General features: G+C 43.1%; 54 protein-coding genes (1 of these 54 only partly in view). 26 read left to right on the top strand and 28 right to left on the bottom strand.

All coding sequences use genetic code 11. The features are described 5' to 3' along the window. Nucleotides 1–191 precede the first annotated feature (191 nt). On the top strand, nt 192–395 hold the full coding sequence (locus tag DLM75_RS07595; protein WP_118967801.1) for a tautomerase family protein: 204 nt from the start codon (nt 192–194) through the stop codon (nt 393–395). A gap of 484 nt (nt 396–879) precedes the next feature. On the opposite strand, the gene DLM75_RS07585 is transcribed toward DLM75_RS07595, so the two are convergent. After that, on the bottom strand, nt 880–1,515 hold the full coding sequence (locus DLM75_RS07585; protein ID WP_429945422.1) for an MORN repeat-containing protein: 636 nt from the start codon (nt 1,513–1,515) through the stop codon (nt 880–882). 297 nt (nt 1,516–1,812) lie between these two features. Continuing rightward, nucleotides 1,813–3,021, bottom strand: coding sequence for a metallophosphoesterase (locus tag DLM75_RS07575; protein ID WP_118967797.1), 1,209 nt, complete (start codon nt 3,019–3,021; stop codon nt 1,813–1,815). 231 nt (nt 3,022–3,252) lie between these two features. Here DLM75_RS07575 and DLM75_RS07565 point away from each other — a divergent pair, with 231 nt between their 5' ends. From DLM75_RS07565 to DLM75_RS07545, 3 genes are all read left to right on the top strand, one after another. Beyond that, nucleotides 3,253–5,016 (top strand): GAF domain-containing SpoIIE family protein phosphatase, encoded by a 1,764-nt coding sequence (locus DLM75_RS07565; protein ID WP_118967795.1) that lies wholly within the window; start codon nt 3,253–3,255, stop codon nt 5,014–5,016. A gap of 583 nt (nt 5,017–5,599) precedes the next feature. Beyond that, a complete protein-coding gene (locus DLM75_RS07555) occupies nt 5,600–5,884 on the top strand; it encodes an LIC10816 family protein (RefSeq protein WP_100787700.1) in 285 nt (94 codons plus the stop codon). 443 nt (nt 5,885–6,327) lie between these two features. Next, nucleotides 6,328–6,978 carry a DsbA family protein gene (locus DLM75_RS07545; RefSeq protein ID WP_118968031.1) on the top strand — a complete coding sequence of 217 codons (651 nt, stop codon included), beginning with the start codon at nt 6,328–6,330 and terminating at the stop codon, nt 6,976–6,978. Here DLM75_RS07545 and DLM75_RS07540 read toward each other — a convergent pair. From DLM75_RS07540 to DLM75_RS07525, 4 genes are all read right to left on the bottom strand, one after another. Beyond that, nucleotides 6,975–7,361, bottom strand: coding sequence for a phage holin family protein (locus DLM75_RS07540; protein ID WP_118967792.1), 387 nt, complete (start codon nt 7,359–7,361; stop codon nt 6,975–6,977). The two genes, DLM75_RS07545 and DLM75_RS07540, sit on opposite strands and share 4 nt — an antisense overlap. 12 nt (nt 7,362–7,373) lie before the next feature. Beyond that, nucleotides 7,374–7,562: a hypothetical protein gene (locus tag DLM75_RS07535; RefSeq protein ID WP_118967791.1), complete on the bottom strand. Its 189-nt coding sequence runs from the start codon at nt 7,560–7,562 to the stop codon at nt 7,374–7,376. Nucleotides 7,563–7,698: 136 nt separating this feature from the next. Continuing rightward, nucleotides 7,699–8,391 carry a class I SAM-dependent methyltransferase gene (locus DLM75_RS07530; protein WP_118967790.1) on the bottom strand — a complete coding sequence of 231 codons (693 nt, stop codon included), beginning with the start codon at nt 8,389–8,391 and terminating at the stop codon, nt 7,699–7,701. 11 nt (nt 8,392–8,402) lie between these two features. Further along, the gene (locus DLM75_RS07525) at nt 8,403–9,380 is read right to left on the bottom strand and encodes a hypothetical protein (protein ID WP_118967789.1); all 978 of its coding nucleotides are present in this window, start codon (nt 9,378–9,380) and stop codon (nt 8,403–8,405) included. 209 nt (nt 9,381–9,589) lie between these two features. Here DLM75_RS07525 and DLM75_RS07520 point away from each other — a divergent pair, with 209 nt between their 5' ends. Further along, nucleotides 9,590–10,216 carry a tetratricopeptide repeat protein gene (locus tag DLM75_RS07520; protein WP_118968030.1) on the top strand — a complete coding sequence of 209 codons (627 nt, stop codon included), beginning with the start codon at nt 9,590–9,592 and terminating at the stop codon, nt 10,214–10,216. Nucleotides 10,217–10,486: 270 nt separating this feature from the next. After that, entirely contained in the window at nt 10,487–11,794 is a 1,308-nt protein-coding gene (gene leuA2 / locus DLM75_RS07515; protein ID WP_118967788.1) for a 2-isopropylmalate synthase LeuA2, read from the top strand. A gap of 5 nt (nt 11,795–11,799) precedes the next feature. Here the strand turns inward: leuA2 and DLM75_RS07510 are convergent, their stop codons facing one another. The 5 genes from DLM75_RS07510 to DLM75_RS07490 all read right to left on the bottom strand — a co-directional run bounded on the left by DLM75_RS07510 (nt 11,800) and on the right by DLM75_RS07490 (nt 17,772). Beyond that, nucleotides 11,800–12,414 carry a TetR/AcrR family transcriptional regulator gene (locus DLM75_RS07510; RefSeq protein WP_118967787.1) on the bottom strand — a complete coding sequence of 205 codons (615 nt, stop codon included), beginning with the start codon at nt 12,412–12,414 and terminating at the stop codon, nt 11,800–11,802. A 122-nt stretch (nt 12,415–12,536) separates the two neighbouring features. Beyond that, entirely contained in the window at nt 12,537–15,806 is a 3,270-nt protein-coding gene (locus DLM75_RS07505) for an efflux RND transporter permease subunit (RefSeq protein WP_118967786.1), read from the bottom strand. Between the two features lie 46 nt (nt 15,807–15,852). Next, nucleotides 15,853–16,242 carry a hypothetical protein gene (locus tag DLM75_RS07500; RefSeq protein ID WP_118967785.1) on the bottom strand — a complete coding sequence of 130 codons (390 nt, stop codon included), beginning with the start codon at nt 16,240–16,242 and terminating at the stop codon, nt 15,853–15,855. A 103-nt stretch (nt 16,243–16,345) separates the two neighbouring features. Then, nucleotides 16,346–17,032 carry an Lcl C-terminal domain-containing protein gene (locus DLM75_RS07495; protein ID WP_118967784.1) on the bottom strand — a complete coding sequence of 229 codons (687 nt, stop codon included), beginning with the start codon at nt 17,030–17,032 and terminating at the stop codon, nt 16,346–16,348. 14 nt (nt 17,033–17,046) lie between these two features. Further along, the gene (locus DLM75_RS07490; protein WP_118967783.1) at nt 17,047–17,772 is read right to left on the bottom strand and encodes an LIC_13076 family protein; all 726 of its coding nucleotides are present in this window, start codon (nt 17,770–17,772) and stop codon (nt 17,047–17,049) included. 202 nt (nt 17,773–17,974) lie between these two features. On the opposite strand from DLM75_RS07490, the gene DLM75_RS07485 reads away from it, so the two are divergent. From DLM75_RS07485 to DLM75_RS07465, 4 genes are all read left to right on the top strand, one after another. Continuing rightward, a complete protein-coding gene (locus tag DLM75_RS07485) occupies nt 17,975–18,955 on the top strand; it encodes a YheT family hydrolase (protein ID WP_118967782.1) in 981 nt (326 codons plus the stop codon). A gap of 143 nt (nt 18,956–19,098) precedes the next feature. Beyond that, nucleotides 19,099–19,593 carry a DUF1564 family protein gene (locus DLM75_RS24990; protein ID WP_429945432.1) on the top strand — a complete coding sequence of 165 codons (495 nt, stop codon included), beginning with the start codon at nt 19,099–19,101 and terminating at the stop codon, nt 19,591–19,593. Between the two features lie 524 nt (nt 19,594–20,117). Next, nucleotides 20,118–21,329, top strand: coding sequence for an acetyl-CoA C-acetyltransferase (locus DLM75_RS07470; RefSeq protein WP_118967780.1), 1,212 nt, complete (start codon nt 20,118–20,120; stop codon nt 21,327–21,329). Nucleotides 21,330–21,548: 219 nt separating this feature from the next. Continuing rightward, a complete protein-coding gene (locus DLM75_RS07465) occupies nt 21,549–22,469 on the top strand; it encodes a hypothetical protein (RefSeq protein WP_147456615.1) in 921 nt (306 codons plus the stop codon). 145 nt (nt 22,470–22,614) lie between these two features. Here the strand turns inward: DLM75_RS07465 and DLM75_RS07460 are convergent, their stop codons facing one another. The 3 genes from DLM75_RS07460 to DLM75_RS07450 form a co-directional block, all read right to left on the bottom strand. Beyond that, nucleotides 22,615–23,805, bottom strand: coding sequence for an acyltransferase family protein (locus DLM75_RS07460; protein WP_118968029.1), 1,191 nt, complete (start codon nt 23,803–23,805; stop codon nt 22,615–22,617). Nucleotides 23,806–23,893: 88 nt separating this feature from the next. Then, complete coding sequence (locus DLM75_RS24235; protein ID WP_158586456.1) at nt 23,894–24,052, bottom strand: hypothetical protein; 159 nt, start codon at nt 24,050–24,052, stop codon at nt 23,894–23,896. 99 nt (nt 24,053–24,151) lie between these two features. Continuing rightward, nucleotides 24,152–25,171 carry a DUF2804 domain-containing protein gene (locus tag DLM75_RS07450; RefSeq protein ID WP_118968028.1) on the bottom strand — a complete coding sequence of 340 codons (1,020 nt, stop codon included), beginning with the start codon at nt 25,169–25,171 and terminating at the stop codon, nt 24,152–24,154. Between the two features lie 126 nt (nt 25,172–25,297). Here DLM75_RS07450 and DLM75_RS07445 point away from each other — a divergent pair, with 126 nt between their 5' ends. Then, nucleotides 25,298–26,182, top strand: coding sequence for an LIC_13029 family protein (locus DLM75_RS07445; protein WP_118967777.1), 885 nt, complete (start codon nt 25,298–25,300; stop codon nt 26,180–26,182). A gap of 50 nt (nt 26,183–26,232) precedes the next feature. Here the strand turns inward: DLM75_RS07445 and DLM75_RS07440 are convergent, their stop codons facing one another. Beyond that, nucleotides 26,233–26,823, bottom strand: a complete 591-nt coding sequence (locus DLM75_RS07440; RefSeq protein ID WP_118967776.1) for a hypothetical protein — start codon at nt 26,821–26,823, stop codon at nt 26,233–26,235. Nucleotides 26,824–26,956: 133 nt separating this feature from the next. Between DLM75_RS07440 and DLM75_RS07435 the strand changes: the two genes are divergently transcribed. After that, the gene (locus tag DLM75_RS07435) at nt 26,957–27,787 is read left to right on the top strand and encodes an aldo/keto reductase (RefSeq protein ID WP_118967775.1); all 831 of its coding nucleotides are present in this window, start codon (nt 26,957–26,959) and stop codon (nt 27,785–27,787) included. Between the two features lie 302 nt (nt 27,788–28,089). Here DLM75_RS07435 and truD read toward each other — a convergent pair whose 3' ends face one another. Further along, nucleotides 28,090–29,322 carry a tRNA pseudouridine(13) synthase TruD gene (gene truD, locus DLM75_RS07425; RefSeq protein WP_118967773.1) on the bottom strand — a complete coding sequence of 411 codons (1,233 nt, stop codon included), beginning with the start codon at nt 29,320–29,322 and terminating at the stop codon, nt 28,090–28,092. Nucleotides 29,323–29,416: 94 nt separating this feature from the next. On the opposite strand from truD, the gene DLM75_RS07420 reads away from it, so the two are divergent. Together DLM75_RS07420 and DLM75_RS07415 are read left to right on the top strand one after the other, a co-directional pair. Next, nucleotides 29,417–29,866 carry a MarR family winged helix-turn-helix transcriptional regulator gene (locus DLM75_RS07420; RefSeq protein WP_118968027.1) on the top strand — a complete coding sequence of 150 codons (450 nt, stop codon included), beginning with the start codon at nt 29,417–29,419 and terminating at the stop codon, nt 29,864–29,866. A 204-nt stretch (nt 29,867–30,070) separates the two neighbouring features. Next, the gene (locus DLM75_RS07415) at nt 30,071–30,514 is read left to right on the top strand and encodes a DoxX family protein (protein WP_118967772.1); all 444 of its coding nucleotides are present in this window, start codon (nt 30,071–30,073) and stop codon (nt 30,512–30,514) included. A 76-nt stretch (nt 30,515–30,590) separates the two neighbouring features. Here DLM75_RS07415 and DLM75_RS07410 read toward each other — a convergent pair whose 3' ends face one another. Beyond that, on the bottom strand, nt 30,591–32,312 hold the full coding sequence (locus DLM75_RS07410) for a GMC family oxidoreductase (RefSeq protein ID WP_118967771.1): 1,722 nt from the start codon (nt 32,310–32,312) through the stop codon (nt 30,591–30,593). 112 nt (nt 32,313–32,424) lie between these two features. Here DLM75_RS07410 and DLM75_RS07405 point away from each other — a divergent pair, with 112 nt between their 5' ends. Beyond that, complete coding sequence (locus tag DLM75_RS07405; RefSeq protein WP_118967770.1) at nt 32,425–32,703, top strand: GNAT family N-acetyltransferase; 279 nt, start codon at nt 32,425–32,427, stop codon at nt 32,701–32,703. After that, nucleotides 32,700–33,035, top strand: coding sequence for a VOC family protein (locus tag DLM75_RS07400; RefSeq protein WP_118967769.1), 336 nt, complete (start codon nt 32,700–32,702; stop codon nt 33,033–33,035). The genes DLM75_RS07405 and DLM75_RS07400 overlap by 4 nt, the downstream gene beginning before the upstream one ends. On the opposite strand, the gene DLM75_RS07395 is transcribed toward DLM75_RS07400, so the two are convergent. From DLM75_RS07395 to DLM75_RS07380, 4 genes are all read right to left on the bottom strand, one after another. Continuing rightward, nucleotides 33,032–34,270 (bottom strand): BaiN/RdsA family NAD(P)/FAD-dependent oxidoreductase, encoded by a 1,239-nt coding sequence (locus tag DLM75_RS07395; RefSeq protein WP_118968026.1) that lies wholly within the window; start codon nt 34,268–34,270, stop codon nt 33,032–33,034. The two genes, DLM75_RS07400 and DLM75_RS07395, sit on opposite strands and share 4 nt — an antisense overlap. Before the next feature lie 197 nt (nt 34,271–34,467). Beyond that, a complete protein-coding gene (locus DLM75_RS07390) occupies nt 34,468–34,896 on the bottom strand; it encodes a DoxX family protein (protein WP_118967768.1) in 429 nt (142 codons plus the stop codon). 95 nt (nt 34,897–34,991) lie between these two features. After that, a complete protein-coding gene (locus tag DLM75_RS07385) occupies nt 34,992–35,489 on the bottom strand; it encodes an OmpA family protein (RefSeq protein ID WP_118967767.1) in 498 nt (165 codons plus the stop codon). Nucleotides 35,490–35,564: 75 nt separating this feature from the next. After that, nucleotides 35,565–36,449: a pirin family protein gene (locus DLM75_RS07380; RefSeq protein WP_118967766.1), complete on the bottom strand. Its 885-nt coding sequence runs from the start codon at nt 36,447–36,449 to the stop codon at nt 35,565–35,567. Between the two features lie 72 nt (nt 36,450–36,521). On the opposite strand from DLM75_RS07380, the gene DLM75_RS07375 reads away from it, so the two are divergent. After that, nucleotides 36,522–36,995 carry an LIC13081 family protein gene (locus DLM75_RS07375; protein WP_118967765.1) on the top strand — a complete coding sequence of 158 codons (474 nt, stop codon included), beginning with the start codon at nt 36,522–36,524 and terminating at the stop codon, nt 36,993–36,995. 47 nt (nt 36,996–37,042) lie between these two features. Further along, a complete protein-coding gene (locus DLM75_RS07370; protein ID WP_118967764.1) occupies nt 37,043–38,737 on the top strand; it encodes a GAF domain-containing hybrid sensor histidine kinase/response regulator in 1,695 nt (564 codons plus the stop codon). Between the two features lie 40 nt (nt 38,738–38,777). Here the strand turns inward: DLM75_RS07370 and DLM75_RS07365 are convergent, their stop codons facing one another. The 4 genes from DLM75_RS07365 to ilvB are packed head-to-tail and all read right to left on the bottom strand — an operon-like array spanning nt 38,778 to nt 42,710. Then, on the bottom strand, nt 38,778–39,377 hold the full coding sequence (locus tag DLM75_RS07365) for an anthranilate synthase component II (protein WP_118967763.1): 600 nt from the start codon (nt 39,375–39,377) through the stop codon (nt 38,778–38,780). Continuing rightward, nucleotides 39,374–40,615 carry an anthranilate synthase component I family protein gene (locus DLM75_RS07360; protein WP_158586455.1) on the bottom strand — a complete coding sequence of 414 codons (1,242 nt, stop codon included), beginning with the start codon at nt 40,613–40,615 and terminating at the stop codon, nt 39,374–39,376. Before DLM75_RS07360 ends, DLM75_RS07365 begins: the two co-directional genes overlap by 4 nt. A 58-nt stretch (nt 40,616–40,673) precedes the next feature. Then, nucleotides 40,674–41,000 carry a hypothetical protein gene (locus DLM75_RS07355; RefSeq protein ID WP_118968025.1) on the bottom strand — a complete coding sequence of 109 codons (327 nt, stop codon included), beginning with the start codon at nt 40,998–41,000 and terminating at the stop codon, nt 40,674–40,676. 27 nt (nt 41,001–41,027) lie between these two features. Beyond that, on the bottom strand, nt 41,028–42,710 hold the full coding sequence (gene ilvB, locus DLM75_RS07350) for a biosynthetic-type acetolactate synthase large subunit (protein WP_118967761.1): 1,683 nt from the start codon (nt 42,708–42,710) through the stop codon (nt 41,028–41,030). A 493-nt stretch (nt 42,711–43,203) separates the two neighbouring features. Here ilvB and tpx point away from each other — a divergent pair, with 493 nt between their 5' ends. After that, nucleotides 43,204–43,719: a thiol peroxidase gene (gene tpx / locus DLM75_RS07345; protein ID WP_118967760.1), complete on the top strand. Its 516-nt coding sequence runs from the start codon at nt 43,204–43,206 to the stop codon at nt 43,717–43,719. Nucleotides 43,720–43,769: 50 nt separating this feature from the next. On the opposite strand, the gene DLM75_RS07340 is transcribed toward tpx, so the two are convergent. From DLM75_RS07340 to DLM75_RS07325, 3 genes are all read right to left on the bottom strand, one after another. Further along, nucleotides 43,770–44,669 (bottom strand): alpha/beta hydrolase, encoded by a 900-nt coding sequence (locus DLM75_RS07340; RefSeq protein ID WP_118967759.1) that lies wholly within the window; start codon nt 44,667–44,669, stop codon nt 43,770–43,772. A 150-nt stretch (nt 44,670–44,819) separates the two neighbouring features. Continuing rightward, nucleotides 44,820–45,830, bottom strand: a complete 1,011-nt coding sequence (locus DLM75_RS07335; RefSeq protein ID WP_147456614.1) for a zinc-dependent alcohol dehydrogenase — start codon at nt 45,828–45,830, stop codon at nt 44,820–44,822. Nucleotides 45,831–46,560: 730 nt separating this feature from the next. Next, nucleotides 46,561–48,042 carry an aldehyde dehydrogenase family protein gene (locus DLM75_RS07325; RefSeq protein ID WP_118967756.1) on the bottom strand — a complete coding sequence of 494 codons (1,482 nt, stop codon included), beginning with the start codon at nt 48,040–48,042 and terminating at the stop codon, nt 46,561–46,563. A gap of 612 nt (nt 48,043–48,654) precedes the next feature. Between DLM75_RS07325 and DLM75_RS07320 the strand changes: the two genes are divergently transcribed. The 7 genes from DLM75_RS07320 to xrtN all read left to right on the top strand — a co-directional run. Then, a complete protein-coding gene (locus tag DLM75_RS07320; RefSeq protein ID WP_118967755.1) occupies nt 48,655–50,181 on the top strand; it encodes an HDOD domain-containing protein in 1,527 nt (508 codons plus the stop codon). Between the two features lie 224 nt (nt 50,182–50,405). Further along, nucleotides 50,406–51,692, top strand: coding sequence for an LruC domain-containing protein (locus tag DLM75_RS07315; protein ID WP_118968024.1), 1,287 nt, complete (start codon nt 50,406–50,408; stop codon nt 51,690–51,692). An 82-nt stretch (nt 51,693–51,774) separates the two neighbouring features. Next, on the top strand, nt 51,775–52,833 hold the full coding sequence (locus DLM75_RS07310) for a sensor histidine kinase (RefSeq protein ID WP_118967754.1): 1,059 nt from the start codon (nt 51,775–51,777) through the stop codon (nt 52,831–52,833). 59 nt (nt 52,834–52,892) lie between these two features. Then, nucleotides 52,893–53,498: a response regulator gene (locus DLM75_RS07305; protein ID WP_167731738.1), complete on the top strand. Its 606-nt coding sequence runs from the start codon at nt 52,893–52,895 to the stop codon at nt 53,496–53,498. Between the two features lie 185 nt (nt 53,499–53,683). Continuing rightward, nucleotides 53,684–54,007: a hypothetical protein gene (locus tag DLM75_RS07300; protein ID WP_118967752.1), complete on the top strand. Its 324-nt coding sequence runs from the start codon at nt 53,684–53,686 to the stop codon at nt 54,005–54,007. Nucleotides 54,008–54,280: 273 nt separating this feature from the next. Continuing rightward, nucleotides 54,281–56,911, top strand: a complete 2,631-nt coding sequence (locus DLM75_RS07295; protein ID WP_118967751.1) for an XrtN system VIT domain-containing protein — start codon at nt 54,281–54,283, stop codon at nt 56,909–56,911. 27 nt (nt 56,912–56,938) lie between these two features. Further along, a protein-coding gene (gene xrtN / locus DLM75_RS07290; RefSeq protein ID WP_118967750.1) for an exosortase N crosses the window boundary here: on the top strand, nt 56,939–57,671 show its 5' portion. 590 nt of this gene lie beyond the right edge of the window; only the first 733 of its 1,323 coding nucleotides appear in the window; the start codon lies at nt 56,939–56,941; the stop codon falls past the right edge of the window.

Genomic DNA, 57,671 nt, shown 5'->3' with positions numbered 1-57,671 from the left:
ATTTTGCTTTTAGTTCGCTTGGCTCGCGGGTGTGTTTATCGAGCTTTTCGTTTTGTTTTCAACGCTCATTTTGATACTTGTTCTTCGGTATTTTGTCGAAGCGGGCGGCATCCATTTACCTCTTCCTTGAAAAGGATGGACCAGTCTAAGTTTCAAAACTCTTTTTTAGAATCAAATTTGGAGAAAGTCTTATGCCGTATGTCAATATTCGGATTACGAAGGAAGGAGCCACTCAAGAACAGAAAGCGCGACTGATCGCCGGGGCAACGCAACTTCTGAAGGACGTCCTCGGAAAAAATCCGCAGACGACCTTCGTCATTATCGACGAAGTGGAAACGGACAATTGGGGAATCGGGTTTGATCAGGTGACGGAACTTAGGAAAAAGGAACGTTGATTTTTTCCTTCGGAGAGTTCGGAAATTCTTTTACGTTCGGGATGGCGCGCCGTTAAAAGGAATTACCTTTCCCGGAAAGGAGATTCCTTTTTTTGATTCCGAGAAAAAACTCATTTTCCGATTCTTTAGAAAAGTTACGCTCTTGAATCCGATCGAATTTATTTTTTAGGACTCGCAATACAAAGCAAACGACTTTAGAGAATATAAAAGTGAAAGATTGCTTTCGGTTCTTTCGAGTAAAACCGATTCTTTTCTTTTTTTTAAAAGGAACGTTATGTGAAATTCAATGCGATCGTTCCTTTTTTTCGGTACATTCGGACGATCCTGTGGCTTGTCTCGCGTTATGGGATCGACACGGAGTCAAAAAATTGCTCTTCGGGTCTTCGCTTCTCTTAGGGTTTTGTCTTTTTAATTTTTTGACTGGAGTGGAGAGCCCGGTCCGAGCGCGTTCTTTACGATGTTGTAGCGCGAGGAAACGCCCGAATTATTTTTTGCAATTCATCTGATTTCGAATGATGGAACATTCTTTTTTCTTCTTTCCTACGGTTAAGAATCCTTCCGCGCTTTCTCCGTCCTCGTAGAATCGTCCGCTGAATATCGCCCCGCTTGCGAATCGATAGGTTCCGATTCCCGATTTTTTATCATTCTGAAAATTTCCGGAAAATCGATCCCCGTCCTTATAGAGAATGTTTCCATTCCCATGTCGCTTATCATTTTTAAACGATCCGGAATATACTTCGCCGGATCCATAGACATAGATTCCGTTTCCGTTTTTACAATCTCCGCTCTTACATCCCTGTGAAGATCCGAGAAAAGACGAAGGCGATTTGTTTTGTTTTTTTTGAGGTTCGTATCGTTCGGATTCTTCCGCTTGTTCTTCCGGTTCCGAATATTTTTTCGGTTGGCCAAGCGCGTCTTCTTGGAAGAACTTTCTTTCCTTCAATTCCGGTTCCAACTCTAGTTCGTTTTTTTTTGATACGCTCGTTTTGGAATTTTCCTTCTTTGGTGTTCCCTTGTTTTTTTTTCCGCAGTCGTTTACGGTAAAAAAAATGAAGAATATCATTCCTATCGTGATCGCGATTCGATTGGTTCCGGAAAGGACCATCGTTTTGCCCTCCATCCTAAGTCCTTTCTTAGAATATCGGATTTCAAAACGGCCCGGAAAAGGTGCAGAAGAGAGAATCCTTCTCCGTCTTTCCTTTTTTTAGGAGTTCCTACACTGCAATTCTTTCGAAGAAGAATCCTTTTTTGCGGGAACTCCCCGCTTTCACAGAGAGAATCATTTGTTCCGACAAACATTGCACGCAAAAAATGCCTTGAAACCAAAGCGAACTTTCGTTTCTGGCTTCTCTTCGAAGGAGTTCCTACTTTTTTCCTCTCGAACGAGGAGAGTCTTCGATTGAATTCAGAATTTTTCTTAGGATTCTTTTCTCAATTGAATAACGCTGATCTCCGAAGGCGCTCCAAGACGCAAAGGTGGCCCCCAATATCCGGTTCCTCTACTCACGTAGATCCAGGTCGATTCGTGTCTGTGAAGTCCCGCTACGAATTTCTGTGCGAGATAGATCAATATATTTCCTGGAAAATACTGACCTCCGTGTGTATGTCCGGAAAGCTGAAGATCAAAGCCGGCTTTCGTACTTTCAAAAACGCTGTTGGGTTGATGTGCGAGAAGAATTTTATAATCCCCGCTCTCCCCCCCTTTCATCGCTTTGTGCGGATCGGTCGTGTGTTCCGCGATGATCGTTCCCGCTTTGAGATCAGTCACTCCTGCGAGGGTTAGACTAGCGCTTCCGTGTTTTAGAATTTTGTTTTCGTTTAACAAAACCTGAATTCCGTGACCTTTCAGTTCTCGAATCCAGGAAAGCGCGCCGGAGTAATATTCGTGATTTCCGGTGACGAAAAAAGTTCCATGTTTGGATTTGAGATCGGCTAACGGAGTGATATGATGTCCGAGTTTGCTCACCGGCCCGTCCACGAGATCTCCCGTGATTGCGATAAGATCGGGTTCGAGTTCGTTTACGGCTTTTACGACCGCTTCCAAGAATTCTTTTTTTATCGTGGGTCCGATATGTATATCGGAAATCTGCACGATCTTAAATCCCTCCAAAGAGGAATGAAGATTCTTCTCCAATACGTCTATCGAAATGACTTTCAACTTTTTATGAGCCTGATAGAATCCAATCCCGGTCAATCCGCCCGCCAACCCCAGGACGGAAAAACTAAGAATCTGATTTAAGAATTCCTTTCTCTGAATCAACTCGCTTCCACCGTCGTTCTCTCCTCCGCTCGCGTTCGGAAAGAAACTCGTAAAACCGTGAAAGGACGCGGTCGTTATGTCTTTCAAAATCACAAGACTGAAAAGGATCGTAAAAAAACCGAGTCCCGTAAACGCGAGGTATGAAAATGCGGTCTGAATCCTTTCCTCATGAGATGTGAGGCTTATATAATAGCTTACGGGAATACTCAAGGTAAAGAGGAAGATCATTCCCCACGCAAGCCAAGAAACCCAACCTTGTGCGCCTAACCCCGGAATCAAACGAAAGCCAGTATATGTATAACCCAGTGCGATGAGCAGGGTAAAGACGGAAAGAAATATGAGGAAACGTGAAATCTGATTTTCCATTACTCTAATGAGACCGTTTCAATTCGTTGAAGTTTCTTCCTTTCAAAAAATACTTTTCTCGGAATTTTGGCGCTTTGTTGTTTCTGAAACGAAATCCCTTTTTTTAAACCGAAATAAAACGTCAACCACCGAAGCCGTTTATCGTTAAGCGAATTATAGTTTTTCAGTCTACCGGATATTTCCAAACCCTTGACGAACCTTCTATTTCCTGTAGCATTGACAGAAATCTCTATGACTCACGCTGATTTAGAATTTCAAAAGTTGAAGAGTATTCTCAATACGAGTACGATCTTAAATGCGAATTTGGATCTTTATCAGCTCTTACCTTTGATCATGCTCTATTCCAAGGATCTCTTGGAAGCCGAAGCGAGTTCCCTCTTTCTTCTCGACGAAACCGGAGAATTCTTATATTGCGAAGTCGCTCTTGGTGAAAAAGGGGAAATCATTCAAAAATACGGTCGCCTCGATATGGGGCAAGGAATCGCAGGCTGGGTCGCAAAAGAGAAAAAGGCGATCATCCTGGAAGACGCGTATTCCGATCCGAGATTCAATCAAGATTGGGATAAGAAGACCGGTTATCGAACCCGTTCCCTTGTTTGCGTTCCCCTCTTTGTGGAAGACAAGATCATCGGTACTCTGGAAATTCTCAACAAGACAAAGGAGAGGGCTTTTGATTCTTCCGATCTGAATTATCTTTCCTCCTTGTCCGAAGTCGCCGCGATCGCGATCCAAAACGCGAAGATCCACGATAATCTCAAAAAAAGAATCTTAGAACTTTCCCTTCTTTATGAATTCGAAAAGCTCATCGTTTCCGAAAAGAGCATTCACGAACTCGGCAACTGGGTCTTGGATAAAATCTTGGAATTTTTGGAAGCAAGAACTGGGACGATCTATCTCGCGGATCACAAAAGTAAAACCTTAAGAATCCTAGCCGCAAAAGGAATTCCGAAAGAAGCAGTCCATTCGATCGTGGTTCCGTTCGGTGAAGGAATCGCGGGCTGGGTCGCTCAAGAAAGGAAAAATCTTCTGATCCAAAATCTGGAAGAAGACAAACGTTATAATCAAGATGCAAAGTATAAGTTCGAAGCAAACTCTTTGATCTCTTCTCCTCTGATCTACAGGGACGAACTCCTCGGAGTCATCAGCGTCAATAGTAAGAATTCCGGTTTCGCATTTCACAACAACGATCTCGATATGTTGGGAGCGATCGCAAATCGACTTTCGGTTACGATCAAGAACGCGGACCTCTTTCATAGGGTTGTGGATTCCGATCGAGAATTGCAAAGAGCAAGAGAAGTGATGTCAAAGGTGATTCCGACCGCGATCCCTTATATCAAGGGTTTAGACGTTGGCTCACAACATATTCCTTACTCGAACGTCGGCGGAGATTTTTATAGCGTCTTCAAGTTGGATACGGAAAGAACGGGTTTTCTCATCGCGGACGTTTCCGGTCACGGGCTTTCAGCTTCCGTGATCGCCGCCGTCATGAATACGATCATCTCGACTTACGATAAGGAAACCCTCTCCAGTCCTTCGCGTTTTTTTACGGGACTGAATCACGCTTTGAACAATAAGATGGCCGGAAACTTCGTAACAGCATTCTATTGTGTGATCGATACGGAGAAGAATACGATTCTTTTTTCCAACGCCGGCCACAACCATCCGCTACTTTTACAAAACGCGACGGACACGATGATCCCGTTGGAGACAAAAGGAAAACTCATCGGAGTGATCCCGGATCTATTTTTCGAGGAGAATTCGACGATGTTTCGCGCGGGAGATCGACTCGTTCTTTATACGGACGGTCTTTCGGAACATTCTTCCGAGGATCGATCCAAAAGATATAGCGAAGAATTGGTTTCTCTTTCCATCCGAAAATCGATTTCAAAAAACGTAAAAGAGTCTTCCGCTCAGATCGTCGAAGATGCAATCGAATATTGTAACCGTCCCAAATTCGAAGACGACGTTACACTCCTTGTAATCGATCGAAAATAGAATCTCAATTTCCACGTTTCGTTTTTCTTTTCCAAAAAGATTCTTCATAAAAATTTAAAAAAGGAGAATCTGGATTCTCTTTTCCTCTAAATTCTTTTTATAAAAATAACAATTCGAAGAAGGTTCATTTTACTTTGAATCAAGATTTTCGCGATTAAATCGAAACGTATTTTTTGATTTCGTAACTTTATCTCGGAGTTTCTTTTTTGTTTCCGAAAATGGAGAATGCATATTTCGCTTTTCCATCTTCCAAAAAAAAATCCACAAGAATGAATTCTATTTTTCTAATATTCTACTGAGTCCATCGTAGATTATTTTTAAAACGAACCTTGTTTACTGAAAAAACAAACGTATTGTAAAAAGAAAAATACAATAGCTTCGGAAACTTTTTATTTCCATTTCGAATCGGATCAGAATTCAAAACGTCATACGCCATTGTGAGATCATTTTTTAATCCGAAGTCGTTATACGTTAAGTTGAACAAGCATTATATAATATATCGAATAAAATAAATTTTGTGAACCTTTCTGTAAATCTTGAAAACCTCTTCGAGTCTAACTAGATGAAATAAGGAGGGTTCACCATGAATGCAATCACGATCTTTGCGCTTGCGTTGTTGGCAGTTCCTGTTTTTGCCCGTTTTGCTCGGGTGACAAAAGAAGCGATGGGAAGATATCACCTGATCGGCTTGGGAGGTTTGTTTTTGATCTTGGGAGAGGCAACCCGAATGACAGCGGATAAAATCTCGCCGATTGCGACACTTCTTCCGGTCATCGACATTGTCACTGCGGTCTTGGCTTACGCGGGGGTTCTCTTCGGGACACTGTGGTTATCAGTGTATTACATAAAACACCCGAATGAAATTTGAAAATTCTGAAACAAGAATGACTTTAAAAAAGGCGGGTTATCCCGCCTTTTTTAATGCGCCAAAGGAGGAGAAGAATTCGAGGAGTTCATTTTTCGTGGATTCAAAAATAGGAAATGGTCCACTCCACATTTTGGTGCGGTTGGTTCCGGGACATTCGGTGTTGTTTCAAGTTTTTTTTGTAATCGGATTCTTTGTCGGAAGAATTGATTCTTCCAAAACGTTTTGAATTTCGATTCTTCGGAAGTGTACGAGTAAAAAAAGTAGGAACTCCTCCAAGAGAAACGAATCCTTGGTCCTGGATCTTTCCGATGTGTCGATTTTGCGGGAACTCCTTGAAAAAGGAATCCTTCGGACTTCCAAGGAACGCGAGAACTCCCAAAAAAGGATGGTCTTCCGCGGAATCCAAATCATCTTTTGGAAATCAAAGCATTGAGGGAACTCCCTTGCAACAGAACGATTCTCTCCAACATTCCATTCTCTACGCGGTGGACCCCCTCTGTCCTTGGTCCTACGGCTTTGCACCGGTCTTCGAAAGAATCCAAGAAGAATACAAAGATAAAATTCGTTTCTCTCTCGTCTTGGGAGGACTTCGGTTCGGCGAAAGCGCGGAACTACTCACTCCCGAACTTGCGAGAATTCTAAAACACGAATGGAAAGACGCAGAGGCGCTCACAAAACAATCGTTTCAACTTGGGATTCTTGAACAAAAGGACTTTCGCTACGATTCGTTTCCTGCCTGCCGAGCCGTGATCAGCGCGCAAAAAATCAATCCGGAAATCACATTCCAATATTTGCATACACTTTCCAAAACTTTTTTTTATGGGAATCAAGATCCAACTTCGGCGGAAACGTTTTTCAAGATCGCGGAAACCGTCGGAATCCCTAAGAAAGAATTTCAGTCGGTCTTTGAAGACAAGGATACGGAGATGGAAACCCAAAATGATTTCTATTTCGGTTTTTCTTTGGGGGTGAGCGCGTTTCCGAGTTTAGTGTTTTCGGACGGAGCGGAAAGCGGCATCCTCGCGAGAGGATACCATTCTTACGAACAACTGGATTCTATCTTAAAGGATTATTTCAGAGCGGTTCGATTCTAACCTTTTTGTTTTTCCTTTTTTCTTTCTTTGGATTCGGTCTTTCCGACGTAGTTCGCAAGAACAAGAAGAATTCCTCCTAAAAACGCGGACCAAAAACCGGGAACCGAAAGAGTTCCCGGAAACCAATCGCCGATGATTAAAATCACCCAGGCATTGATGATCAATCCGATCAAACCAAGACTCAGATAATAAAAGACGATTCCGATTCCCAGGGTCATGATGATTAAGATCAATCTCATAAACGCGTTGATCAGAACAAAGGCGACGACTACGATGATCGAATTGATCCAACCGCCTACCACGTGAAAATCAGGATTGATGAGTGGAAACACAAACTCGACAACGAGGGACATCAGAATGAGAGAGAATAAAAGATGGGTCATATCACTTCCGCTTTAAGCATAAACGTCGACATTCTTTCCAACCGATGGAGGAGGAGAACCCGGAGGAACCACTTCGGAATCGGGGCTTTTGCTCTGATTGTCCTGTGTCGCCACGATCTCTCTGGAAGAAGAACCGGTGGAAACCGGAGCAATCGAATCGGAAAACAAAATCTGCCTGGAACCAACCGCCATATAAGACATACTCTCTCCTCCTTCTCCTAAGTTAGAATGAATTCTTACGGTTATTGTATGAAAAAGGCTCTTCTCTTAAAAGGAAAAATGAGGAATCTTCGTAAAAAACTTTCAAAAGAAGAATTTCATAAAAGAGAAATCTCCTCTATTTTCTTCCGTAAAACCCGGTTACGATCCCTCGATACCAACTGAAGAGGTCCACTTGGGAAAAGACGGAACGAACATTCTTTTCGTCCTTAACGACGCTCTCGAAAGAATCGATCGAATCGGAAAGATATTTTTTTCCAACAAAGGGAAGATAAAAAATTCTCCCAAATAAGGGAAGAAACTGTCCGAAATAAAAATTCCAGAGCAAAAAGAAAAATCCGTATTTCGGTCTCGATAATTCGGTAAATACGAACGTCCCCGAAGGTTTTAAGATTCGATACACTTCCGAAAAGAGTATCCTTCTTTCCTCCGCCGATAAAGTCTTTAATCCGAATGTACAGCTCACTGCGTCGCAAGAACCCGAAGCGATCGAAGAAGAAAGCGCGTTCTCCGCAAAATACGTCACGTTGTTTTCTCCAAAACGTTTTCGAGCGCGTTGAATCATACATTTGGAAATATCAACTCCAAGAATCGGATTCTTTCCAAATTTCTTTTTTATAATTCCAATATTACTTCCGTCCCCGCACATCAGATCACAAACTGTTTCTCCCTCTGCAATCTTCAAAGTCTTGAGTGATCTTTTTCTTGTTAGGTTCGCCAAGCCGAAAGAAAGAAAATTGAGAAAATAATAACTCGATGAAAAACGATCGAAGAATTTTTTCTGAAAACGAAGTCGGTTACAAAATCTCATATCGCTCCACCTTACTCGTTTTTATTTTCGATCTTTTCCAGATCGAATTTTATCTTTTCTAAAACGTGCAGATGCATCTCGTCTATCAGATAATCCGACCATAACTTCCAATAGAATTTCGGACCTAAACCGTTGACGTATTTCGTCGTCGCGATGATTTCAACGTTTCCCTCCCCGCTCGGGACCAAACGAAACGCGCCGAAGGAAGCCCATATTTTTCCTCGAATATGTTTCGGTTCGACGGCTCCGTAAAAAGACGTTTCCTTCATCGTAACCTGCGGTGTCGGGAATCGGAATTTCATCTCCTTATTTTCAACTAACTCTTGTATGGTGGCGGATGTGGTACCGTTCGTATAAACACAGTTCAAAAAATGAACTCCGTTCTTCGTAACGACTTGCATCGAAACGGGATAAGAAACTCCGTTGCGAAAGAAAAAATTCTTCGCCTCTCCGAAAGTAAAAGGAGAAGTGATTCGTTTCCAAACTTCCCTTGGAGAGGAATCGACTACAATCGACGTCGTTATCTCGTTTGTTTCGGCAGATAGATCGATTCGATCAAAAACGTGAGCCGAGATATTACAAAACAAAACGATCAACACGACGAGATATTTGGACCAGATCCGATTTTGAATCTTATATCCGATCCAAGCACCGATTAAAAAAGGAAATATCGCAATCGGAAGCGCCATCAAAATACAGATAAAACCTTCTTTCCCGATAAACAATAAACCCAAAAGAAGAATTACGATGGGAAACACCGCCACCGAAAGAATGTCGCCGAACGTCGCTTTGCCTGAAAAGGATCGAGCAAACGCGATGAGGATTCCGATCGAAAAAGGAATTGCGATAAACAGAGCGACTCCGTATGCCCCGCTCAGAGCAAAAAAAGGAGCCGCGATCAAAAATGCCAAAAGGAGAACGAGGACAATTCCCAAGGTCCAAAAACCTAAGGCGCGACGAGCGAGAAGCTTGTTCTTCGAAGTTTCCATACATTCTCCAGCGGAAAAAATTTAAACCGAAACTAATTTCAAAAAATATTTCTGTCAAGATTTATTTTTGAACATGTTCAAATTTTACATTTGTCCGATTCTCCCCGATCCATTCGTTCTCTAAAAGTTTCGTTTCCCCGATCCTCAAAAGGATTTACCTTAAAATTCTTCGAGTAAGAATGGATCGTGCTACGAAATTTTTTCCAATTATGAAACTGCAACAAGCCTTAGAATTCGTAAAACAGGGAAATCTTCCCGGAGCCAAAGAAGCTCTCGTTCAATATCTTCATCAAAATCCCGAAGATCCGATCGGAAATTATCATCTCGCGATGTGCCATTCTCATCTGAACGAACTGGAACCCGCCGAAGAACGTTTTATCAAAGCGATCTCACTCGATGAATCTTTCGTGTCCGCAAGAGTCGGACTCGGCGTTTTGTATGCGAAGAAAAAAGATAAACCGAAGGCGGAAATTCAATTCACAAAAGTTCTCGAGATCGACGAGAACAACGTAAACGCAAAGAAGAATCTGGCTTCTCTTTATACGGGAACCGGAAACTACGCAAAGGCTCTCGATTTATATCTTTCCACTCCGGAATCGGAAAGAAAGGACATCGTCTCCTTATACGCGATTTCATTTTGTTATCTGAAGTCGGATCAACTTCCGCAGGCCAGAACGTTTTTTCAAGAATTGGAAAAACTTCCGGTCCCTGAACCGATGAAAAAAGATATTTCCGAACTCAAAAATCTGATCGAAGAAAAAAATATCGAGTCGGAAGGAATCTGGACTCTTCTCAAAAAACCCGATTCTTCCGGCGAATCGACGCATAACGGTTGATCTTGATTCCGATCCGAAATCGAAAAGAGCATTTCGTTTTAAAAAATTCTTGTATTTTTTAGAACCCTTTCAGAGTCTGAGTTTATATATGTTTCGTAATCTTCTACCGGGTCTCAATAGCCTTGAGCTTCTTCTCCTCCTTAGTTAGGGGGAGCCGGTAGAGTTGTAAAAAAACACGAGCCTGCTCCTCCTGGAGTGGGCTTTTTTGTTTTCGGATAATTCTCTTTCGAAAAACCCACTCCTGGATCCGGCCGGTAAAAGGAGAAAACAATGAATCAAAACTCGGAATCGAAAACCGTAGACTCGTCGAGAGGTATCGCTTCTTTCGAAGACAAAAAGGAAATCCAATCCTTCGCGGAAGTTTTACAAAATCCTCTTCCAAAACATCCGCCTTTTTTTATGGATGTGACCTTGAGAGACGGCAACCAAGCACTTCGTAAACCCTGGAATCTCGATCAAAAGGAAACGATCTTTCGTCAACTTTTGAAACTCGGAGTACAAGGAATCGAAGTAGGATTCGCTTCCTCTAACGATCAGGAATTCGAAGCCTGCAGTTATCTTTCCTCCATCGCACCGGATAACGTCGTCATCTCCTCACTTTCGAGAGCCGTGGAAAAGGAGATCGAAATTTCTTGGAAAGCGATACAGAAAGCGCCGAAACCGAGGATTCATATCGTATATCCGATTTCCGCTTTTACGATTGAAAACGTTCTGAAGACAACCCCCGATAAAGTTTTGGAAAGAATATCGGAATCCGTCGCTTATGCAAAAAGCCTGGTCGGTTCCAGAGGAGAAGTTCAATTTTCCGGAGAACACTTCGGAGATTCATTGGAGAATCTGGACTTTGCAGTAGAGGCCTTTCGCACCGCTCTGAACTTCGGCGCAGACGTGGTCAATCTTCCGAACACCGTGGAACGTTATCGTCCTTGGCTTTTCGTTTCTATGGTAAAGGCAGTGACGAATGCGTTACCGGAAGACACGAGGATTTCCATCCACACTCACAACGACTTGGGAATGGCGACCGCAACCACTGTGGAATCATATTTTTCCGGAGCCGTTCAATTGGAGACCGCCTTAAACGGGTTAGGTGAAAGAGCGGGAAATACGAACACATATGAAGTCGCGATTGCGCTTCACAACTGCGGCGTCAACGTTCCCCTGAATTTTTCGGCTATTTATGAAACTTCACGTCTGGTATCGTATCTTTCGGACGTTCCCATCTACGAAAAAGCTCCTTTGATCGGAGAAGACGTCATCTCTCACAGATCCGGAATTCACCAAGACGGCGTTGCGAAAACGAGACATCTTCAGAAAGGCGCCTATCGCGCGTTTGACGCAGGTTTGATCGGAAGACCCGAAGGAGATCGGATCGAATTTACGAGTCAATCCGGTAGAAGCGCCGTCTTCTGTATCTTACGGGATGCGGGTGAAGAGATCACTCTCGAAGACGCCCGCAAATTACAACCGATCTTAAAAAAAATCTCGGAAGAATCGGGAAGAGGAGAATTGAGTTTGGAAGAGATTCAAGTAGAATGGAAAAGGATGAAAGCGCTTTCGCAACCGAAGACTCAAGACTGATATTCTTACTTTGCGATCTTGACCGATTCGGCGACGGGATTCATGATTCCATAAAAAAGGATATGATGGATTTCCTGTTGTAATTGAACCATAGAATACGGTGAGTTGAGAAGTAGTTCCGGAGTTGCCGTCATCTCTATCGCGGAATTGATCAAAGCGGCGAAGATCGTCGTATTCACGTCGCTTCGAATCTCACCCTTTTCGATTCCTTGTCTGATAAGGGCCTGAATCGATTTGGAGATGGATTCCGTTCTTACTTCTCGAATATAAGCGTAGTGATCGGGAGCCTGGTCTCTGATTTCCAAAATGAATTCGTTTGCGCCTGCGGGGAACTGGCTGACCTTGAATTCGTTGATCGCCTTTACCTTTTCATGAACGGAAAGTGATTCGTCTTCGCTAATCTCCATCATCTTCTTACTCATTCTTTTGTGTTTGGCGCTGAGAATTTCGAATAAGAGATGATTCTTATTTTCGAAATGTTTGTAGAGAGTTTTTCTGGAGATCTTGAGGACCCTCGCGATTTCCTCCATCCGCGTCTTAGAATAGCCGTATTTTAGAAAAAGCTCAAGAGCCTTTTCCATGATTCGGAGTTTTACTTCGTCCTGCTCCATCTCACTCATTGTTCCTGACTTCCGCAATTTGAAACTCTTTTTTTATATTCTAAACATTCAAAAGTGCAACCGAGAATTCAAGGACGCGATCCCTTTTGTAAACGTACATCCCGAATTCTCGCGTTTCATTCTTATACGTCCGGATTCGGAGAATTCCTTCTCACGAATTGGTTCAACTTCTCAATGTAAGAAAAAGCCGCCGGAACCACCACCAGAGTAAGAATCGTAGAGGAGATCAAACCTCCGATGATCGCAACACCCATACTCGTTCTCTGACGGGAAGCTTCGTTGAGTCCGATCGCGATCGGAAGCATACCCGCGACTAACGCAAACGAGGTCATAAGAATCGGTCTTAGTCTTTCTCTTCCGGCTTCCACGATCGCCTCCTTCATATCCATCCCCTTTTGAAGGAGCTGATTGGTGAAGTCTACAAGAAGAATCGAATTCTTCGTAGCCACGCCGATCAACATGATGAGCCCGATCATCGAAAAGATATCCAGAGATTTCTGAGTCAGGAATAACGCGATAAAGGCGCCACAAAGAGCGAGAGGCAACACGAGCATGATCGCAATCGGGGTGATAAAACTTTCATAAAGAGAAGCAAGAACCATATAGATAAAAAGAACTCCAAGCCCCATCGCGATCGCCATGGAGGTTCCCATCTCCTTAAAACTCTCAGCTTGTCCCGTATAACCGATCTTAACTCCTGCAGGAAGAGGAAGTTCGGTTTGGGTGATCTTTGCGACTTCTTCCATCGCTCCTCCCATTCCCGGACCTTGCGGATTTACATCGGCGTAGATTTCAACGGATTTGTTTCGATTGAGACGGTTGATCGTAGCGAGTCCGGTCGTTTCCTCCGCCTTCGCGACATTCTGGATTGGAATCAATCGATTGTTAAAATTCGGAACGAAGGAACTGTAAAAGTTTTCTTTGAGGTCTCTTTGACCTTCCTTCAAACGAACACGAATATCGTATTCCACTCCGTTCTCTCTGTAAACCGCGGGAGTCGTGCCTTCCACAAGAGTTCGAAGTTCGGTTCCGATCACGGTTCCAGGAACGCCGAGAAGAACTTCCATCTGACGATCGGGTATCACTCGAAACTCGGGAGCGCCCGCACGATAACTCGTATCTACGTCCAGAAGCGCCGGAGATTTTTGAAGGCGCGTAAAGAGCTTCTTCGCATAATCTTCCACGACTTCCCCTTTTTGTCCGCTGACGATCAGAGTAAAAGGTCGTTGCCCGCCTCCCACGTTGTCTATGTCTTTGACGATCGGATTCGCATAAGAGAAAACGCTCAATTCTTTACGAAGAAATTCTTTAAACTGCGTCGTGTTCATCTTCCGTTGTTTGGAAGGAACCATCTCTACGAACATATTCGTGTTTCGATTTGTATTAAACATCGCTACGAGTTTGATCTCTTTGTAAGAACGGATCTTTTGATCCACTTCCTGCGCTACCTGCGCCATCTTTGCGACCGAAGTTCCCGGAGGCATGTCCAGAGTTACAGAGAATTTTCCTTCATCCTGCGCGGGAAGAAACGTCTTTGGAATGAATTTTGTTAACCCCAAACTGACTATGAATATCAAAACCGCTCCGGATAAAATCAAGATCGGTCTTCTAAGGGTGAATCTAAGGACGGAAGCATAACGATCCTCAAGCCAGGACTGAAACACATTAAAAATACTTAAAATAGAATCGAGTCCCGTTTCCAGTTTTCCAAGAATGGTTAGAATCGGAGAAAAAATTCTTACGATCCATCCTTTGCTGATCTTGTTTTGAGTGCGGATTTTGGAATAGGCGATTTCTTCCAGAGTCGTAGTCGCGATACTATTCTTACCCTTCTTTTTTCCTTTCTCTACTTGAGTCGATAAATCGGGAATCGTATGCGAAGGAGAAGAAGAATGTCCGTGGTTGCCGATCTTTCCGCCGAAATACGCGGACAACATCGGAGCGATCGTTAGCGCATCATAGAGAGAAATGAGAAGCGCAAAACAAACGGTGAGACCGAATTCCCTCAAGAACTGACCAACGACACCGCTAATGAACGCGATGGGCATAAAAACCGCAATCACCGTCATCGTAGTCGCGACGACTGCGAGCGTCACTTCCTTTGTCCCTTCGATGGAAGCTTCTCTCGCGGTCTTTCCCATCTCCCTGTGTCTGAAAATATTCTCACGCACTACGATCGCATCATCGATGAGGAGACCGACTGCAAGACTCAAGGCGAGAAGAGTCATGATGTTCACCGTAAATCCGGCAATGGCCATAAGAATAAAGGCGCCGAGAAGAGAGTTCGGAAGCGCCAAACCCGTGATCAATGTGGAACGAACACTTCCTAAAAACAATAATACGACAATGATAGTAAGAATGATTCCGATGATGATCGTTTCCTTTACGTCGTAGATATTGTTATCGATCGTTATGGAAGAATCGTTCGCGGTCGTAAGCTCCGGAAATCCGTTTCTTTTTGCAAGATCGACGTTAATTTCGGAAACCTTCTTTTTAACCGCTTGTGCAACGGCCACGGTGTTAGAACCGGATTGTTTATAGACGAGAAGAAAGACCGCCTTCTTTCCGTTAAAGTAAGCACGAGAAGTTTCGTCTTCCACCGTATCCTTTACTTCTCCGAGTTGACCGATTCTTACCGGAACCTCGTTTCCAAAAAGCGAAATCGGAGTATCTCTGATTTCTTGTGGAGAATGAAATTCGTTGATAGTTCTATAAACAAGTTCCTTATCCGTCTTACTAACCTTTCCGGCCGGAATGTTCATTCCTCCCGAAGCGAGACGATTGGAAACAACGGAAGCCGGAATCATATGCTCTTTCAGCTTCTGACGATCCAATTCCACGTGAATCTCACGCTTTCGTCCTCCGTAGATGTTTACGTTCCCTACGTCCTTGGTTGTTAAGAGAATTTGTTTGATTTCCTCGTTCGCTATATCATAGAGTTCTGCTTCCGGAAGTTCAGCTTTGAGGGCAATGATAAGAATCGGCTGATCAGCCGGATCGATTCTTCGAATGACGGGTTCTTTGGCGTCATCGGGAAGTTTCGGTTTCACGCTGGAAACTTTATCTCGGACTTGTTGTTCCGCATACTTTACGTCCGTTTCCAGAGTAAATTCGACAACGACCGTCCCCACGCCTTCGTTACAGATGGACTTTACCCTTTTGACTCCGGAAATCGTCGACAATTCATCCTCCACTGGTTTTGCGATGAGCGTCTCAATCTCGTTAGGCGCCGCTCCCGGATATGGAACAGTTACCGTAACGACCGGAATCGTGATGTTCGGGAATAGATCCACTCCCAACTTGTTCAGCGAGAGATATCCAGCTACAAGAATCAGCAAGACGGTACAGGTTATAAAAATGGGTCTCTTGATAGAGAGTGATGCAAAGTTCATCGAATAGAACTCCTATTGGTAGTTTATAAGTTCTTAAAGTACTATTTTAACAAAAAGGACTTTCAGAAGCGGAATACTTCAATTCGGAGGATACTTTTAGATCGGATCCTCTTCTTTCATTTGGTAATTTTTTCGTATTCAGTATTTGAGCCAGTGCGTGTTGTTTTAAGCGGAGAATTTTTTGTATTTTAGAATATTTAATTTTTCGAATATACTCGGAAGAGGATGTTCGTGTACCGAAATTCGTTTCCGAGTTTGTATGTGGAACATTTCCGGTTCTTTCGTTTTTTTTAAGAAAGGGTAAAGCGTTGATCTGGGAAACGAGTGAGAGGTTGAGAAAAAGAAGGGCTAGGAGAAGAATTTTGCGGGAACTCTTCGCTTTTACGTCTTTAGAGTTTGCAACCCCGGAAACAGGCACAGTATATTTTGTTTCCATACAGGAAACAATTTTTGGTTAAATTGTTTCCTGTCAAGAAAAAATACACTTAAGGATGGGTTTTCTTCCGAAAAAGTGCAGAGTTCCCGCAAAGCTCACCTTTTTAAGGGGAGCCTGAGACACAACGAAGGTATCCAGAAGAATTCTTCCCAGCGGTCCGATTCGTCGCTCCTGTGCTAAAGTTCACTTTCCAGGCATAGGTGGCGTTCGAGGGATCGCTCGTGCTAGACCAAAATTCAATCGGATTATTTGTGGGAGTTCCTGGAAACCAATCCTTACGAATCGTAGGGACATCGAAACCAGTTCCGCAAGTTTGAGTGTCAGTGAAATTCTTCAGATCCGTCCCATTCGAACAGGAAACGATCGACTTCAACTCTAAGTGCGTGGGAACTCTCCAAGATCCAGTGGCATTGGAAGAACTAAAACCTGCGCAGGCATCAAAGGCTGGCCCCGAAGAAAGAACCCCGCCTAAAAGATTTCCATTGCACTGATTATCCAAGGAAGAACAATAGATGGGAGCGACGGAGATTGTTGTACAGGTGTTTGCGGAAGGATCAAAAGTTTGACCAAGTGTGCAACGCATCCAAGAAAGACCCGTTTGAGGAAAGAAGATAACATCCCCCTTGAAAATAGGCGCTCCTACAAAAAGTAAAAGGAGCGCCAGAGGAGACTCTTTTTTATCTTCAGGGGAGACAAGATCTCGAAAATAAGGATTCAGATAACAAGAAGAATGAATCAAGATCGAGAGAGAGAAAAAAAATCGAAGTGCTAGAATCCGAAAATTAAACATAGAAATGATTCTCCTTAATCTTGAAAGCGGACTTTTAGGACATCGGCGCGCTTAAACGTCTTCTCCTGACCTTTGAAGAAGAGCTTAACACCCTCACCATCGATCCGGGTCACTTTTCCTTTTACAATCTCACCGGATTTCAGAAAGAGAACGGAAAGATTTTTAGAATTTCTCATTTCTTTTTTCCAGATAGATTCTACTTCTTCCTCTTTCTCGGAGAAGAAACGTTCTTGAACTTCATCCTTCCATTGTTTTTCGTTTTGTTTTAAGAATTCTTCTTTCCATTTTGGATTTTCCGACTTGGTTTCCGTTTTGTCCATTGGAACCGGAGAATTCTTAAGAGGCGCAATTTCTCCGCCATCACAACTTTCCACTTCGATTGTTTTTCGAGTAACGGAAGCGGCAATTCCAAGAAGAACGCTCAGGACACCGTCCATCCAAGTGGTTTTGATCGTTACTCGATAGTTTTCATTCGTATCAGGAAGAATTTCCGAGGAGTTCACACGATTTATCGGAAAGGAACCAAAAAGGAGATACCACTGCGTTTGCTTGAGAATCGGCTTACAAGAAGTATCTAAAAGTTTTGAATCCTTTTGGGTTCCGTTAGGAGGAGGAGTAAAAGCTCCCCCTCTCACGCCATTCAGAACGAAACTTTTGCAAGAAAGAAAAAAAATAAGAATTAAGAATCCAATTTTGGAATGGATCTGAAAAGAAAACAAATGCACGAGTAGATTCTTCACTTTGTTGTTGTGCTCCGAATATTAGAAATTATCTGGACTCAGTATCTTTTTTTTAGAGAGTTCTAAAAGCCAGTTTTTTTCGGTTTGTATTTTCGATTTCGAGATCAAGTTATAATTCCTAGAGAATTCTTTTGGAATGAATAATAGATTTTTATGATTTAAAAAGACTTTTCCAAATCATTCCGAATTAACAAATGTTCGTATGTTGCAAAACCTAAAGACTCCAAAATTCGATCCGAAAGGAATCCTAAAATATCCATTTATTCAAACAGCCCTCGCATCTTTAGCTTGGAATTTACCGAAGGAAATGGCGTTCTTAGAAAATGCGCAGAGGATGATCCTGGATGTAGGCAAAGGAGTGAAATTAGAAGGTTCCTTTAGCAAACAGAAAAAACAAAAAACGAAGGGGCTCCTGATTCTTCTTCATGGTTGGGAAGGGAGCATTAAATCAACTTATATCCTGAGAACTTCGCATCGCTTTTATGAGCAAGGATACGACATCTTTCGCCTCAATTATAGGGATCATGGGGATACGCACCATCTCAATCCAGCCCCCTTCAACGGGAGCCTAATCGAAGAGACCTATGAGGCGGCGAGAAAAGCCAGCTTTCTTGCAGAAAAAAATGTTCCTGTTTTTATTATAGGATTCTCCTTAGGTGGAAATTTCACTCTGAGAATTGCAAGAGTTCATTCTCATTCTGAGAAAAAGCTGAATCAATTGAAACATTGTATTGCGATTTCGCCAGCGATTCATCCAAAAGATGCAACGATTCTAATGGATAAGAAACTTATCATCGGTCGCTATTTTCTTAAGAAATGGAAGGAATCCATTGAAAAGAAACAACGTCATTTTCCGACAATCGTTCCTTATAAAGACATTCTTAAGGAGCGTTCCGTGATGAAGATGACGGAAAGATTGATCGAATCTTCGGACGATTTTCGTGATTTGGATCATTACTTTGGAACTTACACTTTGGGGGAGCGGGAACTCTCTGAAATTTTGACTCCTACAACAATTGTCACTTCGAAAGACGATCCAATCATTCGCGGGGAGAGCTTTCTCGCGCTTCACCCGAATCGAAATGTTCGAATTTCGATTCAAAATTTCGGAGGTCATAATGGTTTTCTTGAGGACTGGAATGGTTCGTGTTGGTATTTTAAAGTCTTGGAGGAAATTTTTTAGTAAGAGAGAATTTTGCGGGAACTCCGTATTTCTTCCTTATTAAAAGCAAAATCTATTTTAAAAAAACTTCGAAAAAAACAAACTTTTAGAAAAAAAAATCAAATTCGAAACACGCTCTCAACTTGCAGGGAACCGAATTAAATGTGCGGGACATTAATAGTATAGATAAGAACGTAATTTGCTCCTCACTCAAAGGACCTAAAATTACGTGTAGCTTTTTGATTCCTTTGGACTTAATGAAAAGATTACCAAATGCAGAAAGACGAAGTATTGGGAAGAATATCAATTTTTTATTACGCCAGTACGGTCGGCGATTAAAAGAAAACAAGAGACTCTCTCAAAAAGCATTAACAATAAAGTATCAAAAGGCCGGAAAATCTTTAATAAAAGTTAATTCCAGAATTTTTCCAGAAGAATGGGCGATGCTGAGTGTATTAGCGTCTTCTCATGGAATCTCAAGATGTTTCTTATATTGTATCCTTATACAAATATTTTTATCAGATAGAACGAAACGAAATACTAAGTTTCTTCAAAATTTCTTCCCCTCCGAGTTCGAATCATTCATCTGGTCCATTGATCTTAAAGATAAGGTTATTAGGAGAATTCTCTATGAAGGAAGCGTGATTTCATCTTCTTGACCTAAAGCAAACATTCAGAGTCTTTTTCTTTTTTAATTTTTGAATTTCATTAAGTTGTTAAACATAGAATTCAAATTCTTCGTGTATTCGCATTAACACACTCATTCCTCCCATTACCAATGGAGAGCTCACAAAAATTCTTTTTCTTTGTAAACCTGGCTTACTCCTTTCTTTATGAGTGAAGCAAACGGAAATAATACTTTTCATAAAAGAGTTCCCGCGGTTCCCCGTTTAACAACAAGGCCGCCGCAGGGATGCGGAGGGCTTGGTCCGGAGGACCGAGCGGGAACTCCCGCGAGCCCGTAGCGAGCCCGACCCTCCTCGCGCTTAAATCCGAATAGCGTTCATTACGCACAAATCCGCGAGAGAGGGTGCGGCCCAAACTTCCTCCTCCTGTAAGAGTTCCCGCGCAAAAAGAATTGCAAACTCCCCCCCGTTCCCAAAATAGAAACCGGAACACTTAAATTCACTAAACAGTTGTTCAATTCAACCGAGAAGGATTGAATTCACAACGAGGTAAAAAAATGTCAAACGCCTATGTAATCGATGCAGTTCGAACTCCGAGAGGGAAAGGGAAAAAAAGAGGAACTCTTGCTTCCATTCACCCTCAAGAACTTTCCGCCGCGACCTTAAATGCAATCCAAGAAAGAAACGGGATTAAACCGGAAATCGTTGAAGAAGTAGTAATGGGATGTGTATCTCAAGTTGACGATCAAGCGGCATGTATTGCACGTTATGCGGTCATGGCCGCGCTCTGGCCTAATTCGGTTCCTGGATATACGGTAAACCGCTTCTGCGGATCCGGACTTCAAGCAGTAAACAATGCCGCGAATCACGTTCAATCGGGTTCTATGCAAATCGCACTCGGCGGCGGAGTAGAATCCATGTCCCGTGTAAAAATGGGAGCGGACTTAAACGGAAGAGATTTCAATATCGGGAATCCTAATATTCAAAAACACTATAATTTAGTCCCTCAGGGAATCTCCGCGGATCTTATCGCGACCAAGTTCGGAATCTCTCGCGAAGAGGCGGATCGTTTTGCGGAATCCTCTCAAATCAAAGCGGACCATGCGATTAAATCCGGTTATTTCAAAAAATCGATCATTCCTGTAAAAACGGAAGACGGCACAATTGTCGATAGCGACGAAAATCCCCGTATCGAATCCACTTTTGAATGGCTCTCAGACCTTGGTCCGGTATTCAAAACGATCGGCGAGAAAGAGTTAGACGCAATCGCTCTAAAATCCTATCCCGAAATTTCTAAAATCAACCACATTCATACATTAGGAAATTCTTCTGGAATCGTAGACGGAGCCGCATCGGTTCTCCTCGCTTCGGATGAAGGAGTAAAAAAATACGGACTGAAACCTCGCGCGCGCATCGTAGCAATGGCTTCTACCGGAGAAGATCCAACAATTATGCTTACAGGACCGGTCTCCGCATCTAAGAAAGCGCTCGCGTTGGCCGGTCTCAAGCCGGATGATATTGATCTCTGGGAAATCAACGAAGCGTTCGCTTCCGTGGTTCTCTACACTCAAAAATCACTTGGAATTCCTTCGGAAAAGATCAACGTAAACGGAGGAGCAATTGCCCTGGGTCACCCTCTCGGTGCAACCGGTGCGATTCTCCTCGGAACTGCGTTAGACGAACTTGAAAGAAGACAACAACGTTATGCGCTCATGACTCTCTGTATCGGCGGCGGAATGGGTATCGCAACGATCATAGAAAGAATCTAACAACGATTAAACCTCAGGCGGAAGTTTCCGTCTGAGGCTTCTCGAATCCCCTCTTTTCCTTTCATTCCCCTTTCTTTGCATTTCATTCGAATTTTTTTTGACAAATTATTTATTTTTTTTCGAAAAACTAGGCAAGAATTTCGTATTCCAAGGTTATAAATTTAGAAAGAAAAAGCGTCCATCAGATTCGATTCTTTTGGAGGCGTGGAACTAAAAACGATGGAAGATATTACAATAGCGCAAATCGTCCTGGATAAAATTAAAAAGGAAAATGAGAATCATCAATTACCGACTAACACGGATTTGTATTACCATTTTCGCTCTACCCTCAATCTTTCTGAAAAGAAAATATCAAAGATTCTCGGCTTCCTAAAGGATTCCAACTGCATCTTTGTCCTGAATCTAAAAAAGCAAAACCCGAGCTTTTCCGTCCCCGGTCTCGACGCATACGTGATCTCCGATGCGTTTCTTATCGATGTCCTTTTTTCAAAATATCAGAAAAACCTCGAACTTCAATACAATGCGATGTATCGAAAATCTCTCGGTTATCAGCAGATTCTCGCAAAGGTTTTGGATGAAATCGCGACGATCCAAAACCAAAGCGTCCTCGAATTATTTTCCTTCTGTATCGTTCTGGAAGACATTAAGAAGTTGATGAAAGCCCATCCGGAACGTTATGAAGAATTCACTCGTCTCTCCGCACTCAAGTCTTTGATTCGAGAAGCGGAAACTCCGCTCTCCTTCAATCCGGAAAGAAATCATTCCACTGTCGAGCCGGTTTCCATTTCAACAATATTCGAACCTGAAATTCAGGAAGAAGACGTTGCGAATCCAGAATCGAAACCGAAACTGAAGTCAAAGTGGGAACTCATGGCGGAACTTTATTCCGTTCCGTTCCTTTTAAGAATTCATTTTAGAAAAAAGGAATATGCGATCATCTATCAACTTCTTATTTCGTCCAAGATCAAAACCCCTGACGACCTGAAAATGGTAGCGATCAATTGTTCCAATCTTCTTTCCAAAAATTCTCTGGATTCAAAACTGAGATTGGAATTGAACAACCTTCGCAATCTCGCAATGAAAAAATTGCTCGATGAAGTCAAATCACCGATCTTTGACGATTTAGAAATGGTGATGTAAAAAGTCTTTAAAGGTTGGAAGTCCCTTGGATTCCAACCTCTTTTCTCTTATCTTTCTTAACCCCACCTTACGGCGCTCCTCTCGACTTTTTTTCGATCCTTAATTTAAAGCAATAGTTTTGGAGTTCGATCACGGAAAAGAAATCTTAGACTTTAAGATAGATTTTCTTCTTATCCAGGAGGCTCAGAATTCCCCACCAAATCAAAAGTTGAATCAACGCGTATGTCAGGGAAGCGTTATATGAATTAAAAAGTAAATTCAACTTTTGATAAAAAAACACTTTCAAAGAAACCAACTTTCCTGCGCTTCCCTCAATCATCCAAAGATTGAAGGTTCTCGCGACGAGTCCCGAAGCCGCAAAGACCAAAATAGCATTCTTCCCGAAAACGAGAAACGGCTGAAAAATCATTTCCGGGAAAACATTCGAATTCTCTTGATCTTCGTTTCGTAGTTCGAAGAATTCGAAAAAAGCGACACAAAGAAACGCAAGACCCGCCGTATAAACGGAATAACTTCCCGTCCAAAGACTCTTGTTCATCGGAAGAAAACGTTCCCAAAAAAGACCGCCAAACGAGAGTAAGGCGCCTATTCCCATAAGAAGTAGAATTCTTATTTTTGCATTTTCTTCGCTTAACAATAGTTTTCCGCAGAACATTCCGATCAACGCGCTCGATAGAGCCGCAACGCCGCTGAAAAAACCCTCCGGGTCCCAAGTTTTTGAAAATTTCCAGAGATGTTTTTCTCCGAAAATGTTTCGGTCCATCCAGGCACCGATATCCTTTCCTTCTTCAAGAGAAATCGAAGCGGCCTCGGGCACGGTCACGTTCGTTAAAACCCAAGTATGGATCGATAAAAGGAGGAGCAAAAAAAGAAGAATACTTCCTTCCGAAATTTTTTCTCTCCAAAAAGAATCATTCTTGAATTCTCTTTTTTTATTCGGATCGGGGATCAGAAATAAATAGAATGAAGAAACGATAAAATATACGAACGCAATTCTTTGAAGAACGCCGGGAATTCTCAAATGCTCCAGAGACCATTCTCCAAAAAAATTAAGAAAGAGTCCGATCCCGAATAAGATCAAACTTCGTTTTAATATAAGAGTCCAAATTCTTCCTTTGGAAATTTCTTTCTTGGAGTTCAATGCAACCGGAATGGACGCTCCGACAGCGAAAAGAAAAAAGGGAAATACCAAATCGGTCGGAGTACAACCGTTCCATTTTGCGTGTTTGAGAGGTCCGTAGATAAACGACCAAGAACCGGGATTGTTTACTAAAATCATTCCCGCGACGGTCATTCCTCGAAAAAGATCCAAAGACAAAATTCTCTTTTTATTCATTTCTTTTTTTTGCAAGGCGCGTCTTTTTATTCGGAAACGATCACGAATTCATCTTCCTTTCGTTTTAGGGATTCTTTTATGAAACTCTTTAGGGAAGAACCTTGAGAATATAATCAAGACGTATTTTTTCCCCACTTTCCAGAACGGCAAACTCTTCCCTGTTTGAAGAAACGAGATCGAGGATTCTTACCTTTTCCAACGTTCGCAGAGGGAATTCCGGTGTTTCGGAAATTTCTAGGGAGACCATTCTTTTCCTTAAGACGAATTCCTCCAATCGGTCGTAAAAATCACAGGAAACCGGAACATACACATTCATAAAATTTAATATTCTTTACGCGGAAGAATTCTACCAAAGCGATCGATGAAATTCGGTAAATCCGTAAACATCCTTAAATGTTACTTCTTTTCCCTTTGCCGTCCTAAATCTTCCGGAAAATTTTCCCACAAATTGTCTAAAATATAATTTTGAAAAGATCAAATTCATCTTATCTTTTCGTTCCCCTTCGGGAACAAAGTCCAACTCCACCAATCCTTCCTCATCGTATATTTTCCAAGGTTTATACGGATCTTTCTGAGAAAAATCAAAAATCAACCGTGGAACCCTCTGCCTCTCGTGATTGATCCAATATGCGTTCTCGGAAAAGAACGATTCGTTTACCAGAGCCGCAAAGTTAGCGCCGATCGTCGTCTTATCGGGAAGAATCGAACTAAACGCCGCCCAATACCAATTGGTTTCCCTTCTAAGATATCCTCCGGACCAATCGTAAAGGACAGTGACTTTTTTAGGATCGAAAACGAGAGGACGATCTTGAAAGGAAAGCTCGAGGGAACTCGGTATCAGCGGTGAACATTTTTCGGTAAAGGTCCAATGGGTCGGTTCGGAGGGATTTAACACCCTCAATGGAGAATGGGTTTTTAAACCGTAATCCGCGGAAAATTTAAACCGAAGTTTCTTCCCAAGGAATGCGTCCACGAGAAGCTTTCCTTTCGAATGCGACTTCTCGATCGAAAGAAAGGAAGCCCCTTTCTTAAATTGAATCTTATACTCGTCCGGGTTCGCAGGGAATAATAAGGAACTTCCAAGATCCAATCCTTTCGTATCGAACTCATAGAGAATCCCATCTTTATAGTGATAAAGATACGCGAATACGTTATACACGTAACCTAGACTTACGGCGGCAAAACCGATTAGGAATTCTTCCGTTATGATTCCTATGTAATTGAATCTTTTAAAAGCAAAACGTTTCTTTAAGCCGCTTATCTCTTTTCCAAAGAAGTCGAGCAGTTGAAATTCCTTATAATTGAATTCAACTGGACCATCAAAAACGCCATAATTGACTTTATTTTCGGAACCGATTATTTTCATCTCGATCGGGTAAATTACGGAAGAAGCGTTAAAAAGCAATGTAAATATAAATCGCTCTTCAATTTCGCTTTACTTTTCTTTTTTTACGATCAGCATTGGCATACCAATTGTTCCAAAAAGAAGCCCATGGCAGAAGCGCAAAGCCAGAATCCTCCAAAGTCTACGAATCTTGACGAGTCTGATCTTAAGATTCTCAAATCGAAAAAAACTTCCCGCGAACTTTCGGTTCTTCTCTATCGAGTCCTTTACAGAACGGACGAGGTCAGACAAGGCTCCGTTAAAGTTCTTAAAGAAACGTTTTTAAGAACCCATACCAATCACCCGGAGCTTTTTCCCATTTTGGATCGAGCGAAGTTCGCTAAGGATATGATCAATCTTTATAGAACTTCCACAACCCTTTCTCCGGATAAACTGGAACTGTTCTTCAACGGAATTCACGCTTCTTTTCAAAACGAGATCCGTTATTTTGTGGGAAAGTCCACACAATTCTCCTTTGATATTATCTTTCTCGTCATTGAAACGATTTTGAACGAGATGAATCTTCCCGAAAACGAAAGAAGCGTAAACATGAAGGATCGGGAAAACATCCTCAAGAATTTTAAAGCGTACAACGATCTCTCAAAAATTTTCAATAAGATCGGAAATACAAAGGTTGTGATCGATAAGAAAGACGACATTATCACCGAAATATCGATCCTTCATAAGGATATTACGATCACTTCCATTGAAAGTATGTTTCGCCACATTTTGGCTCAGCTTCTTCTTTCCAAAAAATACAATTGCGGGAATTTAATCGAGAAATGGGCGCAAGAATATGGGATGGAAGACAACGCTTCCTCCATGAAACGAGTGATCGTTGAGGCGACCCCACTTACGGAATTCAGGGTTCAATTCACGAATGCGGTAAAAATCCTAAAGGACGAAAACGAATTGGATTTGATGTTTTTAAGAACTCTTGCGAACTACTACGCTTCCTGGGTGACTCAGGTTTCGGAACAAATTCCTTCTTAATCTTAGAATATTCTAAATTTAAAATATTCTAAGATTTTTGGAAGAAAGATTCAGCTTAGCCTTTTTAAGGAAACTCCCAGAGAATAGACAGCGACCGAAAGAACGATATGAAAAATATCCACGTTCAAAATCGGCCCTCGAGACCCGGTCGTTCCGATCACAAGACCCGCAAGAATAAAAAGGATCGCTCCTAAAATTCCGTAGAGCGCGGCTACCTTTGTCGCTCCCGAGTTCTTTCTGATACAAGCAAAGATCGCGATTCCCATCGCAATTCCGCCTAACGCAGTAGACAGAAGCGGGAACACTAACACGTAAGTGAAGACGATGTAGACAAGGAAAAGAACACCGGCAATCGGATAGAGAAGATTCTTCTCCAATTTTCGAATTCCAATATGAAAAAATCCGGTCCCGATCAAAGGTACGCCTACAAAACCCGCAACCCCCACCATGAACCGATAAATCGGATCCAAAAAAGTGATTCCGAGAAAATGAACGGTCCCCAAGCCGGCGGGAATTCCAATCAGAAGAAATCCAAGAAAGCCGGCCGACTTAGAGTAAGTGGTTGAATTTTTCAGCTGAAGAGCTGTAAAAACGGAAACGATGCAGAGAATGAAATCGGAAAATACTGTACTCAGTTGCATGGTGGATGATAGTTTGTATCGAAATGAAATTTGCAATTCTTTCCTCGATTGGAATCAAAAAAAGATTCCTTTTCTTTTTGAATTCCAGCTCTATAAAAGAATACAAACCGTCAAAGTATCATAGGAATTTTATATGCCACAAAAAGCGCTCAATCAATCCGTAACACTCAACAACGGAGTCACAATGCCGATCTTCGGACTTGGAGTTTGGAAAACAAAATCGGGAAAGGAATGCACCGAAGCGGTTCTCTCCGCGTTGGAAGCCGGTTACAGACATATCGATACTGCAAAAATTTATTCGAACGAAGAAGACGTGGGGAAGGCGATTCGTGAGAGCGGGATCCCGAGAAAAGAAATCTTTATAACTACTAAATTATGGAATGCCGATCAAGGAACTGAAAAAACGCGAAAGGCTTTAGAACAGAGTTTAGAAAAACTCGGGATCGATCAAGTGGATCTGTATCTCATTCATTTTCCTGTGACTTCTCGAAGATTGGATTCCTGGAAGGAATTGGAAAAGGCGTATCACGATAAACTCTGTAATGCGATCGGAGTGAGCAATTTTATGATTCCTCACTTAACGGAATTGTTAAACGAATCGACGATAACTCCTGCAGTCAATCAGGTCGAATTTCATCCTTTCCTAAATCAAATCGAACTTCTCGATTATTGCAAGAATCATAAAATTCAACTGGAAGCCTACAGCCCACTCGCTCACGGACAAAAGATAGACGACCCGCAAATCGCAAAGATCGGAAAAAAATACGGTAAGACTCCGGCTCAGATTCTGATCCGATGGGCGATCGAACAAAACATAGTCGTCATTCCGAAATCGACAAAAAAAGAAAGAATCATAGAAAACGCGAACGTTTTTGATTTTAAGATTTCGGAAGAGGATATGAAAATCCTAAATTCCCTGGATGAGAATTTTAGGACGTGTTGGGATCCTTCGGAAGTCGCCTGATTCGATCCCAGAAGGAGATTCGAATTCTTTTCTAATTTGAGAACATTAATATTTTATAATTTACTTTCGCAGGCGAGGTGATTTCGGCCTCGTTTTTTTTAAGTCGAGATCCTTTCCAATTTTCCTTGTTTACGGACTTTAAGTCCGTTTCAAGATTTTTTTTATAAAACTTTTTCGGAACAATCAAAGCCATCTCGCAAAGAGGATAATTCCTTATCCTTTCGAGAATCAATCGAGATTCCAGGATTTCGATAAGACAAAGTCGATTTCGGCGCGAGACTACCCTCGGTTTTTAAACGTATTCAAAAGTCGGCTCTTAGCATCAATCGTTTGACAAACATTGTCGCATAACATCCGGAAGGTAGGCGAAAGGAGATCTTCACCTTTTTTCTTTCCGGATTCAGATCGTCCGATTCAAATTCTTCCCAAACAAAATTCTCAGGAACAACTCGTAGATTTCTATCGAATGAATTCATCTTAATTTTCGGGAAGGGCGATTTTTCGAAGACGGTTTCTTTTAATGAAAGACGGGAAATGGTCGATCTCAGAAAGTCCATTTCTTTTTTAGAATATTCTAATGTTTTTATACCCGGAACGCCTGGAACCCGAAGATTGTATTCCGATGGAATTGTTTGAATTAGGGACTCCTCCGGAAAAAACAAGGGTCCGGATTTCGTTTTGATCCAAACTCCCGACGAACTTTCGGATTCAAGAAGTTCGGATACGAATTCGTTCCAGACGAGAGATTGTAAGGAAGAAAGAAGCATCAACAATTCTTCTTCCGGAAAAAGTGAGATCAGTTCGAGATACGTTCTGGAAGTGATGTCTTTTTCTTTTTTTAGGAAAGAGAAGATCCGACTTTCCAACTTCGTTCCGGAGAGTTTTTCGCAGGCTTTCCAATTTCCCCAGAATTTCTGGAGTTCTTTCTTTCGATCCCGAGCCTGCTTTTTTTCTCCGGGAAACGGATCCGTCAGAAGAAGTTTTAGGCAAGTCGCCGGATCTCCTTGCAGAAAAGGAAAGATCGGAAGTCGGAACTCCGGATGGAATCGACTAAAACGTTGTGAATCATAGTAGTTGATAAAACCGGATCGGAATCCCTTTTCGAAATTCCTACGAATCGCGTCTTCTTCCTTTTCGAGCAGATTCCTAAGAGTAAGAACAAAACGATTCCCGCCGTTCGCTTCCGGAGTAAGAATTCTCTCACTCTTCCCGATCGTCTCCAGTTGAAGCACATTTGCTAATTCTCTCGGAACCCTGAGCGGTTTTTCAGCGCTGATGTGTTGGATCGTCGTGGCGTGTCGGTCCTTTTTCCCTGCATATCCGATTTCGGAGATGGAGAGTCCAGATTCTCTTGCGATCCTCTGGAGCGCGTCCAGAGTGTTCCAACCGGATTTTTTGAGTCGGAAGATCGTCCATTTCCCGTTTTCTTTCAGCCATCCGGGCGCGAGAATTTCTTCGACCCGGAAATCTTCCGGGTTTTGTTTGAGTTCGTAGACCAAAAACCCGCTAAAAGGATGTTCTGACACGATTTCCAGATTGCGGGAACTCCCGCTCGGAACAATCTCGAAAAGAAAAAAACTCGTTGCGGATTTTCTTCGTCTAAGGAATAATAGTTCAAGTATAAAGTATATGGGAACCCATTACAAAGGAAACAAACGAGAAAAGGCGGTATTGGACGCTTTTATCAAACTCAGCCGTTGTTCCGACTCTATCCGTCAATTGGAGGATAAGGTTTTCACAAAGTATGGGCTCACAAACGGACAATTCGGTTGTTTGGAAACGCTCCATCACCTTGGTCCGATGTGCCAAAAAGAAATCGGTCAAAAACTTTTTTCCTGCGAAGGAAACATAACTCAGATCATCGATAACCTCGAAAAGAGAAAACTCGTCCAAAGAGTTCGGAGCGAAGAAGATCGACGTTATATTATCATTCATCTTACAGCGGAAGGAAGTGAACTTGTCCAAAAGGCATTTCCCGATTTGCTCCAGAATCTGATCCAAAAATTCGAACCTCTGACGGAAGATCGTCTCCTCGATCTAAGCGGTTCTCTCAAAGAAGTCGGATTTAAAGCAGTATGATCTCTTTTTTTACATTATATACTTTGAGTATAAATTATTTACCGATGAAATACTTGAATCTCCATTGGATGGGAGTTCCCACAACCATTTAAGAATTCAATAAAATCTCGATCGAACCACAAACACATATACTTTATGTTTAAATCATTTAGCATCAAAGATTGGCTAATTATAAACTTGGAATCATTTTAGGAGGAAATTCAAATGTTTCAAAAATTTTTTAAAACAGATTCGGATCTAGGATCTCTTATTCTCAGAGTAGTAGCGGGAGTTGTCATGTTCCCACATGGAGCGCAGAAGGTTTTGGGTTGGTTCGGCGGTTACGGTGTCTCCGGAACCCTAGGTTATTTAGTCGGGCTTGGAATTCCTACGCCGATTGCGTTCCTCGTAATCATTGGAGAATTCTTCGGGGCGCTCGGCTTAATCTTAGGACTCTTTACGAGACTTTCCGCACTCGGAATCGGAATCATCATGATCGGTGCGGCGACCTTTCACACCGCAAACGGATTCTTCATCAATTGGGCAGGAAATCAACAAGGGGAAGGATACGAATTTCATCTCTTGATGATAGCGATTTCCGTAGTTCTTTTTATCAAAGGCGGCGGGAAAGCATCCATCGATTCTTTGATCGAAGAAAAACTCGACTAACAGGAAGTTCCTTCCGGATACCGTGGCCTCATCCACGGTTTTCCGGAACGATTAATATATTAGAATATTCTAAAGATTATTTTTTCTTTGTTTTCGCAGATGTCTTTTTCTTCGGAGAAGAATTGTTTGTCTTTCCGAGAATACCTACGATTCCCCATTTCTTTTCAAATTTAAAACTATGAATTTCTTTTTCCTTAAGAGGAACAAAGGACATCGCTCTTTCCGAAAGAGCAGTGATCGTCAAACTCGGATTCACTCCCAAATTTGCCGGAATCATTGAGCCGTCACAGATCCTCAAATTTTGATAACCGAAGACCCGATTCTGAAGATCTACAACTCCTTCTTCCGGAGTTTCCGCGATATTACATCCGCCTAATATATGTGCGGTGGCGGGGATATCGAGCAATGCTTCGTTGATGCTACTTCTGGCTACTCCGTTCGTGATCTTTGCTAATCTTCTTGCGAATTCGTTCGCGATGGGAATGTAAGTTGGAATCTTCTCTCCGGTCTCCTGAGTGGAGGAAAGCGATTTTTGAAACGGCCAAATCCATCTTCTCTTACGAATGATCTCGATACTATTATCGACTGTCTGCATCACGAGCAGAATGATCGTCCTCCTTGCAAAGCCGATCGGATTTAATAAACTGATACTATGGACCGGGTGTTTAAGAACCTCGATTAAAAATCGAAGTTGTCTCGGAATACTTCCGCCTCCGTCGACAATCACTCCCGCCGCGAGGCCGTTCATCGCGTCGGATCCGTTCGAATACCGCACCGGTTCAATATGCGTATGTTCGTCCGGAAAAACGCTCGAGGTGATCGCGATTCCATGAGAAAGATCCGCCTTTTTATCTTTGAGAGTTACCCCGATTAAGGACTCACTATTGGTTCGTACGATATGTCCGAGACGTTTTGAAAGATTCGGCAGAATTCCTTCCTCTTTCATTTTCAACAAAAGCCCCAACGTTCCCAAAACTCCCGCAGAAAGGACGACCCCTTTTGCCTTATACGATCTTCTTGGAGAACCGAAAATGGATGTGGTCCTTTCCGTTTGAAGTTCGTAACCTTCGGATCCGTCTTCGCTTAACGGAATCAGGCGACTTACCTTCGTTTCGGGGACCACTACGGCGCCGGCTTTTTCGGCAAAGTAAAGATAATTCTTATCTAATGTATTCTTCGCATTGTATCTGCAACCGACCATACATCCACCACAGTCGTTGCAGGAATTCCTTTCGGGTCCTTCCCCGCCGAAATACGGATCAACGCCACTCTTTCCAAAGTGCACTCCTACCGGCGTTTTGATAAACGAACTCTCGATCCCGAAAGTCTTTGCAGTTTCCTGCATATACTTGTCCGACTCCCAGGTCCTCGGATTTTCCACAACTCCCAACATCTTCTTTGCGAGTTCATAAAAGGGAAGAATGGTTTTTTTTCCTCCCATTTTGTGAACGACCGTTTTTTTCCAAAACGGTTCGGGGGGAACATACAACGTATTGGCATAGACAAGACTTCCGCCGCCCACTCCCGCTCCACTGAGAACCATCACGTCGTTCAAAAAGTTGATTCTTTGAATTCCGAAGCAGAAAAGTTTAGGAAACCAGAGAAACTTTCGCAAGTTCCAATTCGTTTTCGGAAAATCGGCGCTGTTCCAGCGTTTTCCAGATTCGATGACTGCCACCTTATATCCTTTTTGTGAAAGCCGAAGCGCGGAAACGCTTCCTCCAAAACCGGAACCAACGACGATATAATCAAAATCATAATGTATTTCTTTCTTTAGTGAAGAGGATTCCGGTTTCATTTGTTTTCCTAAATGAGTTTTTGAGAAACTTAGAATCTTTTGATTCTCACAAATGGAAAGTCAAAATTCGTTTTCTCTTGATTAATTCCATTCTACTTCCTATAGTAGAAGAATGAGTTCCGATATCATTCACTCCGAAAAAGAGTTTAAGTTTTATACGGTTTTTGAAGGGATCGAATCCCATCTCTTTTATAGGGATCAAGGGAATATTTGGGATTTGGTTTCTACGTATGTTCCTTCCGAACTCAGAGGAAAAGGAATCGCCGCCGATCTCGTTAAAACGACATTGGATAAAGCGCGCTCCTTAGATAAAAAAATCGTTCCGAGCTGTTCTTACGTGGCGACGTTCTTGGAAAGACATCCCGATTATCAGGACCTCGTCGCGAAATGATCCATCATATTGCGATCGGAACTCCGAACGTAAAATCCCTCTCCGATTTTTACGAAACCCTTCCAGGTCTCAAAAGGATCAAGGAACATTGGAATGAGGATAAAACGTTACGTTCCGTTTGGTTCCAATCGGGAACCTCCGTCTTAATGATAGAATCGGATTTGAATGGAAAAGGGCCGAAGGCGCTGATCTTCTCCGCCTCCGTCTTGGAACCGTCCACGATCAACGGTCTTCCCAAGTGGATTCAAGAAACGGAATATACGAAATACTTTCTCGATTTGGACGGTAATCGGATCGGATATTCCTCTTATCCGGATCCTTGGCCCTTCTAGTACGAAGAAAGAATTCCCTGCGCGGCGATATAAGAAGTCGTCCAGGCGTTTTGAAAATTAAAACCTCCCGTGACTCCGTCCACGTCCAAAACCTCTCCAGCAAAATAGATTCCTGGGACAACCTTACTTTCCATCGTTTTGAAGTTCACTTCTTTTCGACTGACTCCTCCGCAGGTTACGAACTCATCCTTAAATTCTCCCTTTCCGAGGATCTGAAATCTTGCGTCCGTCAACTCTTCAGTTAACAAATGTAAATCCTTCGAGGATAAACCGGACCAGGTTTTACTCGAACCTATAGAATGAATTTCTAATATTCTTTCCCAGTATCTTCTCGGGATTCCCAAAACGGGTGTATTGCCGATGAATTTTGCTGGATGAAGTTCTTTCTCTTTTTCGATTTTTTTTCGAACTTCTTCTTTTTTCATTCCGGGAAGTAAGTTGATTTTTAGAGTCGTATTGTATTCTTTCTCGAACAATTCTCTCGCGCCCTTTGCCGATAACTTCAAAATCGCCGGTCCGCTCAATCCCCAGTGTGTGATCAACAAAGGGCCGATTTGCGAATATCCGAATTCGGAAAGAGCACATTCCATTTTTTCAAAGGCAAGACCGGAAAGTTCTTCGATTCGTCGATCTGAAATTTTAAAAGTAAACAAAGAAGGAACCGGATCAAGAATCGTATGACCCATCGCTTCCAACCAATTCCAGGCCTTCCTCCCCGATCCGGTCGCGAAAAGAATTTTATCAAATTCTAATATTTCTCCGGACTTGAGTTTGATTTCGAACTTGGAACTCTCCTTCGGAGTTACCGAATGAATCTCGATCTCGGTTTCCAACTTGACTCCGACCCGTTTTGCTTCCTGAAACAACGCCTGCAAAATTGTTTCGGAAGAATCGGTAACGGGAAACATTCTTCCGTCGGGTTCCGTTTTGAGAAGAACTCCCCTTTCCTCATACCATCGAATCGTATCTTTCGGGCCGAAGGTCTCGAAGGCCCAACGAAGTTCTCGTTCACCTCTGGGATAATGTTTGCTCAAAAGTTCTGGATCGAGGCAATGGTGCGTAACGTTACATCTTCCTCCTCCGGAAATTCTTACCTTGGATAGAAATTGTTTTCCTTTTTCGAGAAGTGTGACCGAACAATCGCTTCCTGAAGCGATTTGAATCGCGCCGAAAAATCCGGCGGCACCGCCACCGATGACTGCAACTTTGATTCGTTCTTTGGATTTGGAATTCATATTAGAAGGGCGTTCCGAAATGTAGAAAATGGGTTCGCCTTTTCCATACAAAAGGGAAGCGACCGAATTTGCACTCGGTATTTCGGTTTAAAAATTCGAACCGAAATTCTTACGAACCGAAAAAATAGCGCGGAGAATGGACGAAAAAAGCGACACGATAGAACGAAAAGAATCCCCTCATTCCATCGTGAATTCGCTTATACGCTTTTGTGGGTTTCGATATAATAATCGGCCGAGATTCTTCCAGAACCGTACAGCGAAAAATGAAACAATAAAAGAAGAATCATCGCGGCATAAGGCAGATTCGATCCAGACGCCATAAAACCTTCTTTCCCGTGAATAAACAAAACGGCTCCTATCAAAACGGGCACTTGAAGAATCGCCGCAAAACGTGTCAACAATCCGGACAGAAGAAGAATTCCTCCGCAGATATGTGCGATCACGATGTAATGAGCGAGTAACGCAGACGCCATGGGAGCGTGATTCATTTCCATCAAACGAATGAGTCCGTCCGTATTCGATAGGAACTCAAGACCTTTGTATATCAAAACTCCTCCCAGATAGATCCGTAAGAAGTCCACCAACCAATCCCGATGCTCTTGAAGCCATTGGTTCCAGCGATCCATAGCTCACCTCCAGATTTTTAGGTTCAAAAATTGATCATACTCCTTTCCAAAACTTTTGCAAGGTAAGATTCGACTAAAAAATGGAAAACAACGGCTTATAAAATAATCTTCCAATCGGCCCTTCTCGCTTTATCGGCTCCGATGGATCGAGGTTCCACACCCATTCCTTGAATTTGTATTTGAGAAGCGGAAAGCGCCCATTTCCCGCAAAGATAACTTTGAATTCGTTTCGCTCTTTCGAAAGACAATCTTCGATTGGTCGCCGGATTTCCGAATCGGTCCGTCCAACCGTCGATTTGTAGTTTCCAATCTTTTCTTTCTTTTAAACTTTTTCCTAAAAGATCTAGGAATGGAACAAACTCGGAGTCCAGCTCGGAAGAACCCGCGCCGAAAAAAACGGAACCTTGTCGAACGAGTCCGGACTCTTCGGAAATATTTTTCTTTTGTATTGGAGATTGATTCGGTTCGAGCGTTTTGCGTATCGAATTTTTTTTCCAAGGAGACCTGGAAAAAACAAAACCGTAAAGAGCGCCTGCCAAGAATAAACTCGGGATCACCCAAAACCAAAATGAATCGGGAGAAAAAAAGTTCATTTCCGAAAACCGTTTTCTTCGTTCACGAACAATTCTTCTCCTATGAAGATCGATTCTATATTAGAATAGAATATTCTACGAATGTATGGTTCCCATTTTTCCGGCTTGGAAATCGTTGAACGCCTGATAGATTTCGTCTTGTGTGTTCATCACAAAAGGACCGTATCTCGCCACGGGTTCCTCCACGGGTTCGCCTCCGATCAAAAGGAATTCCCAACCGTTTGGAGAATTTTCAGGAAGAGAAAAACGTACGTCGCCTTTACCTCTTTCAAACCAAACCATATCCCCTTCTTTCACAGGTCTCGTCCCTTCTTCCGTATGAAGAATTCCGTCTCCCGAAAAAGGAAACGCGAATACGTTGTATGATTCCGGAACCGGGATTGTGATATCCGCTCCAGGGATCAGATGAAGGTGATAATAGAGAATCGGAATTTTAGTTTCGATAACCGCTTTTGTTCCCATTACTTCGCCCGCGATCACACGAATTCTTGTTTTGTGATCGGGTGATTCCACCTCCGGAATTTTTTCCGAAGGCGTATCTTGATAACGCGGCTGGCTCATCTTCTGAGAAGAAGGAAGATTTACCCAGAGTTGAAATCCGTGCATCCAACCACCATTCTTCTGAAATTCATCGGACGGAAGTTCGGAATGCACCAGACCGGAGCCGGCCGTCATCCATTGGACATCACCTGCCCTTAATTTTCCGTAATTGCCCCAAGAATCTCGGTGTTCCATTTCTCCAGTCAATAAATAAGTGACAGTTTCAAATCCTCTGTGCGGATGTTCCGGCGCACCGATCGCTTTTCCCGGTTGGTATTCTACGGGTCCCATCTCGTCTAATAACAAAAACGGATCGAGCTGAATTAAGTCTTGAACCGGGAAAGGTCTTCTTACCGGAAATCCTCCTCCCTCCATCGCTCTCAACGAAGGTCGAACCGTTTTTACTTTTCTTAGATTCATAAATCGAACTCTCCTTTGTGTCCCTGTTCACGGTGCAAATTCTTATTCTTTACGGAAGTATTGGATTCTACCATGATAACAACTACTGTAACTTTTTTAGTTTCATATTCTTTAGACGACACTTTCCGCTTTGTGGCGGATTTTAGAAACTTAATCCGTTGGGGAGATCGGATTTCGGAAGTGAATCCGATTCCATTTCAGAACGGTAACATTCTACCCATCTTTGAATTACTCTATTCTTTCGGGCCTATCAGACTCAAGGCAAATTATGCGGCAAAGGAATGGATTCCCAACTCAAGAATGATCATGGAAACGAGTAATTCTTTTTTGGATCTTCGCGATATCTATACGTTTCAGAATTCCGATCATGGAACAAAAATAACCTTTACGAATCATTCCAAACTTAATTTCCCTTATAGTGCGGGAGAACGGATTCTAAATTCCGGAATTCGTGGAAGAATCTGCAAAGAAATGAGACAACTTCAGAATTGCCTGTATCTGGAAGGTTCAAAATCGCCGAAACATTTTCACGTCGTTCGAATTTAATCTTGATTTAATATAAATTCTGCAAAGAATTCGTCAGGTCTTACTAAATGGAATCCTCCGAAAAGAACATAGCTCCGGTTCCGGATAACGAAGCCGAACGAATCAAGGCTCTCAAGGAGTATCAGATTTTGGATACGGGTCCGGAGGCAAAATTCGATTCTCTGATTCAAATCGCCGCCTTTATCTGTAATTCCTCCATTTCTCTCATTTCTCTGATCGACACGGATAGACAATGGTTCAAGGCGAAAATCGGATTGGAGGACAAGGAAACACCTCGTAATATTTCGTTTTGCCAATATGCGATCCTTCACGAGGATCTTTTCGAAGTGGAAGACGCTTTGGAAGACGATCGTTTCAAAAACAATCCCCTCGTCTTGGGACCTCCCTTCATTCGTTTTTACGCGGGAGCACCTCTGAAAACACCGGAAGGTTATATCATAGGAACCCTGTGCGTAATCGACCAAAAACCGAAGAAGTTAGACGCAAAACAAAAGAGTATTCTTCAAGTTCTCGCGGATCAGGTAATCGCAAATTTGGAATTGATCAAAAAGAATCGCGAACTGATTCGTTTAAGCGAAAAAGAAGAAGAACTACAAAATTCTAAAAGTCAGTTTTTCGCGAATATGAGTCACGAAATTCGAACTCCAGTACACGGTATCCTGGGGGTTACCGATCTTTTAGCGGAAACGAAATTGTTAACCGAACAAGAGGATTACGTTCAGACGATTCGCAAAAGTGGACGACTTCTTCTCAACCTGTTGAACGATATTTTAGATTTTTCTAAATTAGAATCCGGTCGTATGACGTTTGAGAATATCGCATTCGACTTAATGGATTTGTTAAGAGAAGTATTCTCCCTTTTCGAAATGGACGCTCGGGTCAAAAATCTAGAATTCAAACTGGAAAGCGGGAAAATCGAATCGCTCATCGTAGTCACCGATCCCAATCGTCTCAAACAGATTCTAGTCAATCTTCTATCGAACGCATTCAAGTTCACGGAAAAAGGGAGTGTCATCGTGGAACTCTCTACAAAGCCGATCGCTTCCAAGCAGGTGGAAATACAAATCAGAGTCAAAGACACAGGTATCGGAATTCCGGAACCGAAACTACGCGAACTTTTCCAAGCTTACACGCAGGCGGACACTTCGGTTTCCAGAAAATACGGAGGGACCGGATTAGGTCTCGCCATCAGTAAAAACCTAGGCAATCTGATGAATCTAAAACTTACGGCAACGAGCGTAATGAACCGAGGAAGCGTTTTTGAAGTGTTCGGCCTCCTTCCGGTCGCCGAAAAATCCGAGCTCTTGATCGAACCGAAAAAATCGATCTTTCATCTAAACGATAACTTATCTCCCAACCTGAAAATTTTAGTCGCTGAGGACAACGAAATCAATCAGATGCTCATCAGAAGAGTATTGGAAAAGTTGGGCTACACTCCGAAGATCGTCTCCAATGGAATCGAAGCATTACACCATATCGAAACCTACGGGGCCGACGTTCTGTTTTTGGATATACAAATGCCGGAGTTGAGCGGAATCGATACGGCGAAAATTCTAACTCAACATACCAATCAATCCAAACGACCCTACATCATCGCAATTACGGCTAACGCGAATCAGTCGGATAGAGATGCGTGTTTAGCGGCGGGAATGGATCAGTATATCAGCAAACCATTTCATAAAGAGGAGATCGCTATTCTTCTAAACAACTACATTCTTTCACTGGATAAGAATCATTCTTAAAATTCTTTGCCGAGAAGCCGGGATTTGCCCGGCGTGCTCATCACTTCAGAAAATTTTCCACGATTCTATAACCTCCTTCCGTTGCAAACGATTCGGGATGAAATTGAACTCCTTCGATGGGAAGAATTTTATGCCTCACTCCCATCAATACACGATCGTCGTCCTCGACCTCGGCGGATATTTCCAAACAGGGCGGTAACGATTCGGAAACTCCTTCCAGGGAGTGATATCGCATAACGCGAATTTCTTTTGAAATTCCCGAGAACACACCCTGTTGATCGTGAGAAATCAGAGAAGTCTTACCGTGAAATGGTATTTTCGATCTCCGAAGATTTCCTCCGAACGAAGTGACGATTCCTTGCATTCCGAGACAAACGCCCAGAATTTTGATGTAAGGATTTCGAATTTTCAGAACCGACTCCGAAACTCCGAAATATTCGGGATCTTCCGGATTTCCCGGACCGGGGGAAAGAAGAATATGAGTCGGATTGACTGCGAGAATCTCGTTTAATCCGACTTCGTCTTGGCGAAAGATCGAAAGCCTAAAATTTCTACCTTCGGCACTTAACTTCTCCTCCAATAGGTGAACAAGGTTATATGTGAAAGAATCGTAATGATCGATAACGACACAACTTTTCATACAAAGAATTCCTCCATTGATTTTCTTACCGCTCTCAACTTATTTAGAATTTCTTGATATTCTAAATCTTCTACCGAGTCCAAAACGATTCCCGATGCCGCTCTCGAATACGCGGACGATCCGTTCCTGAAAAGACTTCGAATCAGAATGCAAAACTGAGAACTTCCGTCCAAAGAATAATATCCCATCACTCCGCCGTAAGGTCCACGTTCATCACCTTCCGTCTTACGAATCAACTTGATCGATTCTACTTTCGGAGCTCCCGTGAGAGTTCCCGCCGGAAAAACGGACGCGAGACCGGAAAAGGAATCCTCCTTTTCTCTTAAAATGCCGGCGACCTCGCTCGTAATGTGCTGAACGTGGGTGAATTTAAGAATTTCGAAATCTTTTTTGAGCCTTACCGTTCCGATTTCACAAACACGACTCAAATCGTTTCTGTGAAGATCGATCAACATAGAATGTTCCGCTCTTTCTTTTTCGTCTCTTAACAATCTCTTTGTAAGAATTCTATCTTCCGCATGAGTCTTTCCTCTCGGATATGTCCCCGCGAGAGGATACGTTTCAACGATCCGATCCCGATGCGAAAAAAGTAACTCCGGACTGGAGCCGAAGGTTTCCAATTCCTGATCCTTATAAAAGAAAAGATACGGAGACGGATTGTTTTTTCTTAACGAACGATAGATTGGAATCGAACTGCCTTTGATCTCAAATATTTCTTCGAAGCCGATCTGACACTGGAAGGTGTTTCCCGCCAAAATTTCGTCCTTTGTATTAAGGAACATATTAGAATATTCTTCTTTTGTTTTGGAATATCCCAAGGAGATCACTTTCGTCGTTTCGTCAATTCCGCACTTTTCGTTGATTAAATCGTTCAATTCGGAAAACCGATTTTCGAAATAATAAAAGTATTCCGCGTCTCCGGTGAGATGATCCAGGATCACTCCGTCCAAATACATTCCAAAGGAAAAAAGGGGAAACCCTTCCCTTGGATTCAAATTCGTTACCGGTTCGAAAAGATTCGTTGCGTCGTAGCTCAAAAAACCCACCAGACCGCCCGAATATTTTTTGGAAGTTTTTTTATTCGGGAAGAGTTCTTTCAGAGTTTCGTATGGATTTTTTACGGGGTACGGTTGGCCGTTTATTTCGAATTCACCAGGGTAACCGCGAAATTGAAAGGATGGGGAAAAGCCTAAAATCGAATAACGGTAATTATTCGGATATCCCGGATGACTTTCCAATAGGAAACATCCGGAATACTTTTTTGTTAAACGAAAAAGAAAATCATCTATTTCGTTTTCAAGGGGCGGAAACGGTAAGCTCGTCGGCTTCTCGGGGAGGGTGTTTAGATATTGTTTCAGATTTTGGATCCGATTCGACATAGTGAACTCCTGTAATTTCCGGAATCGTCCGGAATAGGTTCAGAATTTTTTCCGGTTGCCCGGTATGAATTGTAATGATGATATCCTGGGAATTGTTTTCTTTGTTGCGCCAAAGGCGCCAATCCTTCCAGTCGATCGATTTACGGGATAAAATTCCGATTAGACGAAGAATGGGCGAAGGTCCATCTTCCGAAGCGATATAATACGAATAATCTTCGTTTTTTCTTGAATCCATAAAATTCATATTCATGTTCTCCTATATTCTAAAATATCAATGTATCATTTCTCGATTCGCTTTTCCGGGTGGGACCATAGGAAGCACGTGTAATTCGGGAGAAACCCGCAAAACAACGAAGGAGGGACCCTTTTTCGAAAATACTTCGCTTAATAATTCGTAGGCGGAGGATTCTTCTTTGAGTTCGTAGGACGGAATCCCGAAAGAATATGCAATTTTTGCAAAGTTCGTAGGAGTTACGAATCGAGATGCCGAAAATCGGGACGAAAAAAATAGTTCCTGTTGTTGCCTAACAAGACCAAGATGTCCGTTGTTCATCAAAAGAATCGTAACGTCCAAATTCAATTCCCGAAGAGTATCCAATTCTTGAATATTCATAAGAATAGATCCGTCACCCGAAACACAAACGACTCTCTTTCCGGGAGAAACCAAGGACGCTCCGATCGCAGTCGGAAGTCCGAATCCCATCGTACCCAATCCTCCGGAAGTCAGAAGGCTTCCTTGTGTTTGAAAGGAATAGTATTGCGCGACCCACATCTGATGTTGGCCTACGTCCGTGGTAACGATCGCTTGATCGCCTAGAATTTCCGAAACGTTTCGTATTACGGAAAACGGATGGAGCGCGTTCTTTTCATCCGGAAAAGGAAGACCGTACAATACTTTTAGAGTCGCGATCCGATCTTTCCATTCTTCCAAGGAAGCCGTTCGTTGCGGTAACTTCACTTCCAATATCTGTCTTAGAAAATCCTCCGCGTCGTGTTTCAAAAAGAGATTCGGATTTTTCAATTTTCCGATTTCGGTCGCGTCTATGTCCACGTGGATGATCTTCGCATTCGGACAAAACTCGCTTAATTTCCCCGTGGCGCGATCGTCAAATCGAACCCCGAGCGCGATCAAAAGATCCGTTTCCTCCAAGGCCATGTTCGAGGCTCTGGAACCGTGCATTCCTAACATGCCTATGAACAACGGGTTTTGATCCTCGCAGATTCCCAATCCCATCAAAGTCGAAACGACGGGGAACGTCAGTCGCTCTTGAAGAATACGAAACAACTCGGCAGACAAAGGACGATTCAAACCTCCGCCGATGTAAAAAATCGGTTTAGAGGATTCCGCAATCATCTCCCGGAATCGTTCTATCCAAAAAGGATCCAATTTCTTAGTTATTTCACTTTTTTGAATATTCCAATACTTTGATTCTTTGTCCCGATCCCATTCGACTTTTCCGGATGCGACGTCCTTCGGAACGTCGATCCAAACCGGTCCCGGCCTGCCCTCCGTGGATGTGATCCAAGCTTGTGGAAGAATTTTGATAAGGTCTTCCGTCCTTTTTACTAGATAGCTTCGTTTGGTGATCGGAATGGAAAGACTCAGAGTGTCGATTTCCTGAAAAGCGTCCGTTCCGATCAGGGAAACGGGAACCTGTCCGGTGATCGCAATCAAAGGAACGGAATCCATCTTCGCGTCCGCAACCGCGGTGATTAGATTCGTCACACCGGGCCCCGAGGAGGCAAGACAGACCGCCGGCTTCCCGCTGGCCCGAGCCATACCACCCGCGATAAAACCGGCGCCTTGCTCGTGTTTGGCGAGAATATGTCGAATTTTACTTCCGTGTAACGCGTCATAGATGGGAAGACTCGCTCCTCCGGGTATTCCCGTGACGGTTTCCACGCCGGCGTATTCCAAAAATCGAATGATCAATTCCGCACCGCTGATTTCCATTCCGTATTCTTCCTTATAAAAAATGTTTTCAAGTATCGCTCATCAACTCAGGAACCGCCTTAAAATAAAAAAGCCTCCCCCGGCTTTACACCGGAGGAGGCTTTTCTTAGGATTGCGCCTGAAAGAAATCTCTACAGCGTAAAGCGAGGTCCCGGTGGCCAGACGACCACCACGAGCACGAGCCATACCATGACTGTGTTGAGATTTGCTTTTTTGTTCACGCGTTCGAGATTCATAAATGAGTTCTTTGCCAGCTTGCTTTCCTCTCCAATCGTCACGCAAGCAATTTTTTAAACGAACCAAGAAAATACGATCGAAACGGAATGAAACCCTACGCTTCGGTAGGAAACAACTTCTTACCTAACGAAAAACGGAATTCCTTCTCCGAGTGAGAATTCAAAGGTCTAAAGGGAAAGTTTGCTTTCAAGTTCGGATTCTATGATAAGAATTGGATCTCGCGCATACTCAAAATTTTAATCTTAGGAAAACGAAAATGGCACAAGTCACACTCAAAGGAAATCCGGTTCCGCTCGAGGGAAAAATTCCGGCGCCGGGAGATAAAGCACCCGAGTTTAAAGCGATCAAACAGGACCTTTCCGAATTCGGCTTAAAAGACTACGCGGGCAAAGTAAAAATTCTTGTGGCGGTTCCGAGTCTCGATACTGCGGTATGTGCTCTTGAAACAAAAGCATTCAATGAAAAAGCCGCGAATCTAAACGGAATTTCCACTCTGATCATCTCCGGAGATCTTCCGTTCGCGATGAAACGTTTTTGTTCCACGGAGGGAATCGATTCTCCAAATCTCGTGACCGGATCTCAGTATAGGGATTTTTCTTTTTCGAAGGCGTATGGTACACATATCGCGGAAGGACCTCTGAAAGGACTTTCTGCAAGAGCGGTCTTCGTCGTGGATAAGAACGACGTCGTACGTTATGTGGAACTCGTTCCGGAAATCGGCTCCGAGCCGAATTATTCGGCGGCCATCGAAGCGGCTAACGCGGCACTTTAATTTTCGACCCTATCCGGTCCGAACGGACCGGATATTAGATAAATAGTATATTATAATTTTTGTATTAACTTTAAAATTTTGGAAGAAACTAAACCTTGGTCTTTTTGCCAGAGTTTGGTGTGTTCCCCTCCGGAGATTCCCACGAATTCCTTGGGTTCCTTCGCAGATTCCCCCAGTCGAAGTCCGTGTTCGTAAGGAACGCCTGTATCTGCGTCTCCGTGAAAGATCAAAACCGGTCTCGGAGAAATCTTATCGATTACTTTTTCGGGAGACAATTCGTCGGTTTCCAGATTCCCTCTCCATTCGTAAAAAAATACGACCAAAGGTAAAAGCGGATATTTAGGAAGTCCGAAATCTTTTTTAGCGTTGAAAGTGATGACGTCGACAAAGTCTGCAAAACCGGAATCGAAAATACCGATCTTGATTTCCGGATTCTCTGCCATAAAAAGGATCGAAGTCGAGGAACCCATAGAAAAGCCGAGAATACCAAAAGACTTCATTCCTCTCTGTTTTGCATATTCGAGGGTCGCGCTAAGGTCTTTTCTTTCGTGAAAGCCCATGGAACTAAAAGACTTTTGACTTTCTCCACAATCTCTCAAGTCCGGAAGAATTACGTTGAGCCCTTGATCGTGAAACAATTTCACATAACGTAACCCTTCTCTTCTCGTAGCGCCACGACCGTGAATCGATAGAATCACCTTATCCGATTTTTTCGGAGCGGGAATCCACCAAGCGGAGATCTTCATCCCATCGGATGTGACGTATTCTATGTTCTCGAAGTCCAAACCCAAGTCCGTCTTAGGATCTCCGCAGAAGATATAATGGTCTTTCATACAACGATGTGGTTTTGGATGAAGAAGAACTCCGGAAAAATACCAGGCGCCTCCGAATATAAGGAGGATGGAAAAGAGAATCAATGCGAGTAAAATTTTTACTATTCTTTGTTTCATGATCCGACTCCAAACGTTTCAGTGATTCGTGCTGCGACCGGATCCGCAAAATTCTTATCCTATCCGTTCCAATTTGATAAAGAATCGTTTTCAACAGACGCGTGGAGAAGAATCCGAGAAGAATGAAAGATGGCAAGAACAAATCTCACGTCATCGTCTTTCAATCACGACCTTCGGGCCTGCGTCCAAAAGCGCCTCGGGAGCATCCTTCCAAGACGCGGTCAAAGTGGTAACTTTACACGGACAAAAATGAGGATAATCCGCCAGATGCAGCAAATCGTGTAACGTCGGTTGCACGTTTACCCTTCCAGTTTGAAACGTGACTCCCCTTCCATACATCTCCAAAAGAGGAATGGAGGTTTTCTTTTTGTAATAGATTCCCACGCTCGTACAATGTCCTCCCGGAAGAAGGGATCGAAGCGCAAACGTTAGTCCTTCTTCGTTCGCGCTCGCATCGACCGTGATCGGGTACTGAGTCGAAGGTTCCGGATATTTTTTTGAGAGAATCGTCGCTCCGAAACTTTCGGCGATCTTGATTCTTTGTGGATCGTCGTCCGCATACGTTACGGGAGAACCCATTGCTCGGGCGATCATAACCGAATACAATCCCACACTCTTTGCGCCACCTCCGACGACTAAGACGGAACTCCCTGGATTCCGTTTTAAAAACGGCCCAACCGTTCTGTAACCGTCCGGAATGTTATCGCTCATGCTTGCCGCATCCGAAGGAGAAAGAGACGCGGGCAAAGGAATGAGCATGTAATCCGCAAAAGGAACTCGAACCAAATCCGAAAAAGCGCCTCCCCATTGTTTTCCTCCCAGATCGCCGAATCCGTACATGGAACGCGGCGGAACGGAAGTGCAACTGTTCGTCAGACCCGCTTTACAACGATCACACTTTCCGCAGGCGATCTGAAACGAAACGATTACCGAATCTCCGGGTTTGACGTTTTTCACGCGATCCCCTACGTTCTTAACTTTGGCGACGAATTCATGACCGAAAGGATAAGGGCCTTTGAACGGAGCCTTTCCTAAAGCGGTATTGGAAATCAATCTATATGCATGATTTCTAATAAAGTGAAGTAACCTCCCTTTAAAAGGAGCTTCTCCACGTAAGATCCCCAAATCCAAGTCGCATCTTGCAACCGCGATCGGTTCCACCAAAGCGTCCTCGTCGGATTCCAGTCGAGGCTAGGGAACGTCCCACCATTCTAATTTTCCAGGACGAAGGAACATGAGTTGTTGCATACAATCCTCCATAGACCGCATAGTCTATTGAGAACAAATATAGCGACAGACCAGTCTGTCTACTTTATTTTTATGAAAAATCAGCTATGAAAATCGAGTTTTAAACTGCGATTGGTTCATTCGATTTCTAAGACCAAAACCGTATTTAAGCGGGGTCTCGAAAATAAATCCTGTCGGAGAAACGACAATCTTTTCGTAAAAATCGCGCGCCCCACCCTGATCTCGGGTGGTGGAGGCGGGTCCGTGGGAAAAATCGGGAGATTTCGCTTTATCACGGTATGAATCCTTTTGCAAGGCAATTCTCTCACCGAATTTCTGTCGGAACTCCTACAAATATTCCGATTCGGATCGATCCAACTCCACCGCTCCTTAACCTACGGAAAAAAAATTCCCTCCGGCAAAAGAAGAATCGTTCACGAGTAGGTTACCCAAAATGTGGGAACTCCTTCGTTTAAGTCTGCGGCCCATTCCTCGCAAAACTGAAGGGATTTCCAAGCGTGGACCCAAGTGGTAAAAAAGTTTTGTCGGATTCTGATTCTACTGATAGCGAACGGCGGCCAAAAATTAAAAATCCCCCGGACGTCGGACTGAAAGCCCCATTCCGGAGGATTGATTTCAAACGAAGAAATCGGATTCTAAATTCTTAGATCAAAAAGTTCTTCGTAAAAGCGACGAGCCTCTTCACAAAATTAGTGTAAGGTGGATACATCAATCCGATCGAGCTGAGCGGAGATTGATGGAGGACCGAACGTTCGTGTGAAAAGGCTTTGAATCCGAAATAACCGTGATAACTTCCGTGTCCGGAATGATTCACACCACCGAACGGAAGATTCGGATTCACGAGATGAAGAATCACGTCGTTGACCGCAACACCACCCGAAGACGTTTCTTTCAAAATCTTTTTGATCGAACGATTCTTCTTACCAAAGATATAAAGTGCGAGAGGTTTCGGCTTGGAATTGATCTTTTGGATCGCGTCGTCCAAATCGGTGTAAGGAATCAAAGGGAGAACCGGTCCGAAAATTTCATCTTCCATAATATTCGCATTTTCTGGAATGTTACTCAAAATCGTCGGCTCGATATAATTCTGAGACGCGTCCGTGTCGCCCCCCATTTCGATTTTCGCTCCCTTCTCGACGGCCTCGTGGATATAACCGGAAACTCGATTGAAGTTCCGATCGTTCACGATTCTACAAAAATCGAGATTGTCTTTGAGTGCCTTTCCGTCTTTCGTATAAAATTCTTTCACGACCGCTTTCGCTTCTTCTACGAACGGTTTTACGAGATCGTTCGGAATGAGGAGATAATCGGGAGCCACGCAGGTTTGTCCCGCGTTCAAGACCTTTCCCCAAACCAGTTTTTTAGCCGCAGTCTTGATGTCCGCGCTATGATCGATAATCGCGGGGGACTTTCCGCCTAACTCGAGAGTAACGGAAGTCAGATGTTTCGCCGCCGCAGTCATCACGATCTTTCCCACGTGAGTGCTTCCCGTAAAAAAGATGTGATCCAATGGAAGTTCCATAAGCGCGCTGGAAACCTGGTAATCTCCTTCGAACGCCGCCACTTCCTCTTTAGGAAAAACTTCCGAAACGATCTTCTGAACTAGATTCGAAGTAGCCGGAGTAAATTCGGACGGTTTGATGAGAACCGTATTCCCCGCGGCGATCGCGGCCGCGAGAGGAGCGATGATGAGGTAGAACGGATAATTCCAAGGTCCGATGACCAACACGACACCGCGAGGTTCGTAGAGTATCTGACTCTTCGCACCGAATAGGGTCATTGGAGTTTTTACGGTCAGAGGTTTCATCCACTTACGAACGTGATGAATCGCGTCATTGATTTCCGAAATGGAAGGCATGATTTCAGTAATGTCGACTTCTCTTTCGTTCTTGCGAAAATCGGCGTTCACCGCTTTTTCGATTTCCGGAGTATATTTGATAATCGCGGCTTTGAGTTTTTTCAAACGCTGAATCCGGTCGTTCGCGTTGGTCAGCTTCATGACCTTATGAAAATGTTGTTTCTGAAGTTTAAACACACGTTCAATTTCAGCCTTGTCCACTGCAGGAAGGGATGGAGTCGGGTTAGAATTCGGTTTTTTTACCGGAGATTCCTGTAAAGTTGGCATCGGAAGTAGCTCCTTAATCTATCTAGTTACAAACGTATTCTTTAGGGAATATGCCCGATCGGGCGGCCTCATTCTATCATCGGGGAAAGGGAAAGCAATTCTTTTTATCTGTCTTTTTCTCCGATTCTAAAATAGACCATATCGAAATCGGAATCGCTTCCGTTCGCTTGGGTAAGAAAACACAACGATCCTTTTTTATAAAACCGTTCGTTTGAAGGAATTCGGAGGCCAAAACCGAGACGATTGTTTTCGGAATACGAAACAATCACTGCGTGAAAGGAAGAATTGAATCGATCTTTTTAAAGAACTAGCTTCTTCCTTTGCGTTAGGCGTTCATTCTCATGGACCGGAACGATTCGAATTCAATCTCAATTTGTAGTCAAAGGGGATTTATGTCCGTCGAATTAAACTTGAGAAAAAGGAACTGAATTATAAGAATTTGCTTTTCCAGGAATTCCGGACCCGACGGAATAAATCGAAAAAAGCAAAACGAAGAAAACTTATAATTGAAATAAAAGCGAAATAAATTTAGGAAATATTTTTCCAAGAATTCAAACGAAGAATTCTTGATGACTTGACAAGAAAAGAACGCGTCCGGAAGAATTAAACAATATGAGCCAGACTAAAGCATTAGAATTACATCACCACCAAGATCTCGGCTTTTACAGCAATCTTAAAGATCTCAATCACCCTGTACAAGAGAACGCTCCGATTCACTATAAATTTCACAATCTTACGGAAAACGTGGATTCCGTTATCAGCAGAACGTTGGATCGTTATCTGCTTCAACTCGACATCATTTATGTTCGGGATTCCGTTTTCTCCGCCCTAAGAGAAACGATCGCCAATTCCATTAAAGCGAACATCAAAAGGATCTACTTTAGAGAACTCGAAGCCGATATCCAGAATCCGGAAATCTACAAACAAAAGATCTTAGGCTTTAAGAAAAAATATCTGGATAACAAGGAAAAATACGAAGAACTTCTTCTTCAAAACAACTTCGTCGTACTTGTCTCCTTTATTCACAACAAGGATATGATTCGAATTCGAGTGATGAATAACGTAAAACTCAGTCCGACCGAAGTTGAACGGATCAATCAGAGAATCGAAAAGGCGAAACAATACAACGACCTTGCAGAAGCGTTCCTCGAAGCGGGAGACGAAACTGAAGGCGCGGGTCTTGGTCTGATCATGTCCCTGATGATGCTCAAGAACGACGGACTCGCCGCGTCCTCCTACAAGATCGAAAGCCAAGGGAACAACACCAGCGTAATCATAGACATTCCTCTCAACATCAGTAAGGAAAATCTACAACTCCAAAAAACCCAGGACATTCTAAAGAATATCGACGGTCTCCCTACGTTTCCGAAATCGATCCAAGATATTCAGGCGATGATCGAGAGACCGAATTCTTCGATCAGTCAGATCGCCGAGGTCATCAAAAAAGACGTGGCTCTTTCCGCGAATATTCTAAAACTCGCAAACTCCGCCGCGTTTATACGCGCCAATAAAGTGGAATCTCTCGACAGAGCGATTCAGCTCATCGGCTTAAAAGAACTCAATCAACTCCTCTATTCTCTCGGAACAAAACAAATTCTCGAGGATAAGTTCCCCGCGTTCCTTACGATCTGGGACAAATCGAATCAGTGCGCTTTTTATTGTAAACTCATCGCAAATCGTATGACGCTCCCGAAAGACACGATCAGCAATCTAATGTCGGCGGCTTTGTTACACGACATCGGAGAGATCATCCTTCTTTCTCTGGAAGAAAGAACGATGAAAAGTATCGGAAAGATCTCCGCTTCGAAAGAGATCGCGTCCGCGGTTTCCATGGAAGAAGCCGCATTAGGAATCACTCATACAAAAGTCGGAGCTCTGATCGCGGAAAAATGGAACTTCCCGGACGTGTATGCAAAAGCGATGGAATATCATCACAGAGCCTTGCTCGTCGACGAAGAATTTCAACCTTATGTATTTCCGATTTACTTGGCCGATATGATGATCAAGATCAACAACGAAGAAGCAAAATACAGCGAGATTCCGGAAAAGATTCTCCAGTATTGTAAGTTCGGCACTTCGGGCGATTTCCATTCGTTCCGGACGAAGTCACTTGAAAGTTTTCTAGCAAGTTCTCGTTGACAAAGTCGTCGTGTGAAAACCGCGACGATACAAAATGAATTTTGAATCGATTTCTTCTTCATTCTTTTATTGAATAAAAGTCCGGAATTGGTCATTTAACGAACCGGTCTTTCCATGTCGTTTTATACCTGTTCGCTTAACAAAATAAGCACTTCGGTCTATTGTTGTTACTCCTTAACTATGCGAGAATAAGACTCGTTCAGGCGAAAGCCGGAGGGTTTTTTATGAGAGGTATTTCAAAAATAGCGAGTTTGATTCTTACGGGGTTTCTCCTTTTGGGTCTCAATGCCTGCACGAACTCTCAGGATCCGAATCTCCTTTGGCTCCTCAGCGCGACACAACCGAATCCTTCCCCTGCTCCGGACGGAGAACAGCCGTTCAGCATCGTAATCAACGACGAAACGGCGCCCGTGGATTTCGTTTTCGATACTACGAAAACCGTAAACGTAAACATCCAGGTTTTAAGTCCGGATTCGCCGATTTCGGGAAGTTTAGTACAAATTTTTAATATAGATAACACCGCACAAAAATCCGTTTTTAGAGCCGTAACCGCGGAAAACGGAGAGGTCAAAGGTAGTTTCACGATCGACGAAGCGACTCGCAAGGTCACTCTGAAAGTGGAAGCCTTCGGTCAACTCTACGAAGCGGAGATCCAAATCATCAATTCGTTTAGTATTTCCCGGAAAATCACCGTGATCATCAAAGGAAACAACGTCCTTCTTCCGGATACGGACGGAGACGGAATCGTGGACCGAGATGATACGTATCCGAACGATCCGACCCGCGCGAGCACGTTTCGTTATCCGGCGAACGGCTATTATACGATTTCCTACGAAGACTTATTTCCGAATCAAGGGGATGCCGACTTCAACGATTACAATGTAAGAGTGGTTTTTGAAGAGGATTGGAACGCAAAAGGAGAAGTTGCAAGAGTTCGCGCAAAATATACACACGTCGCAAAGGGCGCCGGTTACAACCATACTTTGCATCTTACGATTCCGGGAGCGGCCGTTTCGTCTTATTCCTTAACTCGTTACGCGTATGACGGAACGACCGTGGAGAATACGTTTGCGGGAAACAATACTACCATTCAGGCGCTCGAGATTCTTCCCAGATCGAATACTACGATTCCTTCTTCGAATACTTCTCGATCCAATCCTACTTTCAAAATCGGAAAGTCCGCCGCATTGGAAGTCGTCTTACAAAGTGCGATCAATCGTGTCGCCTTAGGCGCCGCTCCGTACGATACGTTCCTCAAGGTCATCAATACGAACCAAGAGATTCACTTTCCGAGAAGATACTTTGATTCCAACGGAAAAGACATCTATTTGGATTCCACCGGATTTCCTTGGGCTCTTTTGGTCCCAGGAAATTTTCTTTGGCCTTATGAAAGCACGGATATTCGTAAATCGTATCCTTCTTTCAAATCTTGGTATGAATCGATGGGAAATCTCCATGCGGATTGGTATCTTTCACCCGTACAATCCGAAGTCTTTCCTCCTTCGAACTGAACTCATTTCCCCGGGATTTTCTTCCCGGGGCTTCTTTTTTTCTTTTCTTTCTTTCGATCGCGTGAGATGCTTCTAAGCTCGTATGACCGATCTGAAAATGAAGAAGCGAAAATTTCCCTCTTCCGTTCCTTTGGAATCGGGTTTATCTCCTAAATTCTTTTTGAATCTCTTAAGAGAAATCGCCCCGATCGTAGCGGTCGACGACAAACGTACCATTCTTTTTGCAAACGAATCCTTTCGAAAAGAATTCGTGGGAAGTTCGAGAAGTGTGATCGGTAAGAATTTATTTCGTGTTTTCGGACTGAACCCCGTGGATCAGGAAGAAATGGATTCCAACATTCATCTTTCCAAAAGGGGAAAGGTGCAGAACCAAGAGTTTCGAAAACAAAAAACATATTACGGTTATTCCGTATTTCGTTTCGGGGAAAGCATCGGTATCATTCTTAAAAACATCACCGAAAACAAACGTCTCGAAAAAAAGATCGCGAACCTTCACACAAAACTTCTTCAATCCCAAGAAGAGGAAAGAATTCGTCTTTCCCGTGAATTGCACGACGGAGTCGGTCAGACAATTCTCGCGGCCAAACTCAACTTCCAGGCCTTCAACCGAAATCCGAAAATCTACGAAGCCCAATTCGATACGGGACTTCTTTTGATCGATAAAGCGAGCCAGGAACTCAGAGACATTTACACGAATTTACATCCGTCTACTCTTCGTGAAATCGGTCTGGAAGCCGCGATCCGCGCCTTGAGTTCGGATTTATTTCAGCCTATGGATGTGGAATCGGAATTGGAACTCAATCTAAAACAAGAACTCCAACCCACGGTCGCCAATCAGGTTTTTAGAATCGTTCAGGAAATTTTTCAGAACGTGATCAAACATTCTCAGGCAAAGAAAGTTTATCTCAAAATCCAAATCAAAGGAAGACAATTGTATCTGGACGCAAAGGACAACGGAATCGGATTTCAAGAAAGAAAAGTAAGAGCTCGCTCCTCCGGTTTTGGACTTGAAAATATTAGAAGAAGAGTGGAAGATTTAAATGGTAAATTTAAGATTGATTCTTCCGCGGGAAAAGGAACTAAGTTTATCATTCGTATTCCTTTGGAAAAAAGCAAAAATACAACGACCAAAAAAATATGACACCTCTAACAAAAATATTCTTAGTCGATGATCACGCCATTCTCAGAGAAGGGCTTAAGATGATTCTTTCCGGACAACCGGGTTTGGAAATATGCGGAGAATCCGGAGACGCAGAAAAGGCGCTGGATCAAATCGGCAAGTTGAGTCCCGATCTTGTCATCACGGACATTTCGATGCCGGGCTTAAGCGGAATCGATTTGGTGAAAAATCTGAGAAAACATTATCCGAACATTCGAACCATCATTCTCTCTCGTCATGATAACAAGGAATACGTTCAAAAATTACTCGAACTCGGAATCAACGGGTACGTTCTCAAAGACGACGCAGGCAACGATCTTTTGAGAGCGATCGAAGCCGTTCACAAAGGAGAAACCTATTTAAGTCCGGGTATTACCTCTCATTTTCTTTCCGGCTTTGTAGGCTCGGGAAAACCGGGAGAAGACAACCAAGATGCGAAGAAGGCTTTTTCGGTTCTTTCGGATCGGGAAAGAGAAATTCTAAAATTGGTCGCGGAAGGCAACTCCAACGAATCGATCGGGAAAATTTTGAGAATTTCTCCCGCAACCGTGAAGGTCCACCGCGCGAACATCATGAAAAAATTAGACCTTCATAAAGTTGCAGACTTAGTAATGTATGCGATCCGCGCGGGTTTGATCGAATCCTAGTTTTTTTGAAACGGATCTCCTTCAGTCGAAATTGTGAAGCGTAGACATTGATTCCAAAGTTTTTTTTCACAAGTCGATTTGGATCGGAGCACGAGAAAGACTTTCAAAGATTCTCCAGCGCCTTTCTCGTTTCGATCCTTGCCGGGACGAATGTCCGATTTTGAGTTCGAGACAACGTTTGCGAAATGAATTCAGATTCGATCTTAGATCAATATCCGTTTCTTCTCGACCTTCCTGAACCGATTCGGAACGAATTGGATCTCCAAATGTTGCTGATTCCTTCCCACGAACAAAAAGAAAAAATCCGAGGTTTGGAGGAAAAAACGAATTCGTTTATCGTCCTCTACAAAAAGGATTACGAGCCGAGGGGAAAACATCTTTGTAAGACGATTCGCTCTGCGGAACTGGAATCAGATCAATTGAAATCGATCTCTCAATTTGAACTGGAAATCCAAAAAGAGACCGACCTCATAGTAGTCGCGTATCACAAACCCGTATTATTTTTTTGATAAGAATCCGTTTTGATTCTCATCTTTCCCAATGTTTCGATCGTTTTCCGATCGATTTTCAAACTTGCCTGAAAATCCTTTTTTTCAATCCAATCAAAAATTTATGGGAATTCTGACTTTCTTTGCGGTTGATAGGTGTATCTCCTATGGGTTTCATCCGCTTTTTTAGTCAAGCACCTGAGTGCTCGATTTCTTACACCCAAGGAGCGGACTTTCCTTCGAGCTTAGAGTATATTCTTACGTAGAAAAATTAAGGAAGAATCGATAAACTTCATGAAACACAAAATCCAAGAATACTTTCAAAGAACCATACACATCTTTCAATGGGAGGCACCGGCGTGGATTTGGTTCCTAAGTTTATTCGGGGCCATTCTTGCATTGGGGGTCACCTCCTACGGTGTAGTCGAGGTCGTTCTGCGCATCACGGGATCTCATTCTGAGTTCCTCATTTATTTCGTTTTTGGAATCATTGCGATCCTCTTTGTAGCCCTTTTTTCTTTGATTCTTTACGTCATTTTTCCATCCTATAAGGAATTTTTAATATTTACTTTAATTCTATCTTCGATCTGTTTTTCCGTAAATTCATACGTTCTAAATCATGAAGTATTCCCGCCCTTTACGGAAAGAACCGTATGGTCCCTGTGGATCGCATTCCTATTGTTAGGCGCCTCACTCTTTATCGATAGGATTCCGAAATCGATTCTTCCGTTCTTTCAGCCGTTTCTTGTATTGGGCGCTTTTATGTCCGTCGCTTTCGTCCTCGTCTTGGCTCCGTTAATGGCGTTTAGTTGGGCCCTTGTTTGGATGGCCGGACTCGGATTTTTACCTTACGGCCCGTTATTCTCGATGATCGCTTTTGGATATGCAATTTTTCTAATTCATTCTAAACTCGAGAATGGAAAAAGAAGAATTTCGTTTCTTCTGATCTCGGTTTCGGCCTTGTTCCTTCTGGGTTATTCTTCTTATTTTTTTATTCAGTGGAATCACGCGGAAACGGTTCTTACAAAACCGGAAAGTCATCAAGGTCACAATCGAATCGACGCAGATCTTCCGGATTGGATTCAAAAAGCCGCAAGACTCCGCACAAACCACGTTACGGAAATGGTGTTACAACCGGATCGAAGATCGCAGATGGGTTTCTTTGCCGCACAAAGCCAGTTCGATCCATTGGCCTACTTTGCGTCGCAAGGTTTTCTTTCTTTGTTTCGCGCGGATCCACGAACTCGAATCATTCCCGAAGACGCCGGTAAAATTCTCCACCTTCTTTTCGGCAGATCACACGCCTATCTGGAACGCCTTTGGCGGGGGAATTCTTTGATCACGACGGATATGGATTCTCATGTTCAAGTTTATCCGGATCTTAGGGTTTCTTACACAGAGACGACGATCTCGATCTATAATGAAAATTCCTCTTCCGATCGTTCCTTTCTACCGTTCGGTTCGATGTTCGCGACTCCGGAAGAGGCGATCTATACGATCACAGTTCCGGAAGGTAGTATCTGCACAAAACTTTCACTCTGGGTAAACGGAGAAGAAAGACCGGCGCGGCTAACCTTCAAGTCAAAGGCGCGTAACGCGTACGCGACGATCGTCGGTGTGGAAAGAAGAGACCCTTCTTATGTGGAATGGTTGGACGGGAATCGACTTCGACTTCGTGTATTCCCGGTGAATCCGCAAGATTATCGGATGGTAAGAATCGGAATCGTATCTCCATTGAAATCGAACGGAAAGACCTTATCTTACGAACGAATTCGTATCGAAGGTCCGGTCTCCGACTTTGCCGATCAGAAAGTAAACGTGGACCTTTTCACTTCGGAGAAAATCGATCTCGAGTCTTCGGGAATCTCACTCAAAGAAAAGATCGTTCCCGATTCTCAAGTGCGTCAGTGGACGGGGAAAACCGGTTTTCTTGGTTGGTCCTTTTCTTTTCCTGAAACTCCTACAAAAGGATTCGTCTCAGCAGGAGGAATGTCATACAACGTTCTTCCCGAACAAAAAGAGTCGATTTCGTTTCAACCAGATGGAATCGTCGTCGTCCTTAACGAAGCCTATTCCAGATCGGAATGGAAGAAGTTGGTGAAGAATTTATACGAGTATAAACTTCCGATTACGATTCTAACGAACGAATGGTTTCAGACAAAAGATTCCGAAAAAGCGATCCGTTATTTGGAAGAATGTGAAATTCCGTCATTCAATCTTTTTCCGTTACATCTAACGGAAATTCTATCCAATCAAAACATCGGTAAAAATCCTCTCTGGGTAGTTGCGGGTGAGAATCGGTCGGTTCCATTCGGAGAACTTCGCGGGTCGGAACGATTCGAAAATATGCAACGGAGTGCCAATCGTCGAACGGAAATTCCCAAGATCGCGATCGTTAACGGAGTAAAATCGGAATACGTCGCGAGTCTCGTCGATCTAGAACAAATGGATCCCGTTGCGGAAAATGAAACCGAACTTTTCGAAATTCTAAAAAACAAAAAAATCTCCTTACCGATTCAAAACGAAAAATTCATTTCCCTGCCTTATGCTAAATTAACGCTCGAGAAATCGGACCGTACGGAGGGGAAACGTGCAGGCGCGGATCTTTTGATACGAATGCTCATCCAGAAAAAAATAATGCGACAACTCGGAAAACGATTCTTCGATCGGGACTTGGAAAACCAAGATCTGGTGGATCTGGCTCGGGACGCGATGGTAGTATCGCCCGTCTCCTCCCTCATCGTACTCGAAAGCGAAGACGACTACAACCGTTTCGGAATCAAATCTAGATCTTCCTCTCTCGGTCAGAGCAAACTCGAAGCTCCCGGAGCCGTTCCTGAGCCGGGAGAATGGATTTTGTTCTTTTGTATCCTAATCGGATTTATACTTTATCTTCGATTTCAAAAATCGCATTCCTTTTTTTGAATGTGTTTCCGAATTCGAGTGAATTGAATGTCTGCGTCTCGTAAAACGATTCTTTCTATTTTCGCGTCGATCGGAGTGTGTTTGATTCCGTTGGGTTTGGTAGGAAGGGGATTACTTAGCATTCGTTCTACGTTTGAGTTGTATCCGCTTCTTTTTTTACCGCTTTTTCTTGGTAAAGAAAAGAAGCCGACAAACGCCTGGCTCTTTTTGCCGGGCTCTTCTTTCGTTGTCGCGGGAATTTTTTATCAAAGATTGAGTCTCGTTTGGATCGGATCTTTTTGGAATCTCCTCGCGCTTCTCCACGGAAGCGGAATTCGTTTTACCTGGCCCGCTCCGTTTTTCGTATTCGCAATTCCACCGATCACCGGATTCGGCTCTCTCTTTTTGGGATTTCAACTTCGATTGCTCGTAACAAAATGGAGCGCTTGGTTTTTGCGCTTTTTCGATCCGTCCTCTTCCGCTCTTGGAAACCAGATTTTTTACTACGGGATGCCGTTCACCGTCGATAAGGCCTGCGAAGGAATGAAAATGGGTCTTGCCTCGCTTCTTCTCGCAGTCGCCTTTTTACTTCGTTCCGATCGCAAAGGTGCGGCGTTGATTTCAATTCTTGCGATTCCTCTCTGGTTTTTTTCCAATTGGATCCGAGTTATTGTATTAGTTCTTTTTAATATTCCGGCCGCATCCTGGAGACACGAGTTCGTGGGAACGATATTTTTTATCTGCGGAGTTGTTATTCCTTTGGGTTTGATCGCGCTCTTTT

Origin of the sequence: Leptospira stimsonii, from assembly GCF_003545885.1 — a bacterium.
Lineage (GTDB): Bacteria > Spirochaetota > Leptospiria > Leptospirales > Leptospiraceae > Leptospira > Leptospira stimsonii.
This window is presented reverse-complemented; position numbering and strand designations above follow the sequence as displayed.

Coding starts and splice junctions, on each gene's coding strand:
- DLM75_RS07410 (WP_118967771.1), bottom strand. CDS start 32,312: ATGAAACCGGAATCCTCTTCACTAAAGAAAGAAATACATTATGATTTT.
- DLM75_RS07390 (WP_118967768.1), bottom strand. CDS start 34,896: ATGGATCGCTGGAACCAATGGCTTCAAGAGCATCGGGATTGGTTGGTG.
- DLM75_RS07460 (WP_118968029.1), bottom strand. CDS start 23,805: ATGAATAAAAAGAGAATTTTGTCTTTGGATCTTTTTCGAGGAATGACC.
- DLM75_RS07595 (WP_118967801.1), top strand. CDS start 192: ATGCCGTATGTCAATATTCGGATTACGAAGGAAGGAGCCACTCAAGAA.
- DLM75_RS07325 (WP_118967756.1), bottom strand. CDS start 48,042: ATGCCAACTTTACAGGAATCTCCGGTAAAAAAACCGAATTCTAACCCG.
- DLM75_RS07300 (WP_118967752.1), top strand. CDS start 53,684: ATGAATTCAGATTCGATCTTAGATCAATATCCGTTTCTTCTCGACCTT.
- ilvB (WP_118967761.1), bottom strand. CDS start 42,710: ATGGAAATCAGCGGTGCGGAATTGATCATTCGATTTTTGGAATACGCC.
- DLM75_RS07400 (WP_118967769.1), top strand. CDS start 32,700: ATGATCCATCATATTGCGATCGGAACTCCGAACGTAAAATCCCTCTCC.
- DLM75_RS07415 (WP_118967772.1), top strand. CDS start 30,071: ATGTTTCAAAAATTTTTTAAAACAGATTCGGATCTAGGATCTCTTATT.
- DLM75_RS07435 (WP_118967775.1), top strand. CDS start 26,957: ATGCCACAAAAAGCGCTCAATCAATCCGTAACACTCAACAACGGAGTC.
- DLM75_RS07575 (WP_118967797.1), bottom strand. CDS start 3,021: ATGGAAAATCAGATTTCACGTTTCCTCATATTTCTTTCCGTCTTTACC.
- DLM75_RS07385 (WP_118967767.1), bottom strand. CDS start 35,489: ATGAACTTTTTTTCTCCCGATTCATTTTGGTTTTGGGTGATCCCGAGT.
- DLM75_RS07535 (WP_118967791.1), bottom strand. CDS start 7,562: ATGTCTTATATGGCGGTTGGTTCCAGGCAGATTTTGTTTTCCGATTCG.
- DLM75_RS07445 (WP_118967777.1), top strand. CDS start 25,298: ATGGCAGAAGCGCAAAGCCAGAATCCTCCAAAGTCTACGAATCTTGAC.
- DLM75_RS07375 (WP_118967765.1), top strand. CDS start 36,522: ATGATAACAACTACTGTAACTTTTTTAGTTTCATATTCTTTAGACGAC.
- DLM75_RS24235 (WP_158586456.1), bottom strand. CDS start 24,052: ATGGTCTCCCTAGAAATTTCCGAAACACCGGAATTCCCTCTGCGAACG.
- DLM75_RS07305 (WP_167731738.1), top strand. CDS start 52,893: ATGATTCTTTCCGGACAACCGGGTTTGGAAATATGCGGAGAATCCGGA.
- DLM75_RS07380 (WP_118967766.1), bottom strand. CDS start 36,449: ATGAATCTAAGAAAAGTAAAAACGGTTCGACCTTCGTTGAGAGCGATG.
- DLM75_RS07310 (WP_118967754.1), top strand. CDS start 51,775: ATGACCGATCTGAAAATGAAGAAGCGAAAATTTCCCTCTTCCGTTCCT.
- DLM75_RS07450 (WP_118968028.1), bottom strand. CDS start 25,171: ATGAAAATAATCGGTTCCGAAAATAAAGTCAATTATGGCGTTTTTGAT.
- DLM75_RS07500 (WP_118967785.1), bottom strand. CDS start 16,242: ATGGAAACAAAATATACTGTGCCTGTTTCCGGGGTTGCAAACTCTAAA.
- DLM75_RS07440 (WP_118967776.1), bottom strand. CDS start 26,823: ATGCAACTGAGTACAGTATTTTCCGATTTCATTCTCTGCATCGTTTCC.
- DLM75_RS07315 (WP_118968024.1), top strand. CDS start 50,406: ATGAGAGGTATTTCAAAAATAGCGAGTTTGATTCTTACGGGGTTTCTC.
- DLM75_RS07540 (WP_118967792.1), bottom strand. CDS start 7,361: ATGACCCATCTTTTATTCTCTCTCATTCTGATGTCCCTCGTTGTCGAG.
- DLM75_RS07495 (WP_118967784.1), bottom strand. CDS start 17,032: ATGTTTAATTTTCGGATTCTAGCACTTCGATTTTTTTTCTCTCTCTCG.
- DLM75_RS07555 (WP_100787700.1), top strand. CDS start 5,600: ATGAATGCAATCACGATCTTTGCGCTTGCGTTGTTGGCAGTTCCTGTT.
- DLM75_RS07530 (WP_118967790.1), bottom strand. CDS start 8,391: ATGAGATTTTGTAACCGACTTCGTTTTCAGAAAAAATTCTTCGATCGT.
- DLM75_RS07295 (WP_118967751.1), top strand. CDS start 54,281: ATGAAACACAAAATCCAAGAATACTTTCAAAGAACCATACACATCTTT.
- DLM75_RS07370 (WP_118967764.1), top strand. CDS start 37,043: ATGGAATCCTCCGAAAAGAACATAGCTCCGGTTCCGGATAACGAAGCC.
- tpx (WP_118967760.1), top strand. CDS start 43,204: ATGGCACAAGTCACACTCAAAGGAAATCCGGTTCCGCTCGAGGGAAAA.
- DLM75_RS07365 (WP_118967763.1), bottom strand. CDS start 39,377: ATGAAAAGTTGTGTCGTTATCGATCATTACGATTCTTTCACATATAAC.
- DLM75_RS07320 (WP_118967755.1), top strand. CDS start 48,655: ATGAGCCAGACTAAAGCATTAGAATTACATCACCACCAAGATCTCGGC.
- DLM75_RS07465 (WP_147456615.1), top strand. CDS start 21,549: ATGGAAGATATTACAATAGCGCAAATCGTCCTGGATAAAATTAAAAAG.
- DLM75_RS07470 (WP_118967780.1), top strand. CDS start 20,118: ATGTCAAACGCCTATGTAATCGATGCAGTTCGAACTCCGAGAGGGAAA.
- DLM75_RS07355 (WP_118968025.1), bottom strand. CDS start 41,000: ATGAATTTTATGGATTCAAGAAAAAACGAAGATTATTCGTATTATATC.
- DLM75_RS07485 (WP_118967782.1), top strand. CDS start 17,975: ATGTTGCAAAACCTAAAGACTCCAAAATTCGATCCGAAAGGAATCCTA.
- DLM75_RS07510 (WP_118967787.1), bottom strand. CDS start 12,414: ATGAGTGAGATGGAGCAGGACGAAGTAAAACTCCGAATCATGGAAAAG.
- DLM75_RS07395 (WP_118968026.1), bottom strand. CDS start 34,270: ATGAATTCCAAATCCAAAGAACGAATCAAAGTTGCAGTCATCGGTGGC.
- DLM75_RS07505 (WP_118967786.1), bottom strand. CDS start 15,806: ATGAACTTTGCATCACTCTCTATCAAGAGACCCATTTTTATAACCTGT.
- DLM75_RS07420 (WP_118968027.1), top strand. CDS start 29,417: ATGGGAACCCATTACAAAGGAAACAAACGAGAAAAGGCGGTATTGGAC.
- DLM75_RS07565 (WP_118967795.1), top strand. CDS start 3,253: ATGACTCACGCTGATTTAGAATTTCAAAAGTTGAAGAGTATTCTCAAT.
- DLM75_RS07520 (WP_118968030.1), top strand. CDS start 9,590: ATGAAACTGCAACAAGCCTTAGAATTCGTAAAACAGGGAAATCTTCCC.
- DLM75_RS07405 (WP_118967770.1), top strand. CDS start 32,425: ATGAGTTCCGATATCATTCACTCCGAAAAAGAGTTTAAGTTTTATACG.
- DLM75_RS07585 (WP_429945422.1), bottom strand. CDS start 1,515: ATGGAGGGCAAAACGATGGTCCTTTCCGGAACCAATCGAATCGCGATC.
- leuA2 (WP_118967788.1), top strand. CDS start 10,487: ATGAATCAAAACTCGGAATCGAAAACCGTAGACTCGTCGAGAGGTATC.
- DLM75_RS07525 (WP_118967789.1), bottom strand. CDS start 9,380: ATGGAAACTTCGAAGAACAAGCTTCTCGCTCGTCGCGCCTTAGGTTTT.
- DLM75_RS07340 (WP_118967759.1), bottom strand. CDS start 44,669: ATGAAACAAAGAATAGTAAAAATTTTACTCGCATTGATTCTCTTTTCC.